The sequence below is a fragment of the Armatimonadota bacterium genome (assembly GCA_036504095.1).
Taxonomy (GTDB): domain Bacteria; phylum Armatimonadota; class DTGP01; order JAKQQT01; family JAKQQT01; genus DASXUL01.
Window position 1 is genome coordinate 57,672 of sequence record DASXVS010000002.1, and the last position, 57,671, is coordinate 115,342.

Here is a 57,671-nt window from a genome sequence, read left to right on the forward strand (position 1 = left end):
AGTTGTGGGAAGAACTGGAAGAGGCCCTCATCGGAGGGGACGTTTCCGCCGCGCTGGCAACGCGCATGCTCACCGATCTGGAGCGCCGCTGCCTCACGGAGCTCTGGCCTGACCGCACAGCGCTTCTCGGCGCGTTTCGCGAGGAGGTCGCCAAACTCCTTGCGGACGATCGCCCCGGATTGGCCTTCGCCTCCGACGGTCCCTCGGTCTACCTCCTGGTTGGAGTGAACGGCACCGGGAAGACGACCAGCGCCGCGAAACTCGCGTGGGACCTGAAGAAGCAGGGCAAAAGCGTGCTGTTGGCCGCCGCGGACACGTTCCGGGCCGCCGCCATCGACCAGCTCGATGTGTGGGCGCAGCGGGCAGGCGTTGACATAGTGAAGCATCAGCCTGACTCCGATCCCGGGGCCGTTGTCTTCGACGCCATCGTCGCTGCCCGCGCTCGCGGCACGGATGTGGTTATCGCGGACACAGCCGGCCGTCTGCACAACAAGGCGAACCTGATGCAGGAACTGGCCAAGATCGGCCGCGTGACGAGCAAGGCGCTGGGGCGTCCGGCGGACGAGACGCTGCTCGTACTGGACGCTACCACCGGGCAGAACGCCATCAGCCAGGCTAAGCTTTTCGGCGAAGCCACCCCGCTCACCGGCGTGATCCTGACAAAAATGGACGGCACCGCGAAAGGCGGAGTCGTGCTGACGTTGGCCGAGGAGATGAAACTCCCGGTGAAGTTCATCGGCATGGGGGAGAAGATCTCGGACCTGATGCCGTTCGACCCCGCGGATTTCGCCGATGCGTTGTTCAGATCGGACGAGGAGGCGGGCGCACCCAGTCGCGCGGGCGTCTCGCCCGCGGCTCCCGCGGAATCAGAAGCGGAGCCTGAAGCGACAGGCTGGCGGCGCTTCTTCCGACGCTGAGAGGATGGTCTCGCCATGCGGCTCATCGAGTTGAAAACTGGTATCGCAGTTTTGTGCACCGCGCTGACCACGTTCACCGCGACGGCCGAGCCTCCGCGTGCCGCGCGATCGGTGCACCTGCTCTACCCAGCGCCCGAGGTTACGGCGTTCTATCTGGAACTGACCGTCCAGAAATCGGTTCCCGGCAGCTACTTCATGGCTTGCGGCTTCTCCCACGGGTACTTCGGCATCCAGGAACAGAGCAGTGGGAAGAAGGTCGTGATCTTCTCGGTGTGGGATCCTTCGAAGGGTGATGACGCGAACGCCGTACCGCTGGAACAGCGCGTGGAGATTCCTTTCAATGCGGACGATGTGGTCGTAAGGCGTTTCGGGGGGGAAGGAACCGGCGGCCAGAGTTTCTATGAATTTGACTGGAAGCCGGGCGAGGTCTACCGGTTCATGGTCCGATCCACGGTCACCGGGAAAAAGACGGCCTTCGCCGCCTATTTCCGAGCACCGGGATCGAAGGCGTGGAAGCACCTCGCCACGTTCCGGACCTCGACCGGCGGCGACAACCTCACGGGCCTTTACTCGTTCATCGAGGATTTCCGCCGGGACACTAAAAGCGCTAACGAGACTCGGCGGGCCGCGTTTGGCAATGGCTGGGTACAGATCACCGGAGGCAAGTGGCAGCCGCTCACAAAAGCGGTTTTCTCGGCGTCCGGGAGCGAATGGGAGGCCCGGGACGCGATTTGCGCCGGGGTCGCGTCCGGCCGCTTCTACCTTCAAACCGGCGGAAACACGGTAATGGCATCGCCGATCGGAACGCAGTTCAACCTGCCACCTGCAAAGCGAGCCCCATCAGGCCTCGAGTAAGACACGAAGACACGAGGAATCATGTCTTCGTGTCTTTGTGTCTTTATGGTTAGTCTACTGCAACGGGGGAGAAATGGATGACACGCTTGCGTCGACCTCCATCCGTATAATCCCGCTCTGGTCCACGTAGAAACTGCGGTCGCCGGAGTTGCCCTGCATGGATGCAGTCGCGGTGAAGGCGTAAGTATTCACGCCGGGGACTCCGTTCACCATGAAATCGTAACCGCTCTTCGATCCATTGGCAACCGTTTCATCCACCAGTCCGGCCGCGCGCAATCGTTGAAGCGAAGGGGCGTAACAGGGCGGATTCTGACGGGGGCGGTAGAGTTCCTGCGCGTCCGACAACTGGCGCAGGCACGCCACGGCGCTTGTCTCGTCCGCCGCCTTTCGCGAAACCTTGATGCTCGGGAGCGCCATGGCGGCGAGCACCATGATTGTCTCGATGACGATCAGCAGTTCGATGAGGGTGAACGCCAGCGAACGCTTGCGCGACCTTGTCCGCCGACGCGGATCAGCGCACACCCGGGCCTTGCTTGTTCTGTCCATACGCCTTCCTGCCTCCCACGCAGTCCGTCCCAGCGCGGCTGTTTCGCCGCGCGCGTTATCCATAACCCTTGTTCCACATCCGGCAGGGTGGATTTCACCATGGAATTGGATAAACGATTAAGAAGTGTCGAGGCGGAACGGCCGCGAGGTCGGCGCCTGCTCCCAACTGACGTTCGCCGCCAGGGGTTGGGACACGCGAAAGCCGCCAGAATCTGCAAGGAGTGCAATCGTGAATAAAGGCATCAGCCGCTGGAGCATACCGGCGGAAATCCCTCTCGAAGAAGCCATGCGGCAAGCCAGAGAAGCCGGCTTCGAGGGGTTGGAACTCTCGTTCGACGCTGCCGGGGACCTCGATTTTACCACCACACAGGCGCAGGCCGAGGCCGTCCGCTCGCTCGCGGACAGGGTAGGCATCGGCATCGCCGGACTGGCGACCGGATACCACTGGGAGCACCCGCTCACGAGCGGCGACCCATCGAAGCGCACCGCCGGCATCAGTGCAGTGGACAAGATGCTGGACATCGCCAAATGGATCGGTGTCGACGCGATCCTCGTTGTGCCCGGCGCCGTGGACGTGTTTTTCCTGCCCGGCAGCGAGGTAGTCCCCTACGATGTCGCATACCAGCTCAGCAAGGACGCCATCGGCGGGTTGGTGAAAAAGGCCGAAGCGAACAAAGTGGCCATCGGCCTTGAAAACGTCTGGAACAAGTTCCTGCTGAGCCCGCTGGAACTCCGCGATTTCATCGACTCCTTCGGCAGCGAGTACGTGGGTTCGTGGTTTGACGTGGGCAACGTGCTCAACACCGGCTACCCGGAACACTGGATTCCCATCCTCGGCAAGCGTATCAAGCGCGTCCATGTGAAGGATTTCAAGACCGCCATCGGCAATGCCAACGGCTTCTGCGACCTCGGTGAGGGAGACGTGAACTGGCCCGCCGTGACGGCCGCGCTGAATGCCATCGGGTACGATGGTTGGGTAACGGCCGAGATGATCCCGACGTATTCCGTCTTCCCCGCCGGAACGGTCTACGCCGCCTCGATGGGCCTCGATTACATATTGGGTAGGCGGTAATCAGAAGACAGTAGTCCGGGGCGACGTTCCACTTCCCACCTACTGCCTACTGAATGCTGTCTACTGACTACTTGGAGACAAACATGAATGATTCAACACTGAGAGTGGGGCTTGTGGGTTCGGGGTTCATGGGCCGGCTGCATGCGAACTGCTGGGAAGCCCTGCCGGGCGCGAAATTGGTGGCCGTGGCCGATCCCACCCCTGAAAGCCGCGACAAATGCCCGGGCAAGCCGGCGCAGTTTACCCACTGGCAGGACCTCCTCGCCGGCGCGGATGTGGACATAGTGGACGTCTGCACGCCCACGCCCTGGCACGGTGAAGCCGCCATGGGCGCGCTCGCCGCCGGCAAGAACGTACTGTGCGAAAAGCCGATGGCTCTCAACACCGCCGAAGCGACTGCCATGGCGCGGGCCGGTAAAGCGGCGGGGACGTGCTTCATGGTCGCACACGTCATCCGTTTCTGGCCCGAATACGCCCTCCTGAAGGAGATCGTCACTTCCGGCAAGTATGGCGCGCTGAAATCGTTCACGTGCCTGCGGCGCATGGCGGTTCCGATGTACAACTGGGACATGTGGACGCACGACGAAAAGCGGGCCGGCGGAATCCCGTTCGAAGGCCATATCCACGACGTTGACTACGTCCGCTACCTGATGGGCGACCCCACGACGGTCTATGCGGTCGGAGTGCGCGACCACACCGGCATCGGCCAGATGTGGACGTCCTACACCTTCGCGAACAACAGCCGCGCTGTCGCGGAGGGGAGTTGGGGCTACGAACCCACCTACCCGTTCCAGCACGGGTTCGTCGCCGTGATGGAAGGCGGCGTGGTGGACTACGGCCTCGGCCGCGAGAAGCCGATGCTCCTCTACACACCGGACGCAGATCCCGAGGAGATCAAGCCGGAGCCGGTGTCGGTCGGTACCGCGGACGAGGGCGGCAACATCAGCGACCTCGGCGGCTACTACAAGGAAATAGAGTACTACGCCGGCTGCGTTCGCGCGGGAAAACAGCCGACCATCACCACGCCGTGGGATGCGCGTGAGACGGTGCGGCTGCTGGAAGCGCAGATTCAGAGCGCGAAGACCGGCCAGTTCGTACCCTTCGCGCCCGAAGCCGAAGCGTGATCCCCACGGCCTACTAATCAGCGCGGGCGCCCCGCCCGCATCCCCGGTGGAATAAGGCGGGGCGCCCGCGTCGCATGGTTGGGAACGATGACTTTCCGGACCCGTTCCGGCGTTCATCGTCCCGCCTCTGTCACGAGATATGGAACGTCGCGCTCCGCGCGGCATCCGAGGAGCCGCGGTCCGGCAGAGCCATCGTGTAGAACGCGTCGGCCACGGTGCCGGACCCGGTGTAGTCGATGCGAACGCCCACAACGAGGTTCCCCTTCGGATCGGTGTCAAGGCATACCGGGAGCACCGGCGTCGGGCCGGTCGCACCCACGACAACGCCCGTAACAAGGGGCGCCGGGATGGTTTGAGTGACCGTTCCGGCCTTCGACGGCAGCCGCACCAGCTTGACGGCGTCTGCCAGAGTGATCCGCAGGTCGCCATCGGCGTCCATGGCGACGAACGCGGGATCGGCGGTAGAGGTTGGGCCCTCGGCGAGCCCGCTGGCGATGCGCAGCACGGAGGCGGCGATACTTGGGCTCGTCGGGAGCGGCACTGTACTCACGCGCGCGATGTAGTTGGCGCTGGCCGCCGAGTTGGCGCCGCCGTTCTGCGGCACCCACAGCGAGTTGGCGTCCGCGAAAGCGAGGCTGCGCCCCCTTCCGAGCAGCGTGTTCAGCGCCTCATCATTGGCGGCGAAATCCGGATCCAGATACCACTCAACCGTGTTACCGTTGGCCGGGTTCGGGCCGTAGATGAACTTGTTCAAATGGCGCCCCACTCCCGGCGTGGCGCTGCCGACGATGTAGATCGTCTTCTCGTCCGCTGTGACGAGGAGCCCATCGATGCGCGTGCCGGCCAAGTTTGAGCCGTCGAACAATTTCACAGGCGGATTCACGGTGTCTCCCAGCGTGCCCAGGAGAACATCGTTCGGAACGGGCGAGTAGTCCGCTAGATACACCTTCGCGGTGGGACCGAGCCCGAATACCTGGAAACCCCGCGTGTAGAACGCGCCGTCGCCGGAGAGATCGACCAACCCGGTGTAGGCGGCGTCCTGAGTCCAGGTGGGTTTGCCAGGCGTGGCGCCGGCCTTCGGCGTGAAGTGGCGGATATTATCCGTGTTCTGCTCAGACGCGAAGAGCGTGCCATCCGAGCCCACCCATATGCCCACGTAGGCATAGGGGTCCGCCAGGTCCTGTGCGACAATCTGCAGGAATGTCCCGTCCGCGCTCAGTTCATCCACAACGTGGGCCGCAGCGAAATCGCCGATGTACAGGTGGCCGTACGACAGTGTCCCAGGGACCTTGCCCACGTGAAACCCATACCCGGTCTGCGTGCCTGCCGGAAGGGTGGTCACCGGCGTGATCAGGTCATACGCGGTATGCGGCGCCGCGGCCACCGTAACCGTGAACACGTAGTCGCCGGGAGCCAACCCGCTGGGAGTGAAAGAAACGTCGTGGGAGCCCTTAGCGAGTTGGGCGCCCGAAAGGGGGATGGTAGCAAGCGCGGTGTCCGGCGCGGCGACCGTGCCCACGACGATATTGCCAGAATCCGCGCGCTCGTTGAGCAGGTAGTGGAGGCTGTACGCCGGCCCGGCGCCGGTGGCGACCACATCAGAGGCGTAAATCGCCGCGCGAACGCCGGCGCAGCTAACCAGCAATCCGAGGGTGGACAGCCAGAAACCCGCTTGTCTAAACACTTTCATGTGTCGCTCCTTTTGAAATTACCAGGACGTGCGGGAATACCGGGGGACCGTCCCCCCGGGTGCCCCACGCGCGACTAACCCCGGCCGCCGTCGTGCCTGTCCCGCGCCAACGGGGTCGGTTCGGCGGCAGCCAGATTCCGGCCGCATCACGCGGTCGATCTCTATTAAGCGCCTGAAGGGCTCCCGCGTGGCCCGGAGGCCGCTCCGGCGAGTTCATGCCATCATTCGCAGGGTTTGGATCCTGTGTCCGGGTCTGCCGACTGCCGATTCAGACGCTTGCAGCGAGTCTTTGTTGACTGTATATATACAACTGTCTCCAAGGTATCCCTACATTTCGTTTGCGTAGCGGAGAGGGTCATTCATATAGACGCAGTCAGAAGCGTTCGCCTGACACAGCGCGGGCGCCCCGCCGGCATCCCGGGTGGGATGCAGGCGGGGCGCCCGTGAAGCGCGTTTCGGAACGATCAACGCCCGGAGAATCTCCGGATTTCAGAGTTGATCGCTCATCGTTTCCGCTTACTTGCCGTTGATCTTGCGCTGGATCGCCGTGGCGTCCAGAATGTCGATAACGCTATCGGCAACAACGTTGCCGTTGGCGAAGGAGACGGACGGGTCATTGGCGTTCAGAAGGCCGGCCGCGATGCGGAGGGCCATCTTCACGTCGTTGGCGTCAACCACGCCGGACTTGTCAATGTCACCCGGCAGCAGGCTGCTGTACGGGCCAACGCTCACTTGGACCGAGCTGACCACCGGGGTGGCCGTCCCGTCGCCCTTGAGCACGAGTTGGTACTGAACGTAGCGGGCGCCGCCATTGATGTTGGCGTCGATGCCCGCTGTGAACCAGTTGCTGAACCCGCCCGTGGCGCCGGCATACCGGTACCGGACGGCCACGGAAGAGGCGGTGACGCCGGTTCCGGTAACCTTGATGTGGCTGAGGTTCTGAACGGAGCCGAGGTCGATGATGCGGCCTTCAAGCGTGCCGGTGTAAGCATACCCGGACGCTTCGGGCACAAGAGGCACGACCTGAACGACGTCGTTCGGGAGGTTGCCGGTGAGCCGGCCCGGCGAGACGTACATGCTCCCGTTGTACGTGACCGCGTCGTTGTCGTAGATCGCCACGGGCAGGGCGTTAGCCGTCCCGTTGGCGGCGTCCACGACCCACGCGCCCGTCAGGCCATCGGCAGCGATCTTGGTGTGAGCGACCTCGGTGTTGCCGCCGGAGACGGAGATGCGTCCACCGAGGGAGAAGATCTTGCCGCCGGCCAGTGTGGCGCCGAAGCCGTAGTGCTGGGAGTCCATCCAGGAGTCGAGGTGGGCCAGATCGAACGGGTTGCGGTAACCCGGCGTCAGGTCGCTGTCCGGCTGGGTGTACGAAGTGTCGGTTGTGGAGTTGAACGCCTTGCCGTTTACGGGGTCCGTATCGTTGAGGCCGCCCAGGTTGTAGAACATACCGGCGTTAGCGACGGTCCGCTGCAGGTAGATGGCCTCGGTCGGCGGCGTGATTTCGTACCAGGCTCCAATGCTGCCGTCCGGCTGCAGAGTAGCGAGATAGTTGGTTCGCATGCTGTACACACCGGCGTCGTTGGGCTCACCGCCCGTGACGACGATGCAGCCATCGACGATGGCCGTGGAAGCGATGTCGCGCTCGCGGATGATCGAAACGGTCGTCTGCCACGGCTGAAGCGTGCCGTCGGCGTTCTGCTTGGCGTAGTAGACGTCCGGAACGATGTTGCCGTCCGTCTGGTCACCGCTGATGCAGTAGACGGTGCCCTGGTAGCCGATGCACTGGCTGGTGATGACCTTCCGCGGGCTCGGCAGAGGCGAGGTCTCAGCCCACGCGCCTGTCGTTCCGTCTGCGTTGATCTTCGCGACATAGACCTTGTCGGAGGTCCCGCCGGTCGCGTCGTAACCACCGATGAGGTAGAGGTAGCCGTTTGTCTGCGCCCAACCCTGATAGCGCGTTCCCTGCGGAATCTTGTTGGGCGATGCGACCGGCTTGCCCGGGAGGCTCTGCTTGTCAAGCGTGATGAGGCCCGTAGCGGAACCGAGCGTGACGTTGGTGGCGAGACCGGACACGAACTTGTCCAGACTGTTGTCGGTCACGGAGCTTGCAGGGCTGCTGGCCACCTGGGTTGTGAACGCGGATACACGCGTCGTACGCGCGACGGAGGTGCCTCCGGTGATGCTCTGCGTGTAATAGTAAGTCGTGCCGGCCGCCAGCGACGGGAAGACCACGGTATGCGTGAGTCCGCTCGCTACGGGGATCGTGCTGGTGAGCGCGGCCGGATCAGTTCCGTAATTCACTGTCGCCGCGGCCGCGATGTTCGTCGTGTACGTAAGGTTGGCGGAGCCGGCGTCGGTCACGAGGGACTCGCCGGTAATCTGCACGTAGTCCAACGTCTTGAAAGTGGAGTCCGGGGTGTACACTGCCGGAGCACCCGGCCAGCCGGTCTCCACCTTGAAGTGATACATGGTTCCGAATTTCAGGCCCCGGACAACAAGCGTGTGCGACAGACTGGTGGTCGATACGGTGTCGGTGCCGTAGCGAATCGGATAGGCCGAGCCGTCGAGCCCGAGGTCTACCCAGGAATTGGAGTAGTCATCGGTATCGAAGGTCAGAGTCACGCTGTTGTCGGTGACAGCACTGACGGCCACGTTGCTGATATTCAGCGGTGCGGTCGTGAAATCCAACACCGGCGAGATGTAGGGGCTTCGCCCCGTGGCCGTGGAGATAGCCTGGAAGTAGTACTTGGTGTTCTGAGCCAGACCCCCAACCACCACGCTGTGGTCCGTGACCAGTCCGACGGACGACGCAGTTTTGTCCAGTGTGCCGGGCGCCGTGCCGTACTTGACGGTAGAGTCGGACACCCCGTCCGTGCTCCAGGTTACGGTTCCGTCGTGATACGTGATGGGACTGACGGTCGGAGCCACCGTTCCCTGCAGCGGCGGTCCGAAATCGTACGTAACAGACCGTGTCACATCGCTGGAGCCGGTGTCGGGCGGAGCGAGAATGGCAACGGAGTTGGCGGTCGTGCCGGTGGCAGAGCCATTCCAGCAGGCGACATAGATGTTACCGCCGGATGTGACGGCAAGGCCCTGCGGCGTGGCGTTGATGGTTGAACCGGTGTAGAACGCGTAAGTGTAGGCATCGCCCTTCGGCACGCCGGTCTGGGCATCGAGGCCGATGACGTAGTTGATGCTCGCCAGCGAGGCGCTGGTGCAGTTTAGGGACACCCACAGGATCTTCTCGTCCGGTGACAGGGCAACGCCCTTGAGGTTCGGTGGGGTGGTGTTTCGGTTCAGGCCGGGAAGGTTCGCCGTGAAATCGGTGCGCGTCCAGGTGCCGCCGGAGTTCGAGTACTTGGCCACGAATGCCGGAAGAATAACGGTTGTCTGCCCCGCCGGGAGACAGGCTGACGCCGACACATTGGCCGCATACCCGGCGGCGTATATCGTATTGCCATCCTTCGAAACAGCAAGCGCGCGCTGAGGTGTGGTGCATCCCGGCACGCCGGCGGACACTTCATAGAAACTGAAGCTCGGAAAGTCGGTGATCACGTCGGTGGGAACCGCGCCGGCGAAATCCCAGCCGCTGACCCCGCCAGTTGTGCCGTTGAGGAAGAACGCCTTGCCCGTCAGGGTGTCGCCGATAACGGCGATATCACGGGGCAGGCCATTGAGGCTGAGATCCGAGCCAACTGTCGATCCGTCGGCCGGGTTCAATATGCGGATCGTTCCCGTGCTGTTCTGGTCGCCTGCCAGGACGTAGTCATCGTCGGCTACCTTGGTGGACAGGAACTCGTATGTGCCGGTGCCGATGTTCCAGTGGATGGAAGAGGCATCGGCCGAAACAACGCTGACTCCGTTGGAGCCGTTGCTGTTGCTCGGGTACGAGCCGTAGTAGGCAAGGTTGTGATACGGGCTGTTGAGATTCTTGTTCGCGCCGCCCCCGTAAAGGTTGCGCGCCTCCGTCTTGCCTGGAGACGCGGTGAACTTGGTTGGTCCGGATAGCAGGGTCATCGCGGTGACAGCGGCCGTGCTGGCGGTCGTCACGCGGGCATAGTAGCTTCCCTGCGGCAGGCTGACGCCGCCATTGTCTTTCCCATTCCAGAAGGCCGCCAGGGTATGCGAGCCCTTCAGCAGGTCTGCACCCTGGAATGTGCCCGCCACGGACGAGTCCCACGATCTCACGGTAACCGTATCCGAAGCGCGAACGATGTCAATCTTGAGGGAAGTAACATCCTGCCCCAGGATGTACTTGATGTCGAATGGGCCGGTGCCCACGATCTGGACGTTTGTGGTCATGACAGCCGCGCGAACGCCGGCGCATGTAACCAGCAATCCGAGGGTGGCGAGCCAGAAACCTGCTCGTCTGAACACTTTCATGTATGGCTCCTTTTGAAGTGTAGTCAGGACGCGTGGCATGCCGGGCAGCGGTGCCCCCGGATGCGCCACGCGCGACTATTCCCGGCTGCCGTCGTGCCTTTCCCGCGCCAACAGGATCGGTCCGGCTGCAACCAAGTTCCGGCCGCATCACGCGGTCGATCTGTATCAGGCGTCTGGAGGGCGCGTCTGTCGCCCGGGGCGAATACGTGAAAAGCACGCAGTTGTCGCCGGGTTGGAACCTGTGTCTGGGATGATGGAACTGCCTGTCCGGACGCTTGCAGTGACTTTCTGCCTATTTCTATATACACCCGCCCAAACGACATTCCTACAAATCGTTTATGTTGCGGAGCGGCCGGGCATTCCAAGCGTCGGGGGTGTCATGGAATCCGGCACTTGACACCTGGCGCCGGGCTGCCTACTCCCCGTCGTACGCGTCGAAGGGGGCGAACCAGCCGATGCCTTTGCGGTCCGGCTGGGCCGAGGGGTAGGCGGGGCTCGAGGAGGCGGAGAGGGCCATCGCCAGTGCGGCCGCGTGGCCGTCCGCGAAACAGACTTCGGCGCGGCCACTGTGCCTGAAGTGGACGGACGGGTCCATCGCCCGGCCGGCATAGCGCCTGGCGACCTCCGGCGGCGGTTCCAGAAATGCGTACTCGGCCAGGCCCTTGCCGATGTCCAGCGCGCCATCCGCGAACATCGCGGTCTGCCCGGGGCGTTTCAGGTCGCTCTGGGCCATGCTGCCGTTGTACGCCTCCGCAACATAGCCAAGCCTGCGCACGCGGGAGCCGATGGCCAGCGCGTTGTAGACATACCCGCCCGTGCCCTTGTCGAAGCCGACCGAAGTGCTGAACGAAGGACACTGACGGAGCGAGCCGCCATCGGACATGTACGGCACCAGCGGGCCATCATGCGCTTCAAAACGGCCCTGCGCATTCCGGACCCCAAACCAGCGCCTGTCGTCCCGCTCGAAGAAGCCAAGCGCCGCCGGAACGTAGTAGCCATCGTTGTCGTGGGAGTACATCGTGTTGGCCGTCCACAATTGCCGCAAGTTCGAGACGCACGCGGTCTGCCGTCCGCGATCCCGCGCCCGGGCGAAGACCGGGAACAGGATCGCGGCCAGAATTGCGATGATGGCGATGACGACGAGCAGCTCGATGAGCGTGAAACCGAAGCGATATGCCCTGAACGATAAACGATGAACGCCCGACGCTCCCAACCCAGGTAAGTGGGAGCCGAACCGTGGTTCATCGCTCATCGTTCCTCGTTCATCGTCTCGTCGCGCCTGGTTCATCGGCGGCGTGTGCGGAGGAACGGCAGCATGCCGATGGCCAGAAGCGCCAGCGAAGCCGGTTCGGGCACGCTGCCGGCCGGACGAACGCGAAACACTCCGCCCACGCCAGTGTAGTTGCCGTTCACCAGGACGCCGGTAGAATCGATGGCGACATCGGTCGGAAACGGGTACGCCCCGGTGAACGCGCCCACCTGGGTCGCTACGCCTCCATTCAGGCGCGTGAGGGTGTTGCCGGTGGTGGCGTAGTAGTCGCCGTTGAAACCGTTGACGTCATACACGCCATGCCCGCCACCGCCCGCAAGCGATGCCGAGCCGAGAAGCGCTCCGGCGCCGCTCAACTCCAGGACTTTGCCCGCAGCGCCCATGAAGTTCGGGTCGTTCGTGTCGCCGACGTACACGTTGCCGGCCGCATCAAAGGCCAGTCCGCCCAGGTAGCCCGTGCCCAGTCCGCCGGCGAACGGGGAGACGCCGGACCCGGTCACTTCCACCACGGCGCCCTGCCCGGGGTTATGTGAGAGCACGGCGAAGGCCGAGCCGTCCGTCGGGCGGACGCGAACCTGCGCCACATCGTTGGCTGTTCCCGGAGCGGCCAGCGTGGAGACGGTTCCGGACGAGATGGCGGCGCTGAGGATCGCGCCTGAGAGGAAGGTGTTGTCGGTCACCAGCAGCGTATCCGCTCCCTGGAAGGCCAGGCCGCCGAGCGTTTTGAACTTGGGGCTGGTAATGGTCGCCAGGGCGGCCCGGCCGGCCGGATCGGCGTGATTGTAGACAGTTACCGTGGAGCCTGTGCCCACGGCGAAGCGACCGTCCGGCGCGACCGCGAATGTATCGGCGGTGATCGCGAGGTCGTCGGCGTCGTATCCCGCCGACGTGTTGAAACCGGCGACCGCAGCGGCGGACGGGCGCGCGAATCCGAGGAGTGCAACCGAAGCGAGCGCCACAGGCGCCCAAGCGTGACGAATCACGGTGGTGTCCTTTCCCGGGCCCCCGCGGACCCGAAGGGAAAGGGAGCCGGAAAAGTGACGGTGTCGGGCGCCCGGTGCCCGGGGCTGAGCCCCGACACCTGTCACCTGAAACCCGAAACCGCTCCGAACTCCCGCCGAAAGGATCGGTCTCCTGACTTAGGCCAGCCGTCCGGCGCCTTCTCGCTTGGCGCAATGGCGTCCCCCTTTTCGGGGGGTTGCCGGAGGCTTGGGGCCATCACAGTTGCGGGGCAGTGGCGGATTCACACCGCCTTCCCGTACATCCCTTCGGTTTGAGATGGTATACGTAGATACGTTAGCCCAACAGAAGCGGAGGAGGAAACTAAGACGGGAAGGAAATGAGGCAACGAGGAAATTGGGAAGGGAGAACGTGCTACTCGCGTTTGCCTTTTTCTCCGAGGAGGACGGAGATGTTCTGGTTGTGCTTCCACTCCGTGAAGCGCCACCAGCCCCGCATGTCGTCGGGCGGCGGACACTCTGCGAGTATGGCTTCCAGGCTGAGCCCCTTCTCGGCCAGGGCCGACACGGTGTGCCGAAGCTCCTCGAAATAGTTCAGCCACCGGCGGATATGCTCCGGGGTAAGCACCGGACCGTGGCCGCAAACGATCGTGTCGGCGTCGTACTCCAGAATGGAGTTCAGGACTTCCACGAGGCGGGCCGCGCGCCCGGTATCAAAGGCGGGAAACGGGATGAGGCCCCAGCTGAAAAGATCGCCGATGCAGAGGATGCGGGCGTGGGGCAGGTAGACGATCGTGTCGCCCGGTGAATGTGCCCCGCCCAGCCAGCGAAGATGCGCATCCTGTCGATCGCCTTCCAGCGTGTAGCGATCCGTGAAGGTGACGGACGGACACCCCGGCCGGCCCGCGAGCTTTCTCGCGACCTCTTCGTGGGCGAGGATGGTGGCTCCCCCGGCCGCCCAGCCGGCGTTGCATGCCACGTGATCGCTGTCGCCATGGGTATTGACCACCCATTTCATCGGCTTCCCGGCCGTGGCCAGAATATCCTCGGGGATCAGCGGACACATCGAGAGATCCTCAAGGGCGTCCACCACGAGGACGCCTTCGCCCAGATCCGCCCACAGGCAGTTGTCCACTGCGTTGAGCATCCAGACACCGGGAGCCAGTTTCAGGATCGTATCGGTCTCAAACGTCATTCAAACACCGGGCCCGCACGGGCATTCTTTCTAAATCACGTTGGCGAGAAGGGCCTGGCTGCGGGCGTCGAGTTCCCCGTGGTTCAGCACCTCGTAGCGGTTCTCTTCCGCGTCAACAAAGAGGATGCGCTGCGCGTCGATCCAGTGGATGTTCTCACGCGGGTTGTTCACGGTGAAAGCAACGTTTCCACGGTCCGTCTCCACGTTCATCGTCAACAGCCCGAATTCCTCGCGTGCCTCGCGCACGCGTTTGATCCTGGGGATGAAATACCGGCGTTCCAGCGCGGCGTTGAGTGTCGCGCGTGACTCTTTATCGAGGTCATAACTGTCCCGGATCATACCGATCGGCTGGTCTTCACCGTCGCGGAAGGCGATCCAGTGCCGGCGATCTGTAAACGGGAACGCCCACACGGCGGTGACGCGCAGGTAGCAGCGATCGTGCAGGTGCAGGCGCACCGCTCCGGCGGGGGCCGGTTCGATGCGCGTGGTGGACGGATCCAGGTAGATCAGGTCCGTTCCGGTCTGGGTTATGGGAAGGTCTGTATTCACGGTACACCGACATGGTCTACCGTGAGGCGCCGCTTAGTCAAATGCGCAAAAGGCCGCCCGGTTGGGGCGGCCCTTCGCGCAGGTTCGTGTCACTCGCCGCAGGTCAGAACCGTCGTCGCTTCCATCTTCTTCACGGGATAGTTGCCCCAGAGGACGCTCGTTGACGATACGGCGTTGTCAATCGGTTGACCGGCGATATCCCAGACGTAGTTGTCGCCCCACAGAACGCTGCGGTCCCAGCCGATCTTCAGGAAGCCGGCGTAGTCGCCCGCGTCCAGGAAACAATTGCCCCACAATACGGAGTTTCCCCAGAGCACGCTCTCACCCTGGATTTGGGTTTGTCCCCAATCGGAGGGGACCGTCACGGCGCTACCGGTCGCCGAGACGTCCTGAAGCGTGGAGGCAACCCGCGCCGCGCCTGGGACGTTCAGGTATCCGGCGCCCTGCGTCATCGCGTCATATCGCGGGACGTTCGCCCCCAGCACGGGGTCGAAGCCGCCCATGGGCTGCGCCGTAACCATCAAGGCGACCTTGATGGCGTTGGGGGTGATGCCTGGGCGCTGCGAGATGATGAGGGCCGCGGCGGCGGAGACCACCGGGGCCGCCATGCTCGTGCCGGAGAGCACAAAGTAGTTGGCGCCCAGCGCGGGCGATCCGCCGTAAACCCACGGCGCCACGCGGTTGCCGGGGAATTTGGCGTCCAGGGAGGACCCGGCGGCCCGCACGGACACCACGCGGTTGCCGGGCGCCAGGATATCGGGCTTCGCGAAGTAATCGATCGCCGTGGGTCCGCGGCTCGTGTAGGTGGTGAGTGTATCGTCGGATCGGAACGATGTGCCGGAAGTCTTCATCGCGCCCACCGAGATCACGTTCGGATCGTTGGCCGGGCAGGTGATTCCGCCGTAGCCGGCGCCGTAATTGCCGGCGGCCGCAACCACCACGATTCCGGCGGCCACGGCGCGCTCACACGCCTGGCACAGCGGATCGGTCTTGGCGCTTTCTCGAATCTGGTGGCCGAGGCTGAGGTTGATCACCCCGATCCGGTAAGCGTCCCTGTTCGCGATGCACCAGTCGATGCCCTCGATGACCGTGCTGGTGAGGCCGGCCGCATTCGCGTCCAGGATTTTGACGCCGACAACGCCCGCGTCCGGGGCGCCGCCCAGGAAATGCCCGGTTCTGCCACCGCTGGAAATGCCCGAACCGGCGGCGATGCCGGCAACGTGCGTGCCGTGCCCGTTGTCGTCGTACGGGGCGGCGCGGTGGTTGACGAAATCGACGAAGCCGGAGAGCCGGATATCAGGGTTGGGCGAGACGCCGGAATCGAGCACCGCGACGGAGACGCCGGAGCCGGTGGAACCGGATGGAGCGTTCCAGACGGCATCGGCCCCAACCGAACGCGAGGCGTCGTCCCACGGCCCGGCATAGCCGCCGGGGGGGAGCTTGCGGAAAGTCGCGGCGACCGGAAGGTCCAGCGAAATACGTTTAACGTCCTGCCTGGCCGCCAGACCCCGTATCGATAGCGACGAGACGTCCGCCACGTAGCCGTTGAAGCGGCTGTAAACCGCGATCACGCGTCCACCCAGCCGCGACGGCAGCAGTCCGTCGGCGGATTTTGGATGGTTGAAAGTCTGGACGATAACGCGCTGCTTCGCGCCGGGTTTGGCCGCCATCGCGGCCACCAGATCCGGAGACAGTATGCCGGCAGCTGCCACTGGAAGGGGTACGGTGGCGCATGCAAGAAGGGCGCCGCCTGTCAATCTGATAAAGGCTGTAGATACGTGAAGCATGTAGATTCCCCTCGGCTCTTCGGCAACCCCACTGCCCTGGCTTGTGGCTTGAGCCGGTTGCTCGGCGCCCACCCGGTCGGATGGACGACCGTCCTCAAAAGATACAACGCACGATTTACCGCCGACGACGCAGCGACCGGCCGGACGCAGCGGTAAATAGCAATTTCAGGGCCAGCAAATGCCGGCCAAAACGCAGAACGGCCCGCCGGAGGCGGACCGTATCGCCAGGCGCTGAACATCTTAGTTGATAGGCGAACTCTTTGTATCCGCCATGCTCTTGTATTGGGTCCGGATGATCCCCGTCTGGTCTACATAAAACCATCGATCGCCGGATCCCGTCTGCGGGTGGCTCGTGAATGCGTAGGTCTGAGCGGTGGGATTTCCGAAGGTCAGGAACGTATAGCCGCTCTTGCTTCCGGAGCCAAGAGATGGGTTGATGAGTTTGGACGAATCCAGTTGGCTGAGGACGCCGTATTTGGGCGGGTTCTGCTTGACGCGGTAGGTCTCCTCCGCACTCACAAGGACGCGCATGGACGCGATCGCGCTCGCCTCGTTGGCCGATTTCTTGGCAGACGAGTAGTTGGGGATGGCGATGGACGCAAGTATGGCGATCACCCCTATGACGATCAGGAGTTCAAGCACTGTAAATCCTTGCGGCCTCCGTTTGAATGTGATGCGCAATGTCAGAGATCTCCTTTCCACGGACCCAAAATCGTACCGGCGACCCGAACGCGGGCTGAATGTTTATTCAACCATGCGACCGCTTCTTGAAGTCGGGGTTTGGTCGCATTCGCACTGCAACCGGCGACCGAACATGAGTCGGGCTGAAGGTACGCGCCCCTAACGCGAATGAACGGGAGGCGCGATCTCACCTAGAGGCCCCCGATGCTTACCGCTGGCTTGGGTTTCCCGGGGTCGTCCCTGCGGGCATCCGGCAGGTCTGACGACAAAAAGGGCCGCCCGATCGGGCGGCCCTGGAAGTGGGTCCGAACGCGCCTATTTCTTGGGCAGTACGCTCGCCGTGATGTGGGCCGCCGAGACGAACCCGAAGTGGATCGGTGAAGCATCCGCGGTCTGGCGCTGGGCAACGAAAACGGAGAACGCCCGGCCGGCGGTGTCCGAGGTGACCGGGTCGTCGAACGTGGTGATAGTCCGGGTCGCAATGGCGCCGGACGAATTCAGATAGCGCTCGGTCAGCGTGGCCGGAATCGTGTATGTGCCGGTATTGGGGATGGGTTTGCCGAAGTTTTCCGAATCGTCGATAGGCTGCAGCGGGTCGTCACTCACGAAGAGCCGGCGCGCCGTGTTGGAGTCCGGAGTTCCGAAGATGAAGATGTAGACGGGCTGCGAAGGGTCGCCGCCGCTCCAGGAGATGGTCATCGGGTCGCCGGCAGGCTGCTTGTAGTACGTAAGCTGGATCGGCTTGGGCGGCGTGGAATTGTCCAGAGAGGTGCTGCGCACCGGTGACGTCATCAGCATCTGCGGGATGGCCGCGGGCGAAGTTGCGCTGTGGCCCTGCACGGCTGTGGTGAACGTCTGGCCGGGGGTGAAGGCGACCGAACCCTGTACGTAGATCGTGCTGGTGCCGTCACCCGGGGTGACGGGGGTAACGTCCGCGCCGTCCAATTGCACTTTCGGGCCGTAGAACTGGTTACCGTCCTTGTCGAATAGCGTCGCCCTGTACGTCGCGGTCTTGCCGGTGTCAACGTCGGTGAAAAACGTCAGCGAAGAGACATTGGCCACCATCTTCGCCACAACCCGATTGGGATCGTTGGGATCCAGTTTTCCGCTGGTGCCGCTGCTCTTGAACAGGCCGCAGCCGGCGAGCGAGGCTGCCGCAAGAGATAGACCGAAGAGTTGAACCACTTTCACGTTCCGCATTATGTCTCCCTGTGCTGTGCGAGATGGAACCGGGTTTATACCGGCGCACGGCGTACCTGAGTCCTAAGTTTCGATAATCTCAACGTTGGCCCGGGGGACCGTGACTTCACGGCCGTCCTTGAGGCGAGCGTTGAGCACGCGCACGCTGGCGCCGGACGCTATTGGCGTTAGTTCCTGCGGAAGCCCGGTTACGGCAGCCAGTTGGCCAAAATACGGCTCCCGAATGATGCGGATGGACGTTCCGAGCTCCAGCGAGTGACCATCGTCCGGGGCGTCCACGGCGTCGGCAGGGCGTTCCGCCAACGGGATGATGACCTCCGGCCGGATCACTCCGGCGCGGATCTGTGTCGCGCCGTTCACCGATGCCACCTCGCCTTCGTGGCGTTTGAGCAATTCGTACGTTCGGCGGGCCATCGTGATCGGGCCGAATCCCTCGGTGATCACCAGCGTTGTGTTCACGTCTTCCTGCCCCGTGATGGCGACGCCGATGGAATGCCCCACGTACGCTTCCACCGCGGTGTCGATGATTCCCCCGGCGACAACCGCCGCTACTCCGTACTCCGCGGCCCTGGTGAGAGCCTCAAGGGTCACCAGGCTCCCGCCCACAATGATGCGGCCCTTCATCTCCGTCGTAATCTTGTCGACGGTCAGCTCCTCGGCCGGGTCGGAGCAGACGATGTGGACAACGCCCTGGCGTTCTCCGCCGACGCCGAAGATCCCCTGGATGAAAGCGCCCTTTGCCTCCACGACACAACCGTCCCCCGGTTGAACTTCTACAACGGTGCCCTTAACGTAGGCCAGTACATCGATCGGGATGGGCGCTTCGCGGATTCCCAGGTTGCCGGTGACGGACGAGAAGGTCTCGACGACTCCGGAAACAGACGCGCGGCTTTCCGACTTGAACAGTCCGAAGAACGACTTGGCCTGGGCCAGCAAGGCCCCCTTGGCGACGGTATCGCCCTCCTTTACCTGCAGGAGCGGCGCGACCTCTTCCGGGTCCAGCCCCATTTGCCCCGCCACCTTGACAAGCATCATATTGCCCGGCAGCAACGCGCGGGCAACGACGGTTGTGGGCAAGACAGTATCCCCAACGTTGACGAGCACATCGCCTTTGCGGGGCAGGCGCCGGGTCTTTCGGATGGCTGTGTACGGGCTGACTTTCAGGCCGGGTGTATAGGCTGTTCCCATATTGAGGGTCGGGCCGGTGCGGGCGACGCGCCCGCCGTGGCCAAAATCCTTTTCTCACGGAAGATGGTGACGCGATGCGGGTTGCATGCGTCTCCCGTCCATTCTACAAGGGGGTTAGGTGTCAGGTCAAAGCATAGCGGCTGGGAAGGCAACGATGAACGCTGAGCGGGCCTCCGTGCCCGACACCGCAGGTCGGGCCTCCGTGCCCGACACCGCGAAACCCTACCTCGCGATATCCGCTTGCGAACCACGCTCCTCAACGCTCACAATGTAGATGTCCCGGGTTCCACTGTCTACTCTCCGCCTGGCTGATGTGTGAGGACTCACCACGATGCGTCTCAAAACGCTGTGCATCACCGCCATTCTGGCTTGTCTGGTCGCTTCCGGCTGCAACCGCAAGGAACAAGCGGCCTCGGGCCCGGTTGAAATCACAGTGTGGCACCCCTGGGGCTCCGAGGACCTGAAGAACCTCCAGCGGGTGGTAGACCGATACCACGCCTCCCAAAATCGCGTTCGCGTGCGCCTGGTCTTCATGGGGAGCGACCTCTCCAGCAACCAGAAGCTCTTCACCGCCATCGCAGCCAAGACTCCTCCGGACGCCGCTTTCGTGGACGGCACGCAGGACTCTCAATGGGCCAACTGGGACGCCCTGGAGCCGATCGACAAGTACCTGGCTCGCGATCACGTCACGGCCGACGATTTTTACCCCCCCTGCTGGCGCCAGTCGCTGTACAAGGGTCACGTGTGGTCGGTGACTTATTGCGCCGATCCCAACTTCGCATTCTACTGGAACAAAGCCACCTTCAAGAAGGCCGGACTCGACCCCGATCGCCCGCCGCGAACCATAGAGGAACTGGATCGGATGGCCGCGAAATGCACCACGTTCAAGGACGGTCGCCTCGAGACGATGGGCATCATCCCGTGGAATCAGTACGGCTCCGCGAACAGCGTATTCACGTGGGGATGGGCGTTCGGCGGAAAATTCTACGACGACAAGACCCAGACGGTGACCGCCAACGACCCGAAGGTCGTCAAGGCTCTGGAGTGGATGGTCGGCTACGCGAAGCGCCTTGGCATCACGAATATCAACGGCGCCACCTCCGGGTGGGGCTCCGAGGCGAACAGCGCTCTCAACACGGGTCAGTTGGCGATGACGTGCGTGCATATATCCACCGCGAAACAGATCAGGAAATACGCGCCGAACATCGACTTCGGCATAGCACCGCTCCCGGGAACGCCGGACGGCGAGATCGGCTCATCGTGGGTGGGCGGGTGGTCCCTGGCCATACCGAAGGGCAGCCGGCACGCGGATGCGGCGTGGGATTTCCTGCATTGGGTGTGCTGCACCAAAGAAGGAACCAGCGCCGCGGTGGAGGAAACGGGCCTGCTGCCCGGCTACCGAAAATGCCCGGCGATCCAGAAAGTGAGGAGGAACCCGAGACTCCGCATGTTCGTGAAGATCCTTGAAGACACGAAGCACCAGCGGCCGGTGATGCCCGCTCAGGCGTTCTACATGGGCGCGCTGGACCGCGCCGTGGACCGCGCCCTGTACGGCAAACAGACCCCGAAGGAAGCCCTTGACCAGGCGACAAGAGAAACCCAGTCCGAACTGGATCTGGTAACCGGCCGCAAGCGTTAGGCCGGGGATCTACCACTGAGGGAACGGAGGCCACGGAGGTACACGGAGGTAATCGATATGAGAACAGTAAACGAGATTTCCGGTGCCATTGTCGATGCCGCGTTGAAGGTGCACTCCGCGCTGGGCCCGGGCCTGTTGGAGAAGGCGTACGAAGTCTGCCTTGTGCACGAATTGCAGTCTCGCGGCCTGAACGCAGTTGCTCAAGTGCCTCTGCCCGTGGTTTATGACGGTTTACAGATGGACGCCGGATACAGATTGGATGTTCTGGTCGAGAATACCGTGGTTATAGAGCTGAAGGCGGTGGATGGCATTAACCCGCTCCACGAAGCACAAGTGCTGACCTATCTGAAACTGAGCGGGAAGCCGCTCGGATTGCTGCTCAACTTCAATGTCATCCACATGCGAGACGGAATCAAGCGAATAGCACACCGGACCCTTCCCCAGACCGATGTGCTTCGTCGTGAGACTACAAATCCACAGATTCCTCCGTGCACCTCCGTGTCCTCTGTTTCCTCAGTGGTAGACCCGGTAAAGAAAGCGCAGTGCGAAGAATGACACGTCAGGAGAGAAGGCATACGCGGAACGGGTTGTTGTTCACCATGCCGGGGATCGTGGGGCTTGTGGGCTTCACCATCTACCCGGTGCTGATGTCGCTGTACTATTCGTTCTGCAATTACAGCGTGCTCAAATCGCCAAAGTGGGTTGGGCTCCAGAACTACCAGGTGCTGGCCAACGACTCGCAGCTGCGCGTCGCCCTGTGGAACACGCTTGTGTTCGGCGTCATGTCCATCCCGCTCGGAATCCTGACGGCGTTCCTGCTGGCCAACCTTCTGAACCAGAAGGTGCGCTGGATGCCGATGTTCCGGACCGTCTTCTACCTGCCAAGCGTCGTTCCCGCGGTGGCCGGCGCGGTGCTATGGATATGGGTGTTGAACCCGCAGTTCGGCATCCTGAACGTCGGCCTGATGCACCTCGGCATCCACAACCCGCCCGGCTGGCTCTCCGACCCGGCGTGGTCCAAGCCCGCCCTCGCGATTATGGGAATGTGGGGCGTCGGCGGTTGGATGGTCATCTTCCTCGCCGGCCTGCAGGACGTGCCGACGGAACTGCACGAATCGGCGCAACTGGACGGCGCCAGCGCTTTCCAATCGTGGTGGCACATATCCGTGCCGTTCATGAGCCCTCACCTGTTCTTCGCGAGCGTGATGGGTTTGATCGGCGTGAGTTCGTATTTCGCGCAGCCGATGGTTATGACGGGCGGCGGCCCGGCGGACAGCACGCTGTTTTACGCCCAATATCTGTTCATGAACGCGTTCCAGTGGTTCAAGATGGGCTATGCCTGCGCCATGGCGTGGAGCCTCGCCATCGTGCTGATGATTCTCACCTGGCTGGTGTTCCGATCCTCATCGAAGTACGTGTACTACGCGGGAGAATGAAGGCATCAATCAGGATTTTCACCGCTGAGGACGCGGAGGTCGCAGAGGAACGCAGAGCAGAAGCAATTCGCCCTCTGCGCCCCTCAGCGTCCTCTGCGCCCTCAGCGGTAATGAACAAGTAGTGTCGAGGTAGACCTTGCGCAAAACCGTTTTCCAACAGTTGATTTCCTATCTGCTGCTCATCGCGCTGAGCATCGTGTTCATCGTACCCTTCGTCTGGCTCGTGACCACGTCCGTGAAGCCCGATGACCAGATTCTGCACTATCCGCCCATCTGGATACCGCACCCGTTCAACTGGCGGAATTATGCGGATGGGCTGACGGCGATACCGTTCGCGCTCTACCTGCGCAACACGCTGCTGATCTGCGCGGCGGTGGTCGCCGGTACGGTGCTTTCGTGCTCGATGGTGGCGTACGGACTCAGCCGCATTCCGTGGAAGGGGCGCGACGTGCTTTTCTACGCGCTCGTCGGGACTATGCTCCTGCCGCCCCAGGTCACCATGGTCCCCGTCTTCAGTATCTTCAAGAACCTCGGTTGGCTGGACACTTACCTGCCGCTGACGTTTCCGGCCTTCCTCGGCGGGGCGTTCAGCGTGTTCCTGCTGCGGCAGTTCTTCCGGTCCATCCCGAACGAACTCACCGAGGCGGCGCGCATGGACGGCACGACGGAGTTCGACAACTACTGGCGCATCATTCTGCCGTTGGCCAAGCCCGCCCTGTGGACGGTGGGCCTCTTCGCGTTCATCGGCGCGTGGAACGACTACCTCGGCCCGCTCATCTACCTGTTCGACGATCGAAAATACACACTCAGCCTGGGCCTGGCGATGTTCCGCACCCAATACGGGGCGGAGTGGGGCCAGATGATGGCGGTGAGCACGGTGGTGACCGTCCCGCTGGTGATCCTGTTCTTCTTCACCCAGCGTACCTTCGTACAGGGCATCACGATGACGGGAATTAAGGGATGATACCGACTGGCTAATTGAGGTTAGGCCAGGGTCAGCCAGAGCGGCGGGATCTGAACGCATTGGCAGGCCTCACGAGACAAGGTTTTAAGCCATCGTCTGACCCCGATGGCAGGCCGCGTGTGGGTTCATGTCTGCCTGATAACCTACAATTAGGCATGGAGTTTCTTTACTACACGTCAAGGAGTCTGTCATGCTTAGTCGCTCACGTTGTATCACTGCTTTGAGCCTCGTCCTCCTCGCGGCGATGGCTCCCCGTCCCTCCTCCGCCCAGCAGGTAAGCGTCATCGCCGCCGGCAAAAACGCGATGGCGCCGGCGACCGCCGACGGAATTGTCTACTTCCTCTCCGATGACTCCAGGCTCTACGCGGTGAATGCCGCCGATGGCAGCCCGGTCTCCGGCTTCCCCGCCGATATTGCCGCCGCGGTGAACGACGGCAGCAAACCAATCGGCCGCCCCTCCATCTACGATGCCGGTGACGGCAAGGGCATCTATGTTGCCACGGACAACGGCGGCGTGGTGCGGTTCGGTGCGGATGGCGCCGTAAAATGGGTCTACAAAGGCGCCAGTGATAAGCTGTACGTACCGAATGTCTACTCGCCCGCCTTAACGGCGGACGGTGACGTATTCGCCGTCTCGACGTATTCCGGAGCGGGCCACGTAATCAAGCTGCGCGCGGCCGACGGCGGATTCGTGATCGCTTCGCCGGGCATGCCCAACGCATCGGCGCTGGCTGTGGTCGACGGATACGTGTACTCGGGAAACAACGGCGCGACGGTGTTGAACACATCCGACCTGAGCATACGGGCCGGACTGGGAAGCAGCAGCACCAACTTCGGTCCGGCCTACATCGTCGGGAATTCACTCTTTATGGCGTCGAACACCGGCGGTGGGTACCTGTACAAGGCAAACCGCACGACCCTGGCGTTCGATGCAACCTTCGCCGGTGCAGGCGCGGCCAGCGTCTCCGCGGACGGGGTAAATTGCATTTTTGCGGACACGACCGCGAAACCCGCGCCAAAGCTCTATGCTGCCACAGGCGGCTTGCTGTGGCCAACCGTATACGAGGTCGATGGCGCCACGGGAGCGACGAAAACCCTCATCCAGACGCCCCTGCTCGGCATCCCCTATGGAATCGTCATCAACCGCTCCAACAACACCCTCGCGTTCAGCTGTATACAGGCGAATATATCGACTGGCGAGGTTAAATACGTCCTCTACCAGGTTTCCATTGCCGATCCGGTCAACGGCGTGAGAATCAGCCCGAACCTTCAGGGCGAACTGACCTTGCCCGCATTTGACCCCATCACCAAGCGGTTCTTCGTGGGGAGCACCGGTGCGGTGAATGGAATCCTGTACGGTTTCGACAGCATGTAATGAGGGGCGTGTCGTGAAGGGAAGGCGGTTATGAAAAAGCTGCCGGTCGCGATATTCGTCGTGCTCTCACTTGTAATTGTGGTTCGACTGCCCGGCCCCGCCACGGTCCACGCCCAACCGGCGGCCGTGCTCGACCGGGCAGTCGAACTCGCTTCGAAAGGCGCCAGCCTCATGCCGCCGGACCAGTTGCGCCGCTGGGCGCCGGATGCGGTAACCGGCGCTTCAGCGACGCGCGTGGATGCCGCGGCGATGAACGTCATTCGAAGGGCGGAGAAAGCGTTCATCCTTGATCCCTCCGCGTCGTCGCTGGATCTTATCCCCGAACCCGACCGCACGCGCTTCAAGGACTTCCAATGGGACCCGGACGACTATCCCGGCGGGCCTGTGGGGCCGCACGAGGAGGTCGCACTCGCGCAGGACGCCGCGTTGAGCCGCATCCGCGCCGAACGCCGCGCGAACTCCACCGCAACGGCCGTCGTCAGGGAATCGGAGTTCAACAACGACGTCTGGAAGTACATCGAATCCGAGGAACGAGTGGTGCCCGGTCAGGAACGCTTCAAACTGAACCGCTGGGCGCTGGCATCGTTTATCGCCATGCGCGAGGCAGCGAAGCGGGACGGCGTGGACATCGTGATCCTCTCCTCCAACCGCCTGCCCGCCACCGCGGCGCAAAACGCGACGAGGGAGAGCAACTCGTACGCCGTTGCGCGCTTCTCCAGCCACATCTTGGGGCTGGCGATGGATATTCAGCTGCGCGACGTGGCATTGGCGGTGTCGGAAACCAGCACGCGCCCGATGAGCAACGTCATCGCGATGCGCCGGTCGAGGGCGCATAAATGGATGTTCCTGCGCGGCGCGGCGTTCGGTTGGTACCCCTATCAGCACGAGCCGTGGCACTGGGAGTACAACCCGCCGGGTTTCCGCGAACGTTTCTGGAACGGCTACACGGGTAAACGGCCGTGAGCGGACGCTTGGTGGGTCACAAATCGTCTTCCGTCGGGCCTGTTTTGGAGGCGATACGCGCAAGCATCACCGGACCTAGCTCCTCGCCGTCGTGAAAGGCCCACACAAAGTCCGGCCAACCGAATCGCCTAAGGACTCTATGACAGCCGCCGGACTCGCGCTTTACTTACCAACCGATCCGCAGCAATCCGGCGAGCACGTGACGCGCCTTGGTTGAGGGCCATGAGCTCATGCCGCAAGCGCGAATAGCTGGAGGTCGTCGGGCACCGGTTCACCGTGCTCCACTCGATCTGCCAGCACTCGCGACGCCAGTGCCTGGACGCGCGCGACCGCTTCCGCCTTGCTGGTCCTGTACGCAAGCGTACCTGGAAGTGCGGGGAAGTCGGCTATCCACCGCCCATCGTATTCCAGTTCCGTCTCAATCAGCAATCGCATACCAGCCCCAGTCCTCGCCAGGCGACCTCGCATGAGTATTCGACTCCGACGTTGGCATACTCGCTAACCCGCCGTGCGGCGCGGGCCTCCGCCTCTGCAGGCCCGTTCGGGTGCCGGCGCACGACCTCCTGAACCAGCACCTATTCCCAGGCGAGGACGAGGCCGGCGTTTGGGTGCTATACATACGTTCATGGAAACGCCGCATACAGACCCGAATCCGGCCCAATGGGATCCCGGTCTCTATACAAGGGCCCATTCATTCGTCTGGCAGGCGGCCCACTCCCTCGTGGACCTGCTGAACCCGCAGCCTGGGGAGCGCATCATGGATCTCGGTTGCGGCACCGGGCAACTTACCCGCACACTCGCGGACAGCGGAGCAACGGTAGTGGGAGTCGACCGGTCACCGGAGATGATCGAGGCCGCGAAAGCCGCATATCCCGGCCTCGATCTCCGAGTGATGGACGCGCTTCACCTGACAAGCGACGAGCCGCTCGATGCGGTGTTCTCGAACGCCGCGCTGCACTGGATACCGCGCGCGGACGTGGTGGCCCGCAACATCGTGAATATCTTGCGGCCGGGAGGCCGTTTCGTGGCGGAGTTCGGCGGGAAGGGTAATATCCGCACGATCCTTGCGGGGCTGCGGGAGGCAATACACACGGAAACGGGGCGGATGGTGATGAACCCGTGGTATTTTCCAACCATCGCGGAATACGCCGCCGTATTGGAACGGGCCGGGCTGGAAGTCACGTTTGCCCAATTGTTCGACCGGCCCACCCCGGGGGAAGGCCCGGACGCAATGCGCAACTGGCTTCGGATGTTCTGCGGAACGATGCTGGACGCGATCCCCGGGGAGAAGCGCGAAGCGGTAATATCGCGGTGCGAGGACAACTGCCGCCCGAGTCTGTTCCGCGACGGCGTATGGGTGGCGGACTACCGCCGCCTGCGCGTGATGGCGATCAAGCCCTCGTAGCGATACCTAACGCTCGGCGATGGGCAGGGACCATCCACCGTCCACTGTCCCATCATGCCTTCTCTGCGTCGGCCTCGGGATCCGCCTTGGCTGCGGGTTTCGCGTTCGTTGGGCAGGCCTTGTTGGTGCACTTGATGCCCATCAGGCGCCGGCCCATGCGGTCTTCTCCCAGGTTATATCCGCACGTATCGCAGAATTTATCCGGCAGCGGTTTGTAGAACGTCGTGAAGTCGCACTCGGGATAGCGCGAGCACCCGTAGAATTTGTAATCCTTGCCGGCTTTGCTCTTTGATTTCTTCTCCACGATCTCGCCCGTGCAGCCTTCGCGCGGGCATTCGACGCCGATTTTTACGGTGATCGGCCGCGTGTACTTGCAGTCCGGGAATCCGCTGCAGCCGATGAATTCGCCGAACCGGCCCTGACGGATATGCAGTTCCTTGCCACACTCCGGGCAGACCTCTCCTTCGAGGACCTTCGGCGTCATCTTCACCCGTTCCGCCTCGGTTTCGGCCTTGCCGATGGCGATTTCGAACGGCACATAGAATTCCCTGACAATCGCAACCCAGTTCTCGCTGCCGTCTTCCACGCGGTCAAGCCGGCCTTCCATACCGGAGGTGAACTGCACGTCAACGATCTTCGGGAAGTGCTTCACAAGGAGGTCGTTCACGGCGAAGCCCAGCTCGGTGGGATAGAACCGCTTCTCGCGCAGTTCCACATAGCCCCGATCCTGAACGGTGCCGACGATGGTGGCGTACGTGCTCGGCCGGCCGACGCCGTTTTCCTCCAGCGTTTTTACAAGCGTGGCCGGATTATAGCGGGGCAGCGGTTCCGTGAAATGCTGCCGCGGAGTGATGCCCAACAGGTCCAGCAGGTCATGCGCCGCGAGCGCGGGTAGCTTCTGCGCGAATTCGTCCTCGGTCTTCTCGTCTTCATCCTTGGCGACCGTGTAGACGCGGCGGAAGCCATCGAAGATCTGCACCGTGCCGCTGGCCCGGAACAGAAAGGCGGATCCGTCGTGCGTGGCATGCACGTCCACGGTCGTCACTTCATCAACACCGCTGTGCATCTGACTTGAGACGAAGCGCTTCCAAATGAGATCGTACATCTTGAACTGCTCGGTGGTCAGACGAGCCTTGATGGCTTCGGGACGGCGAAACGCGCTGGTGGGGCGGATCGCTTCGTGCGCATCCTGCGCCGTATTGCGACTCCTGTAGACCCTAGGAGACAAAGGCGCGTACTTCGCGCCGTAAGTCTCCGTGATGAAGTGCAGTGCCTCTTCCTGGGCTTCCTTCGCTACGCGAGTGCTGTCGGTACGCATATAGGTAATCAGGCCAACGCTGCCCTCCGCGCCCAGGTCCACGCCTTCGTACAACTGCTGCGCGATCGCCATCGTCTTCTTGTTGCTCATCCCCAGTTTGCGGCTGGCTTCCTGTTGCAGGGTGCTGGTGATGAAGGGGGCATAGGGGTTGACCTTGCGCTCCGACTTCTTGACGGAACCGACGCTCCAGGCGGAGCCCTTCAGTGCGGCGAGTACGTCGTCCGCTTCGGCCTGGTTATGGAGCTCCAGCTTTTCGCGCGTTCCGACGCGGCCGATCAATTTGGCGTCGAACGGGTGCTTTTTCGCCTGCGGGGTGACGCTGGCGGTGATGCTCCAGTATTCCACCGGCACGAAGGCCAGGATTTCGCGCTCACGGTCGCAAATGAGGCGCAGGGCCACGCTCTGTACGCGGCCGGCGCTCAGATTGCGCTTGATCTTCTTCCACAACAGCGGGCTCAGCTTGTAGCCGACGAGCCGGTCCAGCACGCGTCGCGCCTGTTGAGCATCGACCCGTCCCTTGTCCACAGTGCGCGGATGGCGGATGGCTTCCTCGACGGCGGACCGGGTGATCTCGTTGAACTGGATCCGCACGGCGTTCTTCAGGTGCAGCGCCTCGGAGAGGTGCCACGCGATCGCTTCACCCTCGCGATCGGGGTCGCTTGCCAGGAAGACCGTTTCCTTGTCCTTGGCAGCTTCCCTCAGGTCTTTGATGACCTTCGTTTTGTCCGGGATGATGGTGTAAGTTGGGGCGAAGTCGTTGTCCACGTCTATGCTGAGTTTGGATTTCGGCAGGTCCCGGACGTGTCCCATGCTCGCTCGGACGTCATAGCCCGGGCCGAGGATGTTCTTCAGCGTCTTTATCTTCGCGGGCGATTCAACAATGATCAGGGACTTGGACATGTACTGGGTCTGCACTTTCAGGTCCGAACGGACCGCTGCGGCGAGGCGCTTTCGAACACGCGACGCCCGCCTTCGTTGCGTTCCTATGAGCGGTGGAACGCCCGGAACCGCATCATAGTAGCACAGGCAACGGTTTCGGTGTTAGGCGCCGGGCGCCGGGGACCGAATCCCGATACCTGACGCCCGCCACCCAACAGGTGCCATAATACGTTCCGGGAGGACACGGAATGAAATTCGCCGGATGGACACGAGAAGACTTCGCAGCGTTCCATATCACTGATTTCGATGAACGCATGGCGGTTCTTCGTGATCGGATCCAGCCGAAGTTGGACGCGCTTGGAATCGACCTGGTGGGACTGCTGCAAGCCGAAACCGGCACGGAGTGGTATCACCATGTTGCCAAACATATGCGGCGCAGCGTCAATTTGCCTTTGGACACGTGGGTAGCCCTGAACCGCGCGAAAAAGGGCTACAAGGCAACGGTCCACTTTGGGGTAGGTTTGAGCGCCCTGGGCGCGAACGCCTGCCTGGTAGTGAAGCAGGAGTGTGTGGAGCGGGAGTCATTCGCCGCCGGCATCGAGCGTGAGGTGGGCGTGATCTGCCCGCTCCTCGCCGCGTCCGGCAATCTCTACATCGGTGATGTCCCCAACGCCGCGGAAGAAGAGATGCTGCCTGCGAAATCAGCTGGCGTGGATGACTGGATAAAGCGGGCCGAGTGGCTCCGCAACCGTAAGATGTACGAGTTTGAGATGGGCTATCGGATCCCCGTCGAGGAAGCCTGCGCACTGGGCAGCGAATTGCCGCAGACTACCCTGAAGCTCATCCGGGAGATGCTCCCGCTATATCAGGCGGGCATATCAACCAGATAACCGGCAAAACGTCCGGCGCACATTCACCGAATCCGCGCTGAGCAGGCGGCCAGGCCAGTGTGCACATTTCCTGGACGAATGGTATAATACATCAGTAAATGCGCTTGCCGGGGCCGCTATCAAGGCGCCGGTTACGGCGAAAGAGAAGAGGTAGTCCATGGAGAAGAAGCGAGGGTTCACACTGATCGAACTGCTGGTGGTGATCGCAATTATCGCAATCCTGGCCGCCATCTTGTTCCCAGTGTTTGCCAAGGCCCGCGAACGGGCTAAGCGGATGAATTGCGCCAGCAATCTTAAGCAGATCGGCATCGCCGTGAACATGTACGCAACGGACAACGATGAGTTCGTCTACGCCCAGGTCTACAACAACTACTGGGGCGCCGGAGTCGGCACTTGCCCGGTGCCCGCCACGGGGTATCCTCAGCAATTCTGGGGCACCGTATACCTTCCGTATGTCAAGAGCGCGGAGATCTTCGCCTGCCCCGATGACGGGGCGAACGGCGAGCCCAAGGGATACCTTCAGAACACGAAAAAGTGGTCCGTAACAGGCATGTCGGAAGCTGCCAAACAGAGCAGTTATGCATATGTGGGCCTGAACATCTGGGATAAAAGCCTGGATGGCGTGTCGGCAATCTCCACCGTCGCCAACAAACCCGGTCCGTACCGCCGAAAGATCTCCCATCAGCAGAACGCGGACATCAACATTTCGGGTATGAAACTGAAGGATGCCCTCTGGCTTGCCGCGGACAAGGACTTTATCGGCACCGGCGGCCGCCTGGCCACGACGCACGGTCGAGGCACGGACCCCAACAACGCGCTCACCGGCGTCAGCAGCAACAGCCTTTACCTGGACAGTTCCGTACACTGGTCCTCCGACTGGCTGCACTGATTCAAGCGGGAGTTCACGCCGAGGAGGCCGCCCGATTGGGCGGCCTCTCTGTTTGCGGCGTTCGTATTCGAGGGGATTCGGGGCTATCCCAGAATCGCGGACACGCGGGTACAAAGAGCGTAGAGATCGGCAGGCGCCTCCTCCACTCCCGGTTGCGCGGCGAAGCCGGGCGCCGCTTGTGAAACGCTTCCCCCAACCAGCAGCACCGGCGCCGGACCCGCGAGGGCGGCCTTGGCCAGCCCGGCGGCAACAGCCTTCACGGCCGGGAGCCGGTCCTCGCCGGCTGCCGAAACGAGAACGACCTTCGATTCCAGTTGAATCGCGCTGTCCACGATGCCATCCGCCGGTACATCGACGCCGAGGAACGCAACGTTGTATCCCTCAGCGGCGAGGAAATCCGCCGCCATCTGCGCCGCGATACCGTTGAACTCACCCTCGACGCACGCGATGACGACCTCGCAGTTCCCGGCCTTGCGCAAGGGAACGCGCAGCGAGCCGACGTGGCCCATCAGTCTCTCCACGAAATGGTTGATCGTGTGCTCCTGTGCAACGGAAATCTCGCCCGCGGCCCGCATGCCGGCGACCTTGACCAGAACCGGAGCAAAAACGCGCGTGTATAGATCCTGCCATGGGAGGCCCTCACCCAGAGCCCGGTCCACGCTGGACCGAACCGCTTGATGGTCACCCAACAGCACATTCTGCTCAAATGCTGGTCGAACCTCATCCAGTATCGCAGTGCGGTCTGCCTCCGTGAGCTCCTGGCTCACCGGCGACAGTAATAACGCCCGGACCAGGTCCGGACTGACGATTCGGTAGAATACCCGTCGCCCATCCCTCTGCGCAACGACAAGGCCCAACTCTCGCAGGCGGGCGAGATGATTGGACACATTTGGTTGAGACAGCTTCGTCTCAATCACGACATCTCCAACAGATCGTGGGCCACCCTCCAGCGCTCGCAAGACTGCGGCGCGGGATCCTCCCACCATTTTTTCAAGCGTTCGCTCCAAGACTTTACTCCCTGCATTCCGCGACGGGCGAAGCCCCATTGCTCCGCCGTGACACACGCGGCTTATCATTGGCATTATATATCGTGGAATACCAATGAATAATAAGGAATATTCCGGGTTGCTGCCGGGTGTGAATCTTTTCTTGATTTCGCCGGGCCCGATGGCCGACCTTTTCTTTGACGAGACAACTCCGTCTTGAGGTCCATCGCTTCACGCCGCCTGTCTTGGCCTATAATCCGATAGGCTGTGATATGGCCGGCATCGACCGCGAAATGGGACTAATCACACACGGCGCGAACACCTGGGAGAAAGGCAGAGCACATGATCTACTTCAGCGCGTGGTACCGCAAAGAGACCGAAGGGGCTTCGCTGGACGCAAACTACCCCGACTGGGTCGTCTACGCCATCGACGAACCCGAAGCCCGGGAGAAGGTGCTCGAATGCGTGGGCCGGACGGAACCCGAACGCGGATTCAGCGTATTTCTGCAGCCGATTGAGGATGAAGACGCGGGGACCATCGCGTTTGCCACCGCGCGGCAAAGCGGGCAGGCTCTCTAGCCGAGGCGCGCGGGGCCTCCGCGGCGCCGCCGATTTCATCGTGGTGACTTTGCCGGATCACAACGCGCCCTCCGGGGTGTCTGTACCATCCGCCCGGGAAGGCTCGGGATGGTAGTCGCACTCCGACGCTGGCTTATCGGGCGCCCTATCGCCAGTGAGCGAGCGGGTGAAGAACGCCTCGGCAAGCTGCTTGCCCTGCCGATTTTCGCCTCCGATGCTCTCTCTTCGGTGGCCTACGCCACCGGCGAGATTATGGCGGCGCTCCTCCTGGCCGGTTCGAACAAGCTGTTCCTGACCTTCCCCATCAGCCTGGCCATCGTGGCTCTCCTCGCGATCGTGGCGACGTCCTACCGCCAAACCATCATCGCGTACCCCGGTGGAGGCGGCGCTTACATCGTTGCGCGCGACAACCTCGGCATCGTGGTCGCCCAGGTGGCAGGCGCGGCGCTGATGATCGACTACATCCTCACCGTGGCCGTGTCCGTATCCTCCGGAGTTGCCGCCATCGACTCGCTGTTCTTCGTCAAGTACGGCACCCACGTTAACGTGGTCATGGTATGTCTCGCCACGGTCGCTTTAGTGACAGTCATCAACCTGCGCGGCGTTCGGGAAAGCGGCGTTATCTTCGCGTTTCCAACGTATGCCTTCATCGCGATCGCGGTCATCTTGATCGGCACCGGGCTTTGGCAGTATTTCGGGCACACCCTCCAGGAGGCCCACCCCCAGGCGGCGTTCGCCGCAGCCCGGGTTGAAGGGCACGCAGACGAGAGAGTGAAGGACATGGGATTGTTTTTACTCCTCCATGCCTTCGCCTCAGGGTGTGCGGCTATGACCGGCGTGGAGGCAATATCCAACGGTGTGACCGCGTTCAAGGAACCGGCCGCCCGCAACGCCGCCAAGACCATGATCTGGATGGCCTCTATCCTCGCTTCGATTTTTCTGGGTCTGACTTTCCTTGCCGTGCACTGCAACGTTCTTCCGGAAGCGGCCATTGGATTCGGTAAGGAAACCACGATGTCGCAGATGGGGCGCACCATCCTCGGCACCGGCCCCCTTTACTGGTGGCTGCAGGTCGCCACCGCCCTGATCCTGGTGCTGGCCGCCAACACCAGTTTCGCCGGCTTCCCCCGTCTCGCCGCACTCATCGCAAGGGACAACTTTCTGCCGAAGCAATTGAGCAGCGTGGGCGATCGGTTGGTTTACGACCGCGGTATCATCAGCCTGGCGGTCCTTTCAGGCACGCTCATCTGGTGGCGCCGGGCCGATGTCCATCTCTTGATTCCTCTGTACGCCGTGGGCGTGTTCCTTTCCTTCACTATCTCCCAGACGGGCATGGTGCTTCGCTGGCGCCGTCTGCGTTCACCCGGTTGGCGCACGAAGGCATTTGTGAATGGCCTCGGCGCTGTCGCCACACTGATCGTGCTGAGTGTGATCGCGTACGTGAAGTTCCTGAGCGGCGCCTGGCTGGTTGTCCTCCTGATTCCGGTGCTGGTGCTGCTGTTCTTGCGAATACACGCCCACTACACGTCCGTCAAACAGCAATTGGCAGTTCTGCCGGCGTCGAGGTCTCTCAACAAGCCTCCTCCAAAGCACGTCGTTCTGGTGCTCGTGCCAGGCGTAACCAGGGGCGCCATTGAAGCCATTGACTACGCCCGCTCTCTGGCCGGCGATTGCCGCGCCATCCATATCGAAACGAACCCGGAGAATACACCCGCCTTCCGCGATGCCTGGCTGGAGAACTGCCCCGACGTGCCGTTGGTCATCCTGGAAGCGCCGTTTAGGACGGTCGTCGAGCCGCTCACCGCATACCTTGACGAGGTTCAACGCGAGACACCCAACACGCGGGTAACGGTCGTGGTTCCGGAGTTTGTCGCGCCGCGCTGGTGGCAGAACCTCCTTCATGGTCACACGGGTCTCGTCATCAAGCTGGCTATGCTCAACCGCAAAAACGTTGTCCTCACAAATGTCCGGTACCACCTGGAAGACGAGAAGGTCTCGCTGCAGGATATGCTGGACATGGATCACGACTATGTGGAGCATATGTGAGGGTTCAGGTGTCGCTGATCGGAATGTGTCGTTATATCCTCCCAACCAGCCCCGCGACCCGGCGCCCGCACGCGGTTTGTCTTGCTTTTCGCATACTGCGCAGGCATTATAAGTAGGTTGGATGCTTGATAGTGATGTATAGCTGGTGAGGCCCACGACACCTCGCAGCGGTGGAGTGGTTGGCATGATAATACCTTTGCGGCGCCTGATCGTTGGAAAGCCGCTGGAGAGCGCGCGGGCGGCGCACGAGAAAATACCGCCGATCCTGGCACTGCCGGTGTTCGCCTCGGACGCACTCTCGTCGGTGGCTTACGCAACCGGCGAGATCATGGCTGCCCTGCTGGTGGCCGGCCCGGCCTTGCTTCACCTCACGATCTGGATCAGCCTCGCGATCGTGGTCCTGCTCGCTATTGTGGCCACGTCCTATCGCCAGACGGTGCTGGCGTACCCCGGAGGGGGCGGCGCATACATCGTAGCGCGCGATAACCTCGGAGTCGTTCAGGCTCAGGTAGCCGGCGCCGCTTTGCTGGTGGACTACATCCTCACCGTCGCCGTCTCGATTTCATCCGGTGTCGCAGCCATCGAATCCCTGCTAAAGACGCAGTACGGATTTGAGGTGGCGGTTGTGCCGGCGTGTCTCGCATGCGTCGCTATCGTAACGCTGGTGAACCTCCGCGGCGTCAAGGAGAGCGCCAAGGCGTTTGCGCTGCCAACGTACGCATTCATCACCATCGTCTACATCCTGTGCGCCATCGGGCTGTATCACTTCTTCCACGGGACGCTGGGAGTTGCGCATGCGGGGAATGTGTTCGATGCGGCCCTGCCGGGCAGGGAAGGCCATTTCGACCAACCGGAGGCCCTGCAGGGGGTGGGGTTGTTCCTCATCCTCCACGCATTCGCCTCCGGATGTACGGCCCTCACGGGCGTCGAGGCAATCTCGAACGGCGTGACGGCATTCAAGCAGCCTGCTGCGCGAAACGCCGCCAAGACGATGACCTGGATGGCCGCCATCCTCGGCTCCATGTTCCTCGGGCTATCCTTCCTCGCAGTGCACGTGAACGCCCTGCCCGAGACCGTCGTGCCCACCGCGCTGAACAACGGCGGCGAAACGGTGCTGTCCCAGGTGGGCCGCGCCGTGCTGGGCGGCGGGCCGGTCGCAGACTTCCTCTACTTCTGGCTGCAGATTTCCACGGCGCTTATCCTGGTCCTCGCCGCCAACACCAGTTTCGCCGATTTCCCGCGCCTCAGCGCGCTGCAGGCGCACGACGGCTTCCTCCCGAAACAGCTCACGAACGTGGGAGACCGTCTCGTTTTCGATCGGGGAATCCTGACGCTTGGCATGTTCGCTTGCGCCCTCATCTGGAAGTTCCACGGGGACGTGCACAACCTGATCCCCCTCTATGCGGTTGGCGTCTTCCTGTCTTTCACCCTCTCCCAGGCCGGGATGGTCAAGCGATGGTTCCGACTGAAATCGCCGGGCTGGCACCTCAAAGCGGCCGTGAATGGCCTGGGCGCCATCGTGACCAGTGTGGTATTGCTGGTGTTCGGCGTCGTGAAATTCGCGGGCGGAGCGTGGATCGTCATTGTCTTGATACCCACGCTTGTGCTGATCTTCTTCCGCATCCACGCCCATTACGCGTCGGTAGACAGGGAAATGGCCGAGATCCTGCCGGACCTCGATGAATCGGCGCCACCCCAGCACGCCGTTCTCGTCCTCGTGCCGGGACCGACCCGAGGCGCCCTGCAAGCGGTGAACTATGCCCGCTCGCTGGCCGGAGACTGCCGCGGCATCCACATTGAACTCCACCCGGAGAGCACGCCGCACCTGCGCGACGTGTGGCTGAGCCATTGCGGATCGGTTCCGCTGGTGATCCTCGAAGCACCGTACCGCGACGTCGTCAGCCCGCTGATGGCTTATCTGGACGAAGTCCAGAAGGAGACGCCGCGAACACAAATCACCGTGGTCATCCCCGAATTCGTCTCGACCAGGTGGTGGCAGAACCTGCTGCACGGCCACACAGGGCTCGTCCTCAAGTTCGCGATGCTGGGACGGCAGAACGTCGTCGTCACGAACGTGCGCTACCACCTGAAAGACGAAAGGGTATCTCTGCGGGACATGTTTGACGTGGGCGACGAGTACGCGGGCCATATGTGAGCCGTGAACCGCGGAGCCTGATCGCCACCGAACGGCATCCCATGCCAGGCGCCTGCAAACCCCATACCGCACCCGCTTGCTTTTATGTTGGTTCGCGAGTAGGATGGGTTGGTTGACTCAAATTGGGGGGTTGCTGACGAGGTCCACGACACTTCGCAGCGGCGGAGTGGTACGAATGATGATACCTTTGCGGCGCCTTATCGTAGGGCGTCCGCTGGAAAGCGCCCGGGCAGCGCACGAAAAACTGCCCCCTTTGCTGGCGCTGCCGGTTTTCGCATCGGATGCGCTGTCTTCCGTGGCCTACGCCACGGGCGAGATCATGGCGGCACTGCTCCTTGCCGGCCCTCTGTACCTCCACATCACCATCCCGATCAGCGTCGCCATCGTGGTGCTCCTCGCGATCGTCGCTACTTCGTACCGGCAGACGGTGATGGCTTACCCCGGCGGCGGGGGCGCGTATATCGTGGCGCGCGACAACCTGGGAGTGGTTGCGGCGCAGACGGCGGGCGCCGCGCTGCTGATTGACTACATCCTCACGGTCGCGGTCTCGGTTTCCTCGGGTGTCGCGGCGATTGAGTCACTGCTGAAGACCCAACACCAGATAGCGGTGCCCGTGGTGCCGATCTGTCTCGCTTGCGTGGCGCTCATCACGATGGTGAACCTGCGAGGCGTGAAGGAGAGCGGCAAGGCGTTCGCCCTGCCCACGTACGCCTTCATCGTCATCGTGTACGTTCTGTGCGGACTGGGGCTGTACCAATACGCCCATGGGTCGCTGGCGCTTGCCCATTCGCCGGAGGTTTTCCGCAGCGCACTGCCTGCGCTCGACCGGAACCCAACCCAGGCGGCCGATTTCAAGATGCTGGGTCTTTTCCTCATCCTGCACGCCTTCGCCTCGGGGTGTACGGCGCTCACCGGCGTGGAGGCGATCTCGAACGGCGTGACGGCGTTCAAGCACCCCGCCGCCCCGAATGCCGCGAAGACCATGGTCTGGATGGCAGTCATCCTCGGTTCGATGTTCCTCGGCCTTTCCTTCCTCGCGGTCCATGTGAACGCCCTGCCCGAAACCGTCGTCCCCACGGCGGCGAACAACGGCGGCGAAACGGTGCTGTCCCAGGTGGGCCGCGCCGTGCTGGGGCCAGGGCACTTGGCGCACATCCTGTACTACTGGCTGCAGATTGCCACCGCCCTGATTCTCGTGCTGGCGGCGAATACCAGTTTCGCCGACTTCCCCCGTCTGGGCGCGCTTCACGCGAACGATGGCTTCCTGCCGAAGCAGTTGACCAACGTGGGAGACCGCCTGGTCTTTGACCGGGGCATCATCACCCTGGGTGTGCTTGCCTGCATCCTCATCGCTCACTTTCGCGGCGACGTACACAACCTGATCCCGCTGTACGCGGTGGGAGTATTCCTGTCGTTCACGCTCTCGCAGGCCGGCATGGTGAAGCGGTGGTTCCGACTTCGGTCCCCCGGGTGGCGGTGGAAGGCCATGGTAAACGGCCTCGGCGCGATCGTGACGTTCGTCGTGCTCCTGGTGTTTGGCGTGGTCAAGTTCGCGAGCGGCGCGTGGATCGTCGTTCTCCTGATCCCCATTTTGGTGGTGATATTCTTCCGGATCCACGCCCACTACGACTCCGTTGACCGGCAGATGGTGGTCATTCCGTCCGATCTGGAGGACACCACGCCGCCACAGCACGCGGTTCTGGTGCTTGTGCCAGGCGCCACACGGAGCGCTTTGCAGGCCGTCAAGTATGCCCGGTCTGTGGCGGGAGAATGCCGGGCAATCCACGTTGAGGTCCACCCGGAAAAAACGCCGAATCTCCGGAACTTCTGGATGAAACTGGGCGGTCAGGTGCCCCTCGTTATCCTCGAGTCGCCGTTCCGGGACGTGGTAGGACCCTTGATGGCGTATCTTGACGAAGTGCAAACGGAAACGCCAAACACGCAGATCACGGTCGTCATCCCGGAATTCGCAGCAGCCAGATGGTGGCAGAACCTGCTGCACGGACACACCGGCCTCGTGTTGAAATTCGCGTTACTGCGCCGAAAGAACGTCATCGTGACGAACGTACGCTATGAACTCGAAAACGAAAGCGTCGCGTTCCGCGAAATGTTCGACATCCACGAGGACTACGCCGGGCATCTGTGATGGCTGAGGGAGTGGGGCTGACGGCTCAGCCCTGCCCCCGCAACCCTTCCTCTTCGAATGCCGTTTCTTCGTCGTTCAACACCCAGCACGTCGTATGGCCCGGGGTTCCTTGCTCCACCGACATGATCACATAGGAGTAGCCCGGGAGGGTCTGCTGGGCGAAATGGAGGTCCGTCACGGACGGGCGCGCGGGGTGATCGGGGTGGGTATGGTAGAAACCGATGATGTCGATGCCCTCTGCGCGGCACTGCGCATCGATCGCCCGCATCTCATCGCCGGTCATGAAGAAGCGGTTCTGGCTTGACCCCTCGACTTCCAGGTCTTCGCGAAGGGCCTCCAGCGCCGCGCCGCCCGACTGCTCCGCAAGCCGGAACTGGTTGGCGCCTCGAAACAGGCGCGTAACGGTCTTCTCCCCGCGCGTATAAGTACCGGCCATCACGCCAACGACCTCGTGCGGATAGCCTGCCGCCCCGTGCGCACGCATCTCGGACATCAGGTTGTTTGGAACAGTAAGCATAGGACGAATGGAAATGGGTTCCTCATTTCCTCATTTTCCCCATTTCCCGATTTACCGTCTGCATCTCCTAGATGTGCCAGCCCCCCGGCGGGACTTCGCTCTCCCAGAAGCGCTCCGAAAGGTACCGGTCGCCGCCATCACACAGAACGCAAACAACGACGCCCTCGTTCAGAGTTGAGGCGATCTGCGTGGCGGCCAGAACGCCGGCGCCCGCGGATATGCCGACCAGGAGCCCTTCCTCACGCGCAAGCCGGCGGACCATGTCGTACGCGTCCTCGGTGTTGATTTCCATTTGTGCGTCGATGACGCTTGGGTCGTATATGGCCGGCACAAGCGCCGTCTCAAGGTGTTTGAGCCCTTCCAGCCCGTGGAAGGGTGAATCAGGCTGAACGGCGTGGATCCGAACGCCCGGATTGTAAACCTTCAAGCGGCGCCCCACGCCCATCACAGTACCGGTGGTGCCTAATCCGCTGACGAAATGTGTGACGCGCCCCCCGGTCTGCCGCCAGATCTCCGGACCGGTGCCGTCATAATGCGCGCGCCAGTTCGCCGGATTCGAATACTGGTCGGCATAGAAATAGCGTTCAGGGCTTTCGGCGCTGAGGCGCCTCGCCACCCGGATAGCGCCGTCCGATGACTCGGCGGGATCGGTCAGCAGGATCTCCGCTCCGTACGCTCGCAGGATGCGCTTGCGCTCCTGATTGGCATTCGAGGGCATGCACAGCGTGACAGGATACCCCAGGGCGGCGCCGAGCATCGCGAAAGCAATCCCGGTATTGCCGCTGGTGGCGTCGAGTATCGTCTTTCCCGGGTGGAGGAGGCCCAAGCGCTCACCTTCGCGGATCATATTGAGCGCGGGGCGATCCTTCACGCTGCCGCCGGGATTGAAATACTCCGCCTTGGCGAAGATCTCGACGCCGGGATACTCCCGATCGATGGCCCGCAACCGCAGGAGCGGGGTGTTGCCGATGTGGGACAGCACGTCCGCCTGGCGAGGAGCCACCGATGTGTCATCAAGCGCTTGCATGATTGTGGGGCGCCCGCGCGGGTCCGTGGGCGTAGATATCCAGCCTACTGCAATTCCTCATACCACGCCATCTGGATGGCCTCGAGCTTGGCCTCATTGGATCCTGCGGGATCGCCGCCAAACTCGGGAAGCTCCGCAACCCAGTCGCGCAGGTCCGTGAAGCGGACCTCCAGGGGATCGGTATCGGGATGCGCTTCTATAAGCGCCAGGGCTATATCTTCGCTGTCCGTCCAGTTCAGTTTCATACGTCTCCCCATGAAGGGTTTAGGGTATAGGGTTTAGGGGTCCGCATCCTAAACCCCATACCCTAGACCCTAAACCCTTTACCGCTGCGCTTGCGCCACTTTGCTGTGCTCGGCTTCCTCGAGCGTCTTCCCGGCGAGCGCTTCCCGGATCGTCGCATCCAGGATGCGCTCGGCAAACGGCCGGGTGACCTCGTTCAGGATCTCCGCCTTTTCGCGGATCTCGCGGAAGTCGTCGCGATGGATAATCTTCTGAAGAGCGTCGATGGCTTCCTCGATGCGGTCGGTTTCGCTCTCGGTGAGCAACTGGCTCCACTGGCGCAGCTGCTTTTGCGCGTGATGCATCGTCGCCTGCGCCTCCACACGGGTATCAACCAGGATACGCGCGCGGATATCCTCCTCGGCATACTCGAACGACTCCTCGACCATGCGATCGACTTCGCCTTCGGTGAGCCCGTAGGACGGATGGACGACGACGCCCGCCTTCTGGCCGGTGCGCTTCTCCTCAGCGTAAACCTGAAGGATGCCGTTGGCATCGAGCATGAAGTTCACCATCACAAGTGGAACGCCGGCCGGAAGCGGCGGGATGCCGCGCAGCTGGAACCGTCCCAGGCTTCGGCAGTCCGCCGCCAGTTCACGTTCACCCTGCAACACGTGGAGATCCACCGCGGTCTGATTATCCACGCCGGTGGTGAACTGCTGGGCGGCGGAGGTCGGGATCGTGGAATTGCGGTGAATGATCTTCTCCACCGCGCCACCCATGGTCTCGATGCCGAGGCTCAGCGGCGTCACATCCAGAAGCAGCACGTCCTGGCTTCCGCCGGACAGGATGTCCGCCTGGACGGCGGCGCCAACGGCTACGACTTCGTCCGGGTTCAGCTCAGTGTGCGGGGTGCGCTGGAACAGATCGGCGACCATATTGCGGACCAGCGGCATGCGCGTGCTGCCGCCCACCATCACCACCTCGTCCACCTGAAAGACGTCCAGCCCGGCATCGGCGAGGGCGCGACGGCACGGCTCCAGGGTGCGCTCGACGATGGGGCGGGCCAGGTCCTCCAGCTCGGCGCGAGTCAGCCGGCGCGTCCACGTGACGGACGGTTTCAGCGGGATCTCGATGATCAGCGCTTCGGCCTGGGACAACGCTACTTTGGCCTCTTCGGCGGCGAGGCGGACCGTCTCCAGACCCTCCGGCGCGTCCTGTAGACGCACGCGGTGCTCCTCTTCGACCTCGCCGAAAATGAGGGTCGCGATCAGCCGGTCTATGTCGTCGCCTCCCAGGTGGGTGTCCCCGGCTGTGGACTTGACCTCGAAGATGCCGTTCGAAAGGTGCAGGATCGAGATATCGAACGTGCCGCCGCCGAAATCGTAGACGGCGATCGTCGCTTCCTGCCGCCGATCCAGCCCATACGCGAGGCTCGCCGCGGTCGGTTCGTTTACCAGCCGAAGCACGTCAAGGCCCGCGATTCGCCCGGCATCCTTCGTGGCCTGTCGCTGCGCGTCGTTGAAATACGCCGGCACGGTGATCACAGCCTGCGTGACCTCCTCCTTGAGCGCCGCTTCCGCGCGCATCTTGAGCTCGCGCAGGATGAAAGCGGAGACCTCGGGTGGCGTCCACTCACGGCCGCCTGCCGTGATCTTGACCACGTTGCCGCCGCCGAGTTTATAGGGCAGCGTGGCCTGCTCGGGGGATGCGTCCTCCAGCGACTTTCCCATCAGGCGCTTGACGGAATACACCGTGTTCGCGGGGTCCTCGGTCTGGTACTTGCGGGCCGCCTTTCCCACCAACGCCATATCGGCGCCGAAATGCACCACCGATGGCACCATGGGCGAGTGGTCCGGGCCTTCAATGACGGCGGGCCCGGCAGGCGTCATGATCGCCACCAGGCTGTTCGTGGTACCAAGATCAATTCCAACGATGCGACTCAATGTCTGCTCCAATCGGTTCTTATCGATGCGGTTCTTCGCTGCGCACGGGATGCCGTGTGGCGCGGCGCCTGCCTAGTGTTCCCGGGACGGAGGTTTGCCCAGAAAGGCGGCGTCCACATCCTCGTTCACCCGCTGCAGGTACCGGCGTTCACCCAGCAGCGCGGCGAGACGGTCAACAACCGCCCGGCGCCCCGCCGTATCCCCGTCGGCCAACCCGTCCCACTCCTGGCTGAGCGTTTGCAGCCGCGTCTCAGTGGCTGCATAAGCATCTCGAAATGGCTTGGCGATCGAATGGACGTGCGCGCCCAGTTCCTCGGACGCCTCGCCTTCGATGATCGCCTGGCGAAGGTCACCCAGACTCTCCATCAAGTCGAGGATTTCCTCAAAAAGGTCCTGAGGCGGCTGCGCGGCGGCCGGCGAGCCGCCCTCCATTTCAACCAGGTAACGCGCGCGGTCCCAGGGGCTTTTCAGCGTCTTGTACGCGCGGTTGATCTGCGCGCTGGCTTCGAGGCTTGTGATCCGGGCTTTGGGCTCCGCGGTCGCGAACCGATCCGGGTGATAGCGCCGGCTGAGCGCGTAAAACGACTCCTCCAAGGCGCGGGCATCGAGGTCGAGGCGCTTCGGCACGCCGAGGACGGTGTAGAAATCCGTACCGGCGGGTATGGGTTCAAGCTCTCTCATGGCAAGATGTCGGGTACGCGGTCCTAAGGGCCCGCCCGGTATTCCTCCGGCGTGCAGCATGGGCGGACCGGCACAGCCCTCACCCAATGGTGAAAGACGTTCCGCAGCCGCAGGACTTGGATGCGTTCGGGTTGTCGAACTCGAAGCCGCCGCCCATCAGGTTGCCGCTCCACGTGAGCGTCGTTCCATTGATGTAGAGGAAAGACTTCTTGTCCACGATCACCTTGACGCCATCGACGTCGAACACGAGATCGTACTTTCCGACTTTCTCATCCAGGTCCAGGAAATACGTCAGGCCGGAGCAGCCGCCTCCGCGCACACCCATCCGCAGCCCCATTTGGAGGTTGCCGGGGTGCTTGCGAGCCAGCAGCTTCTTCGCCTGGGCGTTTGCCTGCGGCGTCATTTTGATGGCATCCGGCGGCACATCCGTCGTCGGCGCGGGTTTGATTGTCAACGTATCAACCATTTTTCGCCCCCGATGGAGTTGGGGAAAAGAGGCCATGGGGAAATGAGGGCTTGCTCAAACGATTTCCCAGTTTCCTCATTTCCCCATTTCCTCGTATCCTCGTCACCTTCCCTAGGCCGCGACAGCCTCGGTGGTCTGGCCGGCCTTGGCGGCGGCCTGCTTCTGCTGGAAATCGTGAAGCGCGGCCTTGATGGCGTCCTCCGCCAGCACGGAACAGTGGATCTTCACGGGCGGAAGCGCCAACTCCTCAACGATTGTGGTGTTCTTCAGGGCCAGGGCTTCGTCCACGCTCTTGCCCTTCACCCACTCCGTGGCCAGCGACGACGAGGCGATGGCGGAGCCACATCCGAAAGTCTTGAATTTGGCGTCCTCGATGATCTGCGTGATCGGGTTGATTTTGATCTGCAGTTTCATCACGTCGCCGCACTCCGGGGCGCCGACGATGCCGGTGCCAACCGTGGGGTCATTCTTATCCATCGCGCCTACATTGCGCGGATTGCTGTAGTGATCCAGAACCTTATCGCTGTATGCCATTGTCTATCTCCTTCAGGGCTGAGGAAAGAGGGCTGAGGGCTGAGATGGGGAGCAGAGCTCTCTCAGCCCTCTGCCCAAGCCCCTCAGCCCTTGCCATCAGTGTGCTGCCCACTGGACGCTCTTCAGGTCCACGCCCTCCTGGGCGAGTTCCCACAGCGGGCTCATTTCGCGAAGGCGATTCACGGTCTCCACGACCCGCTCGCCCACGTAGTCGATTTCTTCCTGTGTGTTGAACCGGCCGATGCCGAATCGGAGGCTGCTGTGCGCCAGGTCGTCACCCACCCCCAGCGCCTTGAGCACATAAGATGGTTCGAGGCTGGCGGATGTACACGCGCTGCCGCTCGACAGGGCCACTTCGTTCAGGCCCATCAACAGGCTTTCGCCTTCCACATAGGCGAACGACAGGTTCAGGTTGCCAGGGAGGCGCTTGTTCGGATGCCCATTCAGGTAGACGTCGTGAAGGTTCGACTGAATGTAAGAACGAAGACGTTCGCGCAGAGTCTGGCTGTGCTCGCGATCCTGCTCCATCTCGGCGCCCGCAAGCTCCATCGCCTTCCCGAACCCGGCGATACCGGCAACGTTCAGCGTTCCGCTGCGGAAACCCCGTTCGTGACCGCCGCCGTCCATCTGGGCGGTGAGGCGCACACGCGGACCCTTGCGCCGTACGTAAAGGGCTCCCACGCCCTTGGGACCGTAAATCTTGTGCGCGGTGAGGCTCGCAAGATCGATGTTGTCATCGTTTACGTTGAACGGGATCTTGCCCGCTCCCTGCACCGCGTCCGTATGAAAAAGCACACCGCGGGCTTTACACACGGCGCCGATTTCGCGGACCGGCTGAACGGTTCCGATCTCGTTGTTGGCCAGCATGATCGAGCAGAGGATCGTCTGATCCGTGATGGCTTCCGCAACCTGCTCCGGACGGACCAGGCCGGTCTCATCCACTTCGAGATAGGTCACATTGAAGCCCTGGTGCTCCAGGTGCTTGGCTGTGTCCAGAACGGCCTTATGTTCCGTCGTCTGGGTGATGATGTGGTTGCCCTTGTCGCGGTACATGTCGGCAACGCCCTTGATGGCCAGGTTATCGCCTTCGGTGGCGCCACTGGTAAACACGATCTCCTTGGGATCGGCGCCGATAATCGCGGCGATTCGTTCGCGGGCCTTGTCAACGGCAGCCTCCGCGTCCCATCCGAACGAATGATTGCGGCTGGCGGCATTCCCGTAAATCTCCGAGAAATACGGCAGCATCTCTTCCACTACCCGCGGGTCAACCCGCGTGGTCGCATTGTTATCCAGATAAATCGGCAGTTTCACCATCGTCATCTCCTGAGAGCCTCGTGGCACCCGGCGCCACGCCTCACCCGACACCCGTCATTTGAGCCTGAAAGGTCCCTATCGGCGCCACCTGATGCGTGTCCATGGTGGACAACACCAGGTCGTGCAACGTTGTTTCGCGCAGCACGTCCGCCATCCGCTTCTGGACGATGCCCAGAGGGCTTCGGATCGTACACGTGTCAAATTGAGTACACTGGTCCCGACCCTCCCGAAAGCATTGGACGAGAGCCGGGCGGCCATCCACAGCATCCATCACGTCGGTTACAGCGATGTCGGCCGGCTTCCGGGCCAGCCTGTAACCCCCGGTCGGCCCGGACGTCGACACAACGAGATGCCGGCGGGCCAACTGCTGCAGGATCTTCGCCAGCAGCTCCGGCGGGATCCGGTAGCGCTCCGCCAGGATCTTCGTGTTGATTGCACGGCCTTCGGGCTCAGCCGCGAGGCCGCACAATGCAATCAGGGCATAGTCTGTTTTCTTGGTCAGGCTGAACATATAACCCTCTGGCGGTTCGGATAAGTCCGACCGTTTTAGTCCTACTTAAATACATTGTACTGCGCGATGACAAGGTTGTCAACCGCCGGCTAGAGGTTGGGGGTTGCGGTGCATGGGGGTGGGAATTGCGTGTCTGCCCCCACCCCTTAACCCCGGGCCCCCAACCCCTACTATAATGAGGTCAACCATGGACCCAAACGAAGAGACACACGGCGCTCCGCCGGACGTTCCCGCGGAGGTATACCGGACACTGGACAGCCTGGAGGACCTGGCGGATTTCGCGCGGCAGCGATTCGGCCACGCTCTCAGCATCCCGCTGGATGAGTTCCACAGCCTCGTGGACCGCCTAAGGGCCAATCTGCCGGTGAACATCACCAAGGCCGAACACCTCGCCCTGCGCGCCCAGGAGACACTCGAGGAAGCGCGCGCCAAGTCGGCAACGACTGCCTCCGACGCTCAGCGCGAAATGGAACGGATCGCCGAGGACGCACAGAAACAGGCGGCGGCCCTGATCGCCGAAAGCCCCGAGGTCCGCTTCGCCAACGCCCAGAGCCGCGACATCATCGCGCAGGCGCAGCAGGCGGCCCTGAACGTCCGCCAGGACGTGGACGCGTACGCCCGCGAGACCATGGAACGCCTCGAGGAGTACGTGGCCAGACTGCAGAACCAGGTCCGCAGCGGCATCGTGGCGTTGGAGCGCGACAAGGCCAAGTAAATCCGGCTTCCCGCCGCATAGGCACTTCAAGCACGGCGATCTTCAGGCCATGACGGTCGGATGAAGGTTCTTCCCTGCCCGCGACTCCAACACCTTGAGACGCTGCCGCGCGTGCGCCTCACCCCATCTTCGCCGCGCAACCAACACCGGAGGTGTGAAGGATGTCTGTTCCCAGTGTATTCGTGATGTCAGCCATATCCGCAGCGCTCTTCGTCTCGCCCTCCGTCCGGGCGCAACCATCCACCGGCGTCGATGCGGCTTCATTGGTTCGATCGGCGGATTTCGTGGGAGTTGTTCTGGCGCAGGTTACGACCACGGACCTCGTCGCCGGCGAGCAAGGGGTTCAGCTCTACCGGGTGGACCCGATCAAGGGCCGCATCCCGAAGACGAACGGAACGCCGCCTTATCCGTGGGTGTCCGGCAAATCTACCAGGAACCCTTCCCGCCCCACCCAGTACGTTGCGAAGGGATACTACCTTGTCTTCCTACAGCGAGGAAGCGAACTCACCGGTAATCGCTGGCCCACGCTGGCTTGTTACCGTATCGAGTACCGCCCGGACGCCTCCGGCAGGATCGTCGGCCGGTTGGCCGGGCTTCCCCAACCTGCGGCGAACGCCGACCTCGCGACAGTGCGCGGTCTGCTGAAGCTCGTTATCGCGGGCGGACCGAGTGCCGCTGCCGCCGCAGTGAAGCTGAACGCGACCCTGGAATCCGCCGCGCTCGCTTCCCATCAGGAGCCCAAGACGCACGAGGAGCAGATAGCCCTCGCGAAGCCGTTGGCGGCATCCATCCGCGTCGGCACCCTGCGCAGCGACGTCGAGAAGGTGTTTCTCCAACAGGACGGCGGGTTATCCGGGCCGCGGGAGACGCGGTATTACATGGGATACGAGGTTATGGTCGCCGTGCCGTACGACCAGACCGGTGGCAACTGGAAGCCCACCAACCGGGTTACCGGGCCGCTGCGGGTTTACCGCAGCGGCATGGCATTTGATTGAGTGGAGGTGTACGGGGCTACCTGTATTCGGGCAGCATGCCGTTGACCACGGCGCGCCGGTAGGCGAGGGTCGCGTTGGTATCCCGCCCGGTCTGCCCCATCGTTCCGTCCTGCCACATGTACGGCTGGTTGGGGTAGTCGATGCCCATGGTTTCCCGCAGCTTAACAGCCCGGGCATGTGTGTCCGCAAACAGGGCGTTCATCCGCCCCATGTGGACATTGAAGGCGCCGAGGGTCGGCTTCTTATCGTAGTAGTACGGCCCGGACGGCGGGCCCAGGGCCCACTCCCCCAGATCGCCCCAGGAACCGCGAGACTCGATGATGAAGAGCGTGTTCGTCGGGTCCTTGATTTTCTGCAGCTTGCATGGCACGGCGGTGCCCCAGGTGAACTCGTGGAACACGGCGCCGTTGTAGGCGTACGAGCGGGGCCATTTGCCCGACGCATCCGGGAAGAACCGGCCCGGGTTTGACGGACATTGCAGCACTTCGGTGCTCTTCAGGAACGGCGCGATCGCGCTCTTCCAGTTATACGGCGATGCGTCGAGGCTGCCGCCGGTCCAGCCGGGATACGGGAACCGGTTCAGCGGGTAGCATTCGTCGTAGTCCTGCAGGTAGGAGTAGACGGCCACCCCGATCTGCTTCATGTTGCTCATGCAGGCCGTGGCGGTGGCACGCTCACGGGCCTTCGCAAAAACGGGAAAGAGAATTGCGGCCAGGATGGCGATGATGGCGATAACGACGAGCAGTTCGATCAATGTGAATCCGCGCGGACGTTTGTCCTTCATGATTTCTTGCACCCCCAATGAATGCTGTCGGTAACTGCACTGGTACGATCCGCCGGAACGGATGGTGCGCACGATGGTATGAACTATACCATAAGTATACCACTTGCCGGTTGCAGGGCGCCACATCGATCGATTCTAGGCGGACGGCCCGCCAGGCTCCGCATATTCTAAATCACCGCTCCCGGCGCATCTCGCACGGCAGGATGCGCAATTGGTCCCGGTATTTGGCTACGGTCCGGCGGGCGATCTTCACGCCGCGGCGCTCCAGTTCCTCGGCCACCTGGCCATCCTTCAGAGGGTTCTTCTTGTCCTCATGGCCGATGATGGTCGCCACCATATCGCGGACGGGCGCGGCGTCATCGAAGAACGCCTCAAACGTAACCGTCTCGCCGCTGGGCAACTGGATCAGCTTTCCCGCGGTCGCCCGGCACACCGTTGATTCGTGGATGCCGAGGACTTCCGCAACCTGTTTCTGCGTGTAGGGCTTCACAAAGCGGAGACCGTTCAGGACCATCGCGCGCTGATAGTGGACCACGTGGTCCGCGATGCGATGGAGCGTCTGCGCCCGCAGGTCAACCGCATAGGCGATGAGCCTGGCGCGGTCCACGAAATCTGCAACGTGCTTTTCCTGCGTGCCCAGAGACACTCCGCGCGCTCGCCGAATCCGCTGATACAGCGTTTCGTAGTACGGATCGAGTCCGAGGCGCACGTTGGTCAGGCCCGGACAGTCCACCCAGAGTTCGTCCCCGTTCGCCCGGACCACAACGTCCGGCTTCTCCAGCGGTTTTTTTCGGGGCGCGAGACGCTCGAACTCCGGCCTGTAGTCCTCCGCCGGGTACGGGCGCGTGTTTTCGCATATCCACGTCATCGCCGCGCGCACGTCATCCTCGCCCGACCCCGAAAGACGCGCCAGTTGCGCCACGTCCTTCCGCGCCAGCAGCATCCATGCGTCTTCATCCAGAAGGCGGAGCGCCAATTCCGGGGGATCGTCGGCGCGCATGGTTTGCAGGCGGAGGCACTCGCGGACGTCGCGGGCGGCGATGCCCGCCGGATCGAGGGACTGCACCCGGGCGAGGTGCTCCTCAAACTCCGGCACCGAGAGCGCGTGGCGGTCCGCCGCATCGAGGATGTCGTCACGGAAGTAGCCGTCGTCATCGAGGCCTTCGATAATGTCCAGGCCCACGGGCCAGTATCGCGGGCAGAACTGAGTTCGGAACTGCGACGTCAGGTGGTCCGTAAGGCTCGGAAGGTCCGCAAGCGTGCGATACGGGTCATACTCTTCGTCCATATCGACGGCGACACTTGGCTCCCAGTCGTCGTCGAGGCCGTCGGCTTCATCGGCTTCGGGCTCGGCTTCCTCCATCAGGAGCGCGGGGTTTTCCTGGAACTCGACTCGAAGGAAGGTCTCCAGCTCCAGCGCAGGCATCTGCAGCACCTTGCCGGCGAATATCTGCTCCGGAACGATGCGCGGCGTTTGCCGCATCTCGGTGCGCTGTGAGAACTCAAAATCCATACGATGCCTGTGTCAGAGAGTGCTCCGCGGCCTCACGTCCGAGGGTTGCGCGGGCGTGCCTTTGCGAATAGTATAACGCCTTAGGCTGCCCTCAGCCGACGCAGGTCCTCCACGCAGACGTCCAGTATGCGCGCCGCCTGTTCCTCATCGCCATCCGTTTCCTTGAGGACGGCCGCCAGGTGGTCGAGTTGGACCTGGCGCATCGTCCGGAAGCGTCCTGAAGGGCCGGTCGGCATGCCGATCGGCTCGTCGGGGAGCAGCAGGTCCTGCGCCTGAATGGTCTCGCCCATGCAGAGGATGACGGCGCGGTTCACGGCGTTCTCGAGTTCACGGATGTTGCCGGGCCATGGGTATTCCCGCATGGCTTTCAACGCGGTGTCGCTGAAGCCGGTGATATTGCGGCCGGCCTCGGCATTCGCGCGGTCCAGGAAGAAAGAGGCGTACTCCTCCATATCGTCACCACGCTCGCGCAGCGGCGGGAGGCTGATCGTCAGCACATTCAATCGATAGAGGAGATCGCTGCGGAACGCGCCTTCTTCAACGGCCTTGCCGAGGTCTTTGTTCGTTGCCGCCACGATGCGCACGTCGGAGCGTATCGTTTCGGCCCCGCCAAGGCGCTCGAATTCTTTTTCCTGCAGCACGCGCAGCAGTTTTATCTGCGTGGGCAGGCTGATGTCGCCGATTTCGTCCAGCAGAAGCGTTCCGCCGTTGGCCATCTCGAATCGGCCGATGCGCCGGTTGAGCGCGTTGGTGAAGGAGCCCTTCTCGTGGCCGAACAACTCGCTCTCCAGCAGCGTTTCGGGCAGCGCCGCGCAGGAGACCTTGATGAACGGCCCGTCCGCGCGCGGGGAAGCGTAGTGGATCGTGCGCGCCAGGTACTCCTTGCCCGTGCCCGTTTCACCAAGAATCAGGACGCTGGCGTTGCTGGGAGCGGCCCGGGCCGCCATCACGTACGCCTCCTGAACCGTCTTGCTGGAGCCGATCCGGTTGTCGAAATTGAAGCGCGTTTTGAGCTGCTGCCGAAGGTACTTATTGTCATCGAGGACGCGCGTGTGCTCCAGGGCAGCTTCCACGATGCGCTGGATCTCATCGATTTCAAACGGTTTCTGGACGAACGAATACGCGCCCATGCGGACCGCTTCCACGGCGAGCTTCAGGCTGGCATAGCCTGTGATCACGATAACGGGAGTTTCCGGCCGCGCGCTCTTGACCTTCCCCAGAAGGTCGATGCCCTTCATCCGCGGCATCGAGACGTCTGTGATGACCAGGTCCGGCTCTTCGGCCTGGGCCAGTTCCCAGCCCATTGCGCCGTCGGACGCCTCCACGACCTGATAGCCGAGCCCGTCCAGCAGGTCCACCAGCATGGACCGGAGCGCGGCTTCATCTTCAACTACGAGAATTTTGCGCATTATCTCAGGTGTCCGGGCTTCGGGTTTCCGGTGGGGCAGGCGTCTCTGCCAGCCGTGAATTCAATCCAAACCATCGCGGGCGCCTCAGCCCTCGGCCCCCAGCTATTCGTCGGTTCGAGCGGCGGGGAAGCACAGGGTAAACGTGCTGCCGGCGCCGGGTTGGGAATCGACGGTGATGTGTCCGCCGTGCTGGCCGACGATTCCGTAGGCTACGCTCAGGCCCAGGCCCGTGCCGAGCGTCCCTTTCGTGCTGAAAAACGGATCGAAAATGCGGCTCTGGACCTCTTCGGCAATCCCGACGCCGTTATCCGTCACCGAAACGAAGACCGAGCTCTCGCGCTCAAACGTCCGAATGGTAATGCTCCCGCCGTCCGGCATGGCGTCGACGGCGTTGAACAGGATGTTCGTGAGCACTTCCCGGAGTTTCACCGGGTGGCCTTCGATCAACGAGACCGGCTCCAGTTCGACCTCCACGTTCAGCGGCGTCCCGAACACCCGCGTCTCGTTCTCCCATTTGGGACGCGCCATCGCGATGGTGTCCTGCACCACCACGTTGAGGTTCACCGGCTCGAAGGGGCGATGAGGCTGGGTTCGCGTAAACTCCAGGATGCGCTCCACCGTTTCGGCGCCGTCCCGGGCCGCTTGCTCAATGTAGGATAGGCGCTTTCGCTGTTTGGGCTCATCGATGTCACGCAGCATCAACTGTGCGTGGCCCAGGATGCCTCCGAGGAGGTTGCTGAAGTCGTGAGCCACCCCGGCGCTGAGTTCGCCGAGCGCCTTCAGTTTTTCAGCCTGGACCATCCGCTCCTGGGTATGTTTGAGACGCTCGTACGCCGAAACGGAGTCGTTGTAAAGACGGGCATTCTGGATGGCGACGGCAGCCTGCCCGGCCAGAAACAGCAGGAGTTCCTGGCCGTGGGCCGTGAAACGATGGCTGCCCTGCGTATTTGTGGCGCTGAGGACGCCCAGCAGGTCCTCGCCGGTGCGGATGGGAACGCAAACGCCGGACCGAACGGCTTCGCGGCGCAGGAGGTGCATCGGTCCGTCGGTGCCGGAGTCATTCAACAACATCGGCTCGCCGGTGCCGGCGACGTATCCGGCGATCCCCTCGTCCGCCGGGACCTGAACGCCCTCAAGATCGTCACCCGACCAACCGGCAGCGGCGGCGATGGTGAAATTGCGGCCATCGTCGTCCAGGAGCATGATGCTCGCGCGGTCCGCCTGCACCAGTGCCCGGGCGGTCTGTACAACCTTGCGGAGAAGGACTTGGGAATCCAGGGTGGATGTGAGGGACTTGCCCACCTCGATGAGGGCCAGCAACTCGCGGTTCCGTTGTTCGAGATCAGGTGTTGGCATGGAGAGAGAGAACACTGGGCGGCCCAACGATTGAGATGCCATCGGTGGCAAAGGCCGCCCAATCGTGCGAGTCATAGGTCATCACGCTCGATACGCCATCGCAAAGCGCGGTGGCCGCGTGACGCGCATCATGAGCCCGTCGAACAGTCAACCCGTGCTCGGACGACAGCTGAAGCATCAGACTGGCCGCGCGGGAGCCATCACCGATTACGCTGAGGTTGGACGAAGGTTCCACAAGCCGTGAAATTGCCGCGGCGGCATCCTGTGGTGAATGCGGTGGCAAGGCACCCGCCCAAGTGAGAGCGGCGTAGACTTCGCTGAGAATGCTCGTCGTTGTGCAGCCCTGGATCTCGCCCCTCCGTGCGGCCTCGACGAGAGGCATGGCCTCGCTGTGGCGTGCGTCACCTTCCAGGAGTGCGGCAATCAACAACCCAGCATCGAAGAGCGTCGTATCACTGACCATAGACTGCGTCTTTCCAGCCAGCCGGAACGCTGCCGCCAAGAGTGATCAGGGGGCGCAGTTCTGTTTCAGGCAGGATGTCAACCGACCTGCCGTTCTCGAACACAACCTTGAGCGGAACGTGCTGCTCCAGCACCTCACGCAACAGGTCCTCGGCAGATCGCCCCTTCAGGTCAATCGAATCCAGTGTTCGTTCCGCTGTCGCCACTTGATGGTATCGCTTTCTCACTTTCCGCTCCACCTGTCAATCATATCATCCATCGCGCAAGATGTCATACTATGTAACCTTGGCGCGCGCTCAATGGTAAGGAAAGAGTCAGAACACGCGTGGCGCCCGGGGCGCGCCGGAAAGAGAGTAATATGGACCTGACGTCCAAAGCGGCACCACTCCTTCAATCACTCGTCGGCCAAAGAGTCACGATTTATACCAGCGGAGGCGCCCAGGACTCCAGCGACACCGGCATGCTGGACAGCTACGACGCCGATTTCGTACGCCTTCGCACGGACAAGGGCACGTATTTTTACTTCGGCATCGCGCGCATCCGTCTCATCAAGCCGGCTTAGGACGTTGCGGCGCCTCAATCACCCTGCCATCCTTCGCCGGCAGATCCACCGTGACCGCGCGGCCATCCCCCAGGCGGATCACGGCGGCTTTGGGCTCGTCTCCGTTATTCACGGCGATGATGATGGGCGGCCCGTCTGGGCGTCCGAACACCGCCGTGTGAACCCCTGCCGTCTCGCTGCGGCACGGGATATCCGCGCCTAGCCATTGAACGATCGCCAGCGCCAATTGCGGCGTGGCATCGCAGCCCATCACGGTCACACTACCATCACCAACCTTCCTCTGGAATCCGATGGTGTAGGCTCGGCCAGTCTCGGCCACCAGCTGCAACTTCTCCTCTTCGCCACCGAGGAGCGCGGGCGGCCGCTGTAAGGCGACGAGGGGGGTCGCATCCTCCACATCCCACTCCCACAGCGCGCCGGTGATCTTGGCCTTCTGGTCTCCAAGCGTCAGGTCGGCCACCTTGCCCATCCATGTGGCCCCGGCTGGCTGCCCGATGCCGAGGGGGTCGTAAGGGTTCCCGAACTCGTCCTCGCGTGGGTAATTCTTGAAGCACACGAGGTGGCGGCCGGGAGCGCCCAGCACCCATTCCCGCAGCGCTTCGCCGTGCGCCCGCGGCAGCCAGTGGTGGCCGGAGTAGAAGCAGACGTCGCCGCTGGAGCCGTCAGGCTGCGGGCCGTCGAGGTCGAAAAACCGGTAGTTGAGATCGGCGTCGTATAGCGCGTTCAAGGCGGGATCGTTTTCGGCGGGTTTGCCGTCCACATAGTGCGCGGTGCTGAAGGCAACCCGGAGATTCGTCGCCGGCTCCGGGAGTGAATCGAAACCGTATTGCTTCACGACATCAATCACCGACTTGAACGCGTCGAACAGCGCGTGCCGCTTGCCCCCCAGCGCGTTGATGGGGCTGTCCTGCCAGTTGTCGCGCTCGGCGATCATATACCAGTTCCAGCCCTTGGCGCCCGCCGCCAGCGCCGAGAGCGCGGCCAGGCGGTAGTTTCGCCCCGTGAGCGCGCCGGCATAGTGATGATGACCGTGCCAGCAGCCGCTCTCGAATTCCGCGATGTACGGGAGGTGGCTGATCGCGGCGTTGGTGCGCACCTTTTCCATAAAGCGCCGGTGCTCGCTCGGCTCCGCCCGGAACTCGTTGGCGGGATAGGTGTCCAGCCCGATGAAGTCGCCCGCGGAGTGCATGCTTCGCCAGTGGTGCTCGCCCACGCCGGGGAACATGTTGATGAGCATCGGCACTTCAACGCCCAGCGATTTGTACGTGTCCGAGGCCCAGTGCGCGTACTCCTCGATGTAATCCCATTTCCACGCGATGAGGTCCAGCCAGCGGCGGCGCCACTTCGGATTCTCCCCCATCGGGCTGCACCACGCTCGCGCCTTCTCAAGTGACCGGTAATCGGTACCCCACGCTTCGTTCAAGGCGTCCACGGCACCGTAGCGCTTCGCCAGCCATTCCTGGAAGATGCCCGGCTCGCCGGCCAGGCCCAGCTGGGTTTCGTAATGAGGGATGGTCGGATCGATCTCGTTGTCCGCCTGCCAGACGATGATCGGCCCGCCCTTTGTCGCCTGAAACGGCGCGGCGGCTTCGGTGACGGCGGCCATGTATTCGCGCGCCATCTCCTGGAACCTTGGGTGCAGGCGGTGGTATGGCACGGCGCGGTCCGCGATGCCCATATTCCGCGTCTCGGCGTAGATATATGGCCCCGGGCGGAACAGGACCCAAAGGTCCATCTCGGCGCAGAGTTCGAGGAAGCCGACCATATCGCGTTGCGGCGCGGTCCTGCCCGTGAAATCGTAGTCGCCCGGGCGGCGTTCGGCGTCGCCCCACTGGACGTACGTGGCGATGCCTGCCAGCCCCATGTCTTTCACCGACTGGAGGACTGGGCGCCAGTTCTCGCGGAATATGCGCCAGAAGTGTACCTCGCCGCTGAAAAGCGGGATGCGCCGGTCACCGACATATATGGCATTGTCATGCAGGGTCACTTGGGACATGTCTGCGTCCTCTTCACCACAAGGTCACAAAGGCACAAAGCTGAAGGTCTGGCTTTGTGACTTTGTGGGCTAGTCCGGCCTCGGGTTCGGGATGAGTTTTTCGCGGGCGGCGGCGGCCCCTTCGAAATAGCGCTGCACCTCGCCATCGTCTTCCAGCGCCGCGAGCGCCTGGTCGAGGGCTTCCCTGCAGACGATCAGGGCATCCCGTGTATGGGCGCGATTGGTGGAAAAGATGTCCCGCCAAAGCACGGCGGGGCTTGCCGCCAGCCTGGTCATGTCCCGCAGGCCGCCGCCAACCAGCGCTCCGAACCGCTCGTCTCCATCCGCAAGCTCCCCCACCGCCCTGGAGATGGCGGCCGCGGCGAGGTGCGGCATATGGCTGACGGCGGCGGCGATGCGGTCGTGGTCGCCGAGCGGTATATCCGTCGGCCGCGCGCCCAACGCGGCGGCCAGCCCGCGCAGCCGTTCCAGAGCGTCGAGGCTCGTGTTATCTGTCGGAGTGAAGACCCACGTTGCCGCCCGGAACAAGCCGAGGCGCGCGGCCTCGATGCCGCCTTCGTGCGATCCGGCCATCGGGTGGCCGCCGACGAACCGCTCGCCCAGGCAGCCTTCGCCGGCGGCCACGATCTCGGATTTGGTTGAGCCCAGGTCGGTAACCACCGCATTGGAAGCCGCGTGCAGCGCTATTTGCGGCATCGTTTCGATGATGGTACGCACCGGGGTCGCAAGGACGACCAGGTCAGCGTCCCGTATACCTTCCAGCGCCGGCCACGCCTCGTCGCATGCGCCGCGTTCGACCGCAAGGGCACACGTCTCCGCCCTGCGGGCGATTCCGATCACCCGCCTCGCGAGCTCGCCCTGCTTGAGGTCGAGCCCAAGCGAACCGCCCAGCAGCCCCATTCCGACGATGGCAACAGTGTCGAACACGCACACAGGATAGGAAAAAACGGTGCCTTCACACTGCGAAACCGGTACTTTGGGACCACGCCCGTTTCCCCTCGGCCTGCGATAATGGCATTACATTGCTTTGAAAGGAGCAGACGGATGGAAAAGGCTTTGAGATATGTGGCGTCAGCCCTGGGATTGGGGCTGACCGCAATGGTCGCGGTCATCGCGGTCGGCGAGGGCGCGCCCAACCCGTTCACGCAGCCCCTGCCCGTTCAGTTGGATTTCGCCGCCCTGGGGATCGCACTGGCCGGGACCCTGATCGCGCTCAAGTGGGAAGGCATCGGGGGCGCCATGATGGTCGCGGGAACGCTCGCTTTCGACGGCGTTGAGTGGGTTGTGAACCACAGGCACTTCCCCTTCATGCTTGTGTTCGCACTGGTGGGGGTGCTGCACTTGCTGGCTGCGTCGGCGCAGGCGCTGCGCAATCGGCCACGAGCGCGGAACGCCGGATAATGGCTCGGCGGACGCCGCGCAAAGCACCGTATTTCTGGAAAGGTAGCTTTCAGGTTGCGGTTATTACTACGAAAGTCGCACAACGATTTTTGGAGTGATGGAACGGAAGACTCGGAACGTCATCGGAGATATCGATTGAGCGCGACCTTGCCCCGTCCGTCGCACGCGAGA

General features: G+C 62.7%; 52 protein-coding genes, 1 pseudogene and 1 riboswitch (1 of these 54 only partly in view). Of the genes and pseudogenes, 21 read left to right on the top strand and 32 right to left on the bottom strand.

Annotated features, from left to right (window positions below):
- A protein-coding gene (gene ftsY, locus VGM51_00415) for a signal recognition particle-docking protein FtsY (GenBank protein HEY3411496.1) crosses the window boundary here: on the top strand, window positions 1–917 show its 3' portion. Its footprint begins 61 nt before the window's first position; the window shows 917 of its 978 coding nt (coding positions 62–978); its start codon lies beyond the left edge, outside the window; its stop codon occupies window positions 915–917.
- Between the two features lie 15 nt (window positions 918–932).
- A complete protein-coding gene (locus VGM51_00420; GenBank protein ID HEY3411497.1) occupies window positions 933–1,772 on the top strand; it encodes a DUF3472 domain-containing protein in 840 nt (279 codons plus the stop codon).
- A 54-nt stretch (window positions 1,773–1,826) separates the two neighbouring features.
- Here the strand turns inward: VGM51_00420 and VGM51_00425 are convergent, their stop codons facing one another.
- Complete coding sequence (locus tag VGM51_00425) at window positions 1,827–2,318, bottom strand: type II secretion system protein (protein ID HEY3411498.1); 492 nt, start codon at window positions 2,316–2,318, stop codon at window positions 1,827–1,829.
- 229 nt (window positions 2,319–2,547) lie between these two features.
- Between VGM51_00425 and VGM51_00430 the strand changes: the two genes are divergently transcribed.
- Together VGM51_00430 and VGM51_00435 are read left to right on the top strand one after the other, a co-directional pair.
- The gene (locus VGM51_00430; GenBank protein ID HEY3411499.1) at window positions 2,548–3,390 is read left to right on the top strand and encodes a sugar phosphate isomerase/epimerase family protein; all 843 of its coding nucleotides are present in this window, start codon (window positions 2,548–2,550) and stop codon (window positions 3,388–3,390) included.
- An 83-nt stretch (window positions 3,391–3,473) separates the two neighbouring features.
- The gene (locus VGM51_00435) at window positions 3,474–4,514 is read left to right on the top strand and encodes a Gfo/Idh/MocA family oxidoreductase (GenBank protein ID HEY3411500.1); all 1,041 of its coding nucleotides are present in this window, start codon (window positions 3,474–3,476) and stop codon (window positions 4,512–4,514) included.
- Window positions 4,515–4,644: 130 nt separating this feature from the next.
- Here VGM51_00435 and VGM51_00440 read toward each other — a convergent pair whose 3' ends face one another.
- The 10 genes from VGM51_00440 to VGM51_00485 form a co-directional block, all read right to left on the bottom strand.
- A complete protein-coding gene (locus VGM51_00440) occupies window positions 4,645–6,204 on the bottom strand; it encodes a hypothetical protein (protein HEY3411501.1) in 1,560 nt (519 codons plus the stop codon).
- A 516-nt stretch (window positions 6,205–6,720) separates the two neighbouring features.
- On the bottom strand, window positions 6,721–10,590 hold the full coding sequence (locus VGM51_00445; GenBank protein ID HEY3411502.1) for a hypothetical protein: 3,870 nt from the start codon (window positions 10,588–10,590) through the stop codon (window positions 6,721–6,723).
- Between the two features lie 415 nt (window positions 10,591–11,005).
- On the bottom strand, window positions 11,006–11,842 hold the full coding sequence (locus VGM51_00450) for a prepilin-type N-terminal cleavage/methylation domain-containing protein (GenBank protein ID HEY3411503.1): 837 nt from the start codon (window positions 11,840–11,842) through the stop codon (window positions 11,006–11,008).
- 32 nt (window positions 11,843–11,874) lie between these two features.
- Entirely contained in the window at window positions 11,875–12,843 is a 969-nt protein-coding gene (locus VGM51_00455; protein HEY3411504.1) for a PEP-CTERM sorting domain-containing protein, read from the bottom strand.
- A gap of 123 nt (window positions 12,844–12,966) precedes the next feature.
- A riboswitch (cobalamin riboswitch) is annotated at window positions 12,967–13,164 on the bottom strand.
- 70 nt (window positions 13,165–13,234) lie between these two features.
- A complete protein-coding gene (locus VGM51_00460) occupies window positions 13,235–14,014 on the bottom strand; it encodes an MBL fold metallo-hydrolase (GenBank protein ID HEY3411505.1) in 780 nt (259 codons plus the stop codon).
- 30 nt (window positions 14,015–14,044) lie between these two features.
- Window positions 14,045–14,563, bottom strand: coding sequence for a DUF1854 domain-containing protein (locus tag VGM51_00465; protein HEY3411506.1), 519 nt, complete (start codon window positions 14,561–14,563; stop codon window positions 14,045–14,047).
- Window positions 14,564–14,652: 89 nt separating this feature from the next.
- Entirely contained in the window at window positions 14,653–16,350 is a 1,698-nt protein-coding gene (locus tag VGM51_00470) for a S8 family serine peptidase (GenBank protein HEY3411507.1), read from the bottom strand.
- 240 nt (window positions 16,351–16,590) lie between these two features.
- On the bottom strand, window positions 16,591–16,992 hold the full coding sequence (locus tag VGM51_00475; protein HEY3411508.1) for a hypothetical protein: 402 nt from the start codon (window positions 16,990–16,992) through the stop codon (window positions 16,591–16,593).
- A 354-nt stretch (window positions 16,993–17,346) separates the two neighbouring features.
- A complete protein-coding gene (locus tag VGM51_00480) occupies window positions 17,347–18,231 on the bottom strand; it encodes a hypothetical protein (protein HEY3411509.1) in 885 nt (294 codons plus the stop codon).
- A 63-nt stretch (window positions 18,232–18,294) separates the two neighbouring features.
- A complete protein-coding gene (locus VGM51_00485; protein HEY3411510.1) occupies window positions 18,295–19,419 on the bottom strand; it encodes a hypothetical protein in 1,125 nt (374 codons plus the stop codon).
- A 331-nt stretch (window positions 19,420–19,750) separates the two neighbouring features.
- On the opposite strand from VGM51_00485, the gene VGM51_00490 reads away from it, so the two are divergent.
- From VGM51_00490 to VGM51_00515, 6 genes are all read left to right on the top strand, one after another.
- Window positions 19,751–21,058 (top strand): ABC transporter substrate-binding protein, encoded by a 1,308-nt coding sequence (locus tag VGM51_00490; GenBank protein HEY3411511.1) that lies wholly within the window; start codon window positions 19,751–19,753, stop codon window positions 21,056–21,058.
- A 57-nt stretch (window positions 21,059–21,115) separates the two neighbouring features.
- On the top strand, window positions 21,116–21,613 hold the full coding sequence (locus tag VGM51_00495) for a GxxExxY protein (GenBank protein ID HEY3411512.1): 498 nt from the start codon (window positions 21,116–21,118) through the stop codon (window positions 21,611–21,613).
- Between the two features lie 44 nt (window positions 21,614–21,657).
- Window positions 21,658–22,494 carry a sugar ABC transporter permease gene (locus VGM51_00500; GenBank protein HEY3411513.1) on the top strand — a complete coding sequence of 279 codons (837 nt, stop codon included), beginning with the start codon at window positions 21,658–21,660 and terminating at the stop codon, window positions 22,492–22,494.
- 136 nt (window positions 22,495–22,630) lie between these two features.
- The gene (locus tag VGM51_00505) at window positions 22,631–23,458 is read left to right on the top strand and encodes a carbohydrate ABC transporter permease (GenBank protein HEY3411514.1); all 828 of its coding nucleotides are present in this window, start codon (window positions 22,631–22,633) and stop codon (window positions 23,456–23,458) included.
- A 190-nt stretch (window positions 23,459–23,648) separates the two neighbouring features.
- Complete coding sequence (locus VGM51_00510) at window positions 23,649–24,833, top strand: PQQ-binding-like beta-propeller repeat protein (GenBank protein ID HEY3411515.1); 1,185 nt, start codon at window positions 23,649–23,651, stop codon at window positions 24,831–24,833.
- A gap of 30 nt (window positions 24,834–24,863) precedes the next feature.
- The gene (locus VGM51_00515) at window positions 24,864–25,796 is read left to right on the top strand and encodes a D-alanyl-D-alanine carboxypeptidase family protein (GenBank protein ID HEY3411516.1); all 933 of its coding nucleotides are present in this window, start codon (window positions 24,864–24,866) and stop codon (window positions 25,794–25,796) included.
- Window positions 25,797–25,812: 16 nt separating this feature from the next.
- Here the strand turns inward: VGM51_00515 and VGM51_00520 are convergent.
- Both VGM51_00520 and VGM51_00525 read right to left on the bottom strand, forming a co-directional pair.
- Window positions 25,813–26,028: pseudogene (locus VGM51_00520) on the bottom strand (type II toxin-antitoxin system HicA family toxin).
- On the bottom strand, window positions 26,025–26,231 hold the full coding sequence (locus VGM51_00525; protein HEY3411517.1) for a type II toxin-antitoxin system HicB family antitoxin: 207 nt from the start codon (window positions 26,229–26,231) through the stop codon (window positions 26,025–26,027). The pseudogene VGM51_00520 and the gene VGM51_00525 overlap by 4 nt, the downstream one beginning before the upstream one ends.
- Before the next feature lie 169 nt (window positions 26,232–26,400).
- On the opposite strand from VGM51_00525, the gene VGM51_00530 reads away from it, so the two are divergent.
- Window positions 26,401–27,201, top strand: coding sequence for a methyltransferase domain-containing protein (locus VGM51_00530; GenBank protein ID HEY3411518.1), 801 nt, complete (start codon window positions 26,401–26,403; stop codon window positions 27,199–27,201).
- Between the two features lie 52 nt (window positions 27,202–27,253).
- On the opposite strand, the gene topA is transcribed toward VGM51_00530, so the two are convergent.
- Window positions 27,254–29,419: a type I DNA topoisomerase gene (gene topA / locus VGM51_00535; GenBank protein HEY3411519.1), complete on the bottom strand. Its 2,166-nt coding sequence runs from the start codon at window positions 29,417–29,419 to the stop codon at window positions 27,254–27,256.
- A 227-nt stretch (window positions 29,420–29,646) separates the two neighbouring features.
- On the opposite strand from topA, the gene VGM51_00540 reads away from it, so the two are divergent.
- Together VGM51_00540 and VGM51_00545 are read left to right on the top strand one after the other, a co-directional pair.
- Complete coding sequence (locus tag VGM51_00540; GenBank protein HEY3411520.1) at window positions 29,647–30,288, top strand: DUF1054 family protein; 642 nt, start codon at window positions 29,647–29,649, stop codon at window positions 30,286–30,288.
- Between the two features lie 157 nt (window positions 30,289–30,445).
- Window positions 30,446–31,177 (top strand): prepilin-type N-terminal cleavage/methylation domain-containing protein, encoded by a 732-nt coding sequence (locus VGM51_00545; GenBank protein HEY3411521.1) that lies wholly within the window; start codon window positions 30,446–30,448, stop codon window positions 31,175–31,177.
- An 83-nt stretch (window positions 31,178–31,260) separates the two neighbouring features.
- Here the strand turns inward: VGM51_00545 and VGM51_00550 are convergent, their stop codons facing one another.
- The gene (locus VGM51_00550; GenBank protein ID HEY3411522.1) at window positions 31,261–32,259 is read right to left on the bottom strand and encodes a metalloregulator ArsR/SmtB family transcription factor; all 999 of its coding nucleotides are present in this window, start codon (window positions 32,257–32,259) and stop codon (window positions 31,261–31,263) included.
- Between the two features lie 246 nt (window positions 32,260–32,505).
- On the opposite strand from VGM51_00550, the gene VGM51_00555 reads away from it, so the two are divergent.
- From VGM51_00555 to VGM51_00570, 4 genes are all read left to right on the top strand, one after another.
- Window positions 32,506–32,742 carry a hypothetical protein gene (locus VGM51_00555; GenBank protein ID HEY3411523.1) on the top strand — a complete coding sequence of 79 codons (237 nt, stop codon included), beginning with the start codon at window positions 32,506–32,508 and terminating at the stop codon, window positions 32,740–32,742.
- A 108-nt stretch (window positions 32,743–32,850) separates the two neighbouring features.
- Complete coding sequence (locus VGM51_00560) at window positions 32,851–34,788, top strand: APC family permease (protein HEY3411524.1); 1,938 nt, start codon at window positions 32,851–32,853, stop codon at window positions 34,786–34,788.
- Between the two features lie 184 nt (window positions 34,789–34,972).
- Entirely contained in the window at window positions 34,973–36,943 is a 1,971-nt protein-coding gene (locus VGM51_00565; GenBank protein ID HEY3411525.1) for an APC family permease, read from the top strand.
- Window positions 36,944–37,118: 175 nt separating this feature from the next.
- On the top strand, window positions 37,119–39,089 hold the full coding sequence (locus VGM51_00570) for an APC family permease (GenBank protein ID HEY3411526.1): 1,971 nt from the start codon (window positions 37,119–37,121) through the stop codon (window positions 39,087–39,089).
- A 25-nt stretch (window positions 39,090–39,114) separates the two neighbouring features.
- Here VGM51_00570 and VGM51_00575 read toward each other — a convergent pair whose 3' ends face one another.
- The 9 genes from VGM51_00575 to VGM51_00615 all read right to left on the bottom strand — a co-directional run bounded on the left by VGM51_00575 (window position 39,115) and on the right by VGM51_00615 (window position 46,307).
- Entirely contained in the window at window positions 39,115–39,606 is a 492-nt protein-coding gene (locus tag VGM51_00575; protein ID HEY3411527.1) for a M67 family metallopeptidase, read from the bottom strand.
- A 67-nt stretch (window positions 39,607–39,673) separates the two neighbouring features.
- Window positions 39,674–40,609 carry a cysteine synthase family protein gene (locus tag VGM51_00580; GenBank protein ID HEY3411528.1) on the bottom strand — a complete coding sequence of 312 codons (936 nt, stop codon included), beginning with the start codon at window positions 40,607–40,609 and terminating at the stop codon, window positions 39,674–39,676.
- Between the two features lie 68 nt (window positions 40,610–40,677).
- A complete protein-coding gene (gene iscX, locus VGM51_00585; GenBank protein ID HEY3411529.1) occupies window positions 40,678–40,878 on the bottom strand; it encodes a Fe-S cluster assembly protein IscX in 201 nt (66 codons plus the stop codon).
- A gap of 78 nt (window positions 40,879–40,956) precedes the next feature.
- Window positions 40,957–42,801 carry a Fe-S protein assembly chaperone HscA gene (gene hscA / locus VGM51_00590; GenBank protein HEY3411530.1) on the bottom strand — a complete coding sequence of 615 codons (1,845 nt, stop codon included), beginning with the start codon at window positions 42,799–42,801 and terminating at the stop codon, window positions 40,957–40,959.
- A gap of 72 nt (window positions 42,802–42,873) precedes the next feature.
- On the bottom strand, window positions 42,874–43,482 hold the full coding sequence (gene hscB, locus VGM51_00595) for a Fe-S protein assembly co-chaperone HscB (GenBank protein HEY3411531.1): 609 nt from the start codon (window positions 43,480–43,482) through the stop codon (window positions 42,874–42,876).
- 79 nt (window positions 43,483–43,561) lie between these two features.
- On the bottom strand, window positions 43,562–43,948 hold the full coding sequence (locus tag VGM51_00600; GenBank protein HEY3411532.1) for an iron-sulfur cluster assembly accessory protein: 387 nt from the start codon (window positions 43,946–43,948) through the stop codon (window positions 43,562–43,564).
- 111 nt (window positions 43,949–44,059) lie between these two features.
- A complete protein-coding gene (gene iscU / locus VGM51_00605; GenBank protein HEY3411533.1) occupies window positions 44,060–44,482 on the bottom strand; it encodes a Fe-S cluster assembly scaffold IscU in 423 nt (140 codons plus the stop codon).
- 96 nt (window positions 44,483–44,578) lie between these two features.
- Window positions 44,579–45,796: an IscS subfamily cysteine desulfurase gene (locus VGM51_00610; GenBank protein ID HEY3411534.1), complete on the bottom strand. Its 1,218-nt coding sequence runs from the start codon at window positions 45,794–45,796 to the stop codon at window positions 44,579–44,581.
- Window positions 45,797–45,836: 40 nt separating this feature from the next.
- Window positions 45,837–46,307, bottom strand: a complete 471-nt coding sequence (locus VGM51_00615) for an Rrf2 family transcriptional regulator (protein HEY3411535.1) — start codon at window positions 46,305–46,307, stop codon at window positions 45,837–45,839.
- A 187-nt stretch (window positions 46,308–46,494) separates the two neighbouring features.
- On the opposite strand from VGM51_00615, the gene VGM51_00620 reads away from it, so the two are divergent.
- Entirely contained in the window at window positions 46,495–47,022 is a 528-nt protein-coding gene (locus VGM51_00620; protein ID HEY3411536.1) for a hypothetical protein, read from the top strand.
- A gap of 161 nt (window positions 47,023–47,183) precedes the next feature.
- The gene (locus tag VGM51_00625; GenBank protein ID HEY3411537.1) at window positions 47,184–48,017 is read left to right on the top strand and encodes a hypothetical protein; all 834 of its coding nucleotides are present in this window, start codon (window positions 47,184–47,186) and stop codon (window positions 48,015–48,017) included.
- A 16-nt stretch (window positions 48,018–48,033) separates the two neighbouring features.
- Here the strand turns inward: VGM51_00625 and VGM51_00630 are convergent, their stop codons facing one another.
- The 6 genes from VGM51_00630 to VGM51_00655 all read right to left on the bottom strand — a co-directional run bounded on the left by VGM51_00630 (window position 48,034) and on the right by VGM51_00655 (window position 53,768).
- Window positions 48,034–48,801, bottom strand: coding sequence for a prepilin-type N-terminal cleavage/methylation domain-containing protein (locus VGM51_00630; GenBank protein HEY3411538.1), 768 nt, complete (start codon window positions 48,799–48,801; stop codon window positions 48,034–48,036).
- A 172-nt stretch (window positions 48,802–48,973) separates the two neighbouring features.
- A complete protein-coding gene (locus VGM51_00635; GenBank protein ID HEY3411539.1) occupies window positions 48,974–50,314 on the bottom strand; it encodes a hypothetical protein in 1,341 nt (446 codons plus the stop codon).
- 80 nt (window positions 50,315–50,394) lie between these two features.
- Window positions 50,395–51,723, bottom strand: coding sequence for a sigma-54 dependent transcriptional regulator (locus VGM51_00640; protein ID HEY3411540.1), 1,329 nt, complete (start codon window positions 51,721–51,723; stop codon window positions 50,395–50,397).
- A 102-nt stretch (window positions 51,724–51,825) separates the two neighbouring features.
- Window positions 51,826–53,079, bottom strand: a complete 1,254-nt coding sequence (locus VGM51_00645; GenBank protein ID HEY3411541.1) for an ATP-binding protein — start codon at window positions 53,077–53,079, stop codon at window positions 51,826–51,828.
- Window positions 53,066–53,542: a type II toxin-antitoxin system VapC family toxin gene (locus tag VGM51_00650; GenBank protein HEY3411542.1), complete on the bottom strand. Its 477-nt coding sequence runs from the start codon at window positions 53,540–53,542 to the stop codon at window positions 53,066–53,068. Before VGM51_00650 ends, VGM51_00645 begins: the two co-directional genes overlap by 14 nt.
- Window positions 53,532–53,768 carry a hypothetical protein gene (locus tag VGM51_00655; protein ID HEY3411543.1) on the bottom strand — a complete coding sequence of 79 codons (237 nt, stop codon included), beginning with the start codon at window positions 53,766–53,768 and terminating at the stop codon, window positions 53,532–53,534. Before VGM51_00655 ends, VGM51_00650 begins: the two co-directional genes overlap by 11 nt.
- Window positions 53,769–53,899: 131 nt before the next feature.
- On the opposite strand from VGM51_00655, the gene VGM51_00660 reads away from it, so the two are divergent.
- Window positions 53,900–54,103, top strand: a complete 204-nt coding sequence (locus tag VGM51_00660; GenBank protein ID HEY3411544.1) for a hypothetical protein — start codon at window positions 53,900–53,902, stop codon at window positions 54,101–54,103.
- Here VGM51_00660 and VGM51_00665 read toward each other — a convergent pair.
- On the bottom strand, window positions 54,090–56,099 hold the full coding sequence (locus tag VGM51_00665) for a beta-galactosidase (GenBank protein HEY3411545.1): 2,010 nt from the start codon (window positions 56,097–56,099) through the stop codon (window positions 54,090–54,092). The genes VGM51_00660 and VGM51_00665 overlap by 14 nt on opposite strands.
- A gap of 69 nt (window positions 56,100–56,168) precedes the next feature.
- Window positions 56,169–57,026, bottom strand: coding sequence for a prephenate dehydrogenase/arogenate dehydrogenase family protein (locus VGM51_00670; GenBank protein HEY3411546.1), 858 nt, complete (start codon window positions 57,024–57,026; stop codon window positions 56,169–56,171).
- Between the two features lie 117 nt (window positions 57,027–57,143).
- Here VGM51_00670 and VGM51_00675 point away from each other — a divergent pair, with 117 nt between their 5' ends.
- Complete coding sequence (locus VGM51_00675; protein HEY3411547.1) at window positions 57,144–57,500, top strand: hypothetical protein; 357 nt, start codon at window positions 57,144–57,146, stop codon at window positions 57,498–57,500.
- Window positions 57,501–57,671 lie beyond the last annotated feature (171 nt).

Excerpts from the sequence above, each read along its gene's own strand:
- VGM51_00420 (HEY3411497.1), top strand. The coding sequence starts at position 933 with ATGCGGCTCATCGAGTTGAAAACTGGTATCGCAGTTTTGTGCACCGCG.
- VGM51_00425 (HEY3411498.1), bottom strand. The coding sequence starts at position 2,318 with ATGGACAGAACAAGCAAGGCCCGGGTGTGCGCTGATCCGCGTCGGCGG.
- VGM51_00435 (HEY3411500.1), top strand. The coding sequence starts at position 3,474 with ATGAATGATTCAACACTGAGAGTGGGGCTTGTGGGTTCGGGGTTCATG.
- VGM51_00440 (HEY3411501.1), bottom strand. The coding sequence starts at position 6,204 with ATGAAAGTGTTTAGACAAGCGGGTTTCTGGCTGTCCACCCTCGGATTG.
- VGM51_00445 (HEY3411502.1), bottom strand. The coding sequence starts at position 10,590 with ATGAAAGTGTTCAGACGAGCAGGTTTCTGGCTCGCCACCCTCGGATTG.
- VGM51_00450 (HEY3411503.1), bottom strand. The coding sequence starts at position 11,842 with ATGAGCGATGAACCACGGTTCGGCTCCCACTTACCTGGGTTGGGAGCG.
- VGM51_00460 (HEY3411505.1), bottom strand. The coding sequence starts at position 14,014 with ATGACGTTTGAGACCGATACGATCCTGAAACTGGCTCCCGGTGTCTGG.
- VGM51_00470 (HEY3411507.1), bottom strand. The coding sequence starts at position 16,350 with ATGCTTCACGTATCTACAGCCTTTATCAGATTGACAGGCGGCGCCCTT.
- VGM51_00480 (HEY3411509.1), bottom strand. The coding sequence starts at position 18,231 with ATGCGGAACGTGAAAGTGGTTCAACTCTTCGGTCTATCTCTTGCGGCA.
- VGM51_00485 (HEY3411510.1), bottom strand. The coding sequence starts at position 19,419 with ATGGGAACAGCCTATACACCCGGCCTGAAAGTCAGCCCGTACACAGCC.
- VGM51_00490 (HEY3411511.1), top strand. The coding sequence starts at position 19,751 with ATGCGTCTCAAAACGCTGTGCATCACCGCCATTCTGGCTTGTCTGGTC.
- VGM51_00495 (HEY3411512.1), top strand. The coding sequence starts at position 21,116 with ATGAGAACAGTAAACGAGATTTCCGGTGCCATTGTCGATGCCGCGTTG.
- VGM51_00500 (HEY3411513.1), top strand. The coding sequence starts at position 21,658 with ATGCCGGGGATCGTGGGGCTTGTGGGCTTCACCATCTACCCGGTGCTG.
- VGM51_00510 (HEY3411515.1), top strand. The coding sequence starts at position 23,649 with ATGCTTAGTCGCTCACGTTGTATCACTGCTTTGAGCCTCGTCCTCCTC.
- VGM51_00515 (HEY3411516.1), top strand. The coding sequence starts at position 24,864 with ATGAAAAAGCTGCCGGTCGCGATATTCGTCGTGCTCTCACTTGTAATT.
- VGM51_00525 (HEY3411517.1), bottom strand. The coding sequence starts at position 26,231 with ATGCGATTGCTGATTGAGACGGAACTGGAATACGATGGGCGGTGGATA.
- topA (HEY3411519.1), bottom strand. The coding sequence starts at position 29,419 with ATGTCCAAGTCCCTGATCATTGTTGAATCGCCCGCGAAGATAAAGACG.
- VGM51_00540 (HEY3411520.1), top strand. The coding sequence starts at position 29,647 with ATGAAATTCGCCGGATGGACACGAGAAGACTTCGCAGCGTTCCATATC.
- VGM51_00545 (HEY3411521.1), top strand. The coding sequence starts at position 30,446 with ATGGAGAAGAAGCGAGGGTTCACACTGATCGAACTGCTGGTGGTGATC.
- VGM51_00550 (HEY3411522.1), bottom strand. The coding sequence starts at position 32,259 with ATGCCAATGATAAGCCGCGTGTGTCACGGCGGAGCAATGGGGCTTCGC.
- VGM51_00555 (HEY3411523.1), top strand. The coding sequence starts at position 32,506 with ATGATCTACTTCAGCGCGTGGTACCGCAAAGAGACCGAAGGGGCTTCG.
- VGM51_00560 (HEY3411524.1), top strand. The coding sequence starts at position 32,851 with ATGGTAGTCGCACTCCGACGCTGGCTTATCGGGCGCCCTATCGCCAGT.
- VGM51_00565 (HEY3411525.1), top strand. The coding sequence starts at position 34,973 with ATGATAATACCTTTGCGGCGCCTGATCGTTGGAAAGCCGCTGGAGAGC.
- VGM51_00570 (HEY3411526.1), top strand. The coding sequence starts at position 37,119 with ATGATGATACCTTTGCGGCGCCTTATCGTAGGGCGTCCGCTGGAAAGC.
- VGM51_00575 (HEY3411527.1), bottom strand. The coding sequence starts at position 39,606 with ATGCTTACTGTTCCAAACAACCTGATGTCCGAGATGCGTGCGCACGGG.
- iscX (HEY3411529.1), bottom strand. The coding sequence starts at position 40,878 with ATGAAACTGAACTGGACGGACAGCGAAGATATAGCCCTGGCGCTTATA.
- hscB (HEY3411531.1), bottom strand. The coding sequence starts at position 43,482 with ATGAGAGAGCTTGAACCCATACCCGCCGGTACGGATTTCTACACCGTC.
- VGM51_00600 (HEY3411532.1), bottom strand. The coding sequence starts at position 43,948 with ATGGTTGATACGTTGACAATCAAACCCGCGCCGACGACGGATGTGCCG.
- iscU (HEY3411533.1), bottom strand. The coding sequence starts at position 44,482 with ATGGCATACAGCGATAAGGTTCTGGATCACTACAGCAATCCGCGCAAT.
- VGM51_00610 (HEY3411534.1), bottom strand. The coding sequence starts at position 45,796 with ATGGTGAAACTGCCGATTTATCTGGATAACAATGCGACCACGCGGGTT.
- VGM51_00615 (HEY3411535.1), bottom strand. The coding sequence starts at position 46,307 with ATGTTCAGCCTGACCAAGAAAACAGACTATGCCCTGATTGCATTGTGC.
- VGM51_00620 (HEY3411536.1), top strand. The coding sequence starts at position 46,495 with ATGGACCCAAACGAAGAGACACACGGCGCTCCGCCGGACGTTCCCGCG.
- VGM51_00625 (HEY3411537.1), top strand. The coding sequence starts at position 47,184 with ATGTCTGTTCCCAGTGTATTCGTGATGTCAGCCATATCCGCAGCGCTC.
- VGM51_00630 (HEY3411538.1), bottom strand. The coding sequence starts at position 48,801 with ATGAAGGACAAACGTCCGCGCGGATTCACATTGATCGAACTGCTCGTC.
- VGM51_00635 (HEY3411539.1), bottom strand. The coding sequence starts at position 50,314 with ATGGATTTTGAGTTCTCACAGCGCACCGAGATGCGGCAAACGCCGCGC.
- VGM51_00640 (HEY3411540.1), bottom strand. The coding sequence starts at position 51,723 with ATGCGCAAAATTCTCGTAGTTGAAGATGAAGCCGCGCTCCGGTCCATG.
- VGM51_00645 (HEY3411541.1), bottom strand. The coding sequence starts at position 53,079 with ATGCCAACACCTGATCTCGAACAACGGAACCGCGAGTTGCTGGCCCTC.
- VGM51_00650 (HEY3411542.1), bottom strand. The coding sequence starts at position 53,542 with ATGGTCAGTGATACGACGCTCTTCGATGCTGGGTTGTTGATTGCCGCA.
- VGM51_00660 (HEY3411544.1), top strand. The coding sequence starts at position 53,900 with ATGGACCTGACGTCCAAAGCGGCACCACTCCTTCAATCACTCGTCGGC.
- VGM51_00665 (HEY3411545.1), bottom strand. The coding sequence starts at position 56,099 with ATGTCCCAAGTGACCCTGCATGACAATGCCATATATGTCGGTGACCGG.
- VGM51_00675 (HEY3411547.1), top strand. The coding sequence starts at position 57,144 with ATGGAAAAGGCTTTGAGATATGTGGCGTCAGCCCTGGGATTGGGGCTG.